Consider the following 57,671-nt stretch of genomic DNA (forward strand, 5'->3'; position numbering starts at 1 on the left):
CGGCTCCGACGCGCCGCTCTGTTTTCCCAGGCGCGGATCGGCCGCGCCGCTCTGCCTGCCCGGGCGCTGCTCCGCCGCGCCGCTCTGTTTGCCCAGGCGCGGATCGGCCGCACCGCTCTGTGTGCCCGGGCGCGGATCGGCCGCGCCGCTCTGTGTGCCCGGGCGCGGCTCCGACGCGCCGCTCTGGCGACCCAGGCGCGGCTCCGCAGCGCCGCTCTGCCTGCCCAGGCGCGGCTCCGCCGCGCCGCTCTGTCGAATGGCGCGCGCGCACTCGTCCACCGTGAGGCGGCGCGGCCCGTACGCGGACGAGTTGGCCGCGTCGGCGTCCATCAGGCGGGTCGGGGTGTCGACCCCGAAATCGTCGGGGTGCCCCGGCTCGTCGAGCAGCACGTGGCCGAGCTCGTGCGACAGCGCGAACGAGGCGCGGTCGGCGCGCAGGCCGGCGCGGTCCTCGATGATCGTGTTCCGGATCGCCCCGCCGTCGGCGAAGATGAACGACTCGCCGATGCGCCCGCCGCCGGCGAAGCTCGGGACCATCACGACGTCGATGGTCGCGGGGTCGCCGTCGTCGAACGCCTTGATCAGCGCGCGCTCCTCGACGGTGCCGGCGATGGCGTCCGTGTCGCTGAAGTGCTGCAGGCCGTCCTCGAGCTCCACGGCGCCGATGCACGCCGTGAGCGTCGGGTCGGTGCTCAGCGCGCCCGACGCCGGCGGCTCGATCGCCGCGGGCGCGCCGCCCGGGCGCCGCACGAGCACGTCGGTGGTCCCGAACGCGCCCGCGCCGATGGCCGGGTTGTCCGACAGGCGCACCGAGAAGCCCGCGGCGCCGATCGCCGCGGCGACGGCGCGCGCCGCGGCGTCGGGGCGCATGCGGGGGCGGATCGCCGCGGTCACCTCGTGGCCGTCGACGCGCACCCGGATCGCGCCGCCGCTCGCCGGCAGGCCGTGGTCGCAGCCGATCGCGAGCAGGTGCGGGCGCGGCGGGTCGACGAAGCTGATGTCGAGCTCCTCCGGCGGGCCGAAGCTCACGCCGCACGCGCCCCAGAGGGCGTTCGCGCGCTCGACCTCCGCGCGCGCGATCGCGAGCGCGCCCGAGTCGTCCCCGCCCATCGGCGGCGGCCCGCCCGCGCGCGGCCGCACCATGAGGATGCGCAGGCGCGCGCGCGTGCGCCCGAGGGGCCCGAGCGGCGAGGAGCGCGGGCCGGCGATGCGGATCATCTGTAGCTTCGGCCCGTCGGGCAGGGCGACCACGAGCGCGCCGCCGACCTCGCCCTTCACGGAGCGATCGGCGATCATCGGGTGGTTGCGGTCGATGTCGTCGGCCACGATCCGGAGGGGGCGCGTCGAGCCGCACACGAGGCCCGCCGGGACGTCCGGAGGGCACGCGACGTGGCCGAGCGGCACGCTGGGCAGGCGATCGATCGCCCGGCCGGACGGCGCCGCGGAGTGGACGTCGACGGTGAGCGGCAGGTCCTCGGCCGCGCCGATGACGAGCAGGCGGATCGCGTCGGGATCGTCGAGGTTCCCGAACGGATCGTCGCCGAGCCGGTCCGGGGGCGTGCGCTGGAGCGAGGCGTGGGAGCGCGCCATGTCGATGCGCGTCCCGGCGCCGTCGATGGCGCGGACCTCGAACGCGCTGATCGGCAGCGTCCTGCCGAAGAGGGCGATCTCGCTCCGGCCCGCCCGGACCGCCTGGAGCTCGACGCGGCGGGCGCCCGCGGGGATCGCGCTCCCCGGCTGGACGGGGCTGCCGTCGACGAGCAGCCGCAGGCCCTCCGGGATCGCCGCGGGCGCCTGGCTCGCGCCGCGCGGCGCGCGCAGCGCGAGGAGCTCCGGGGAGGACGGCACGCGGGCCTGCTCGCCGTCGGGCACGCCGTCGGCGTCGTCGTCGTCCCGATCGACCACGACCAGCGCGGGCCCGCCCTGCGCGGCGGAGCTGGCCGGGCCGAGGAGCGCGCCGAGGAAGACCGAGAGTGCCGGAAGCCGGCCGTTCATGGATCGCATCGCCCTGCCCGCTCGCCCTCCTCGACCCAGTCTATCGCGCCTTCGGCGTGGCGCAGCTCGCGCCCGCGCGCCGTCGGGAGCCCTCCGATGGCGGTGCGTCCGGCCCTGCGCCACGTGTCGCGCCATGGCCAGCGTCAGCGCCGTCATTTTCGGTGTCGACGGCACGGTCCTCGACGCCGTCGATCTGCATGTGGCCGCCTGGCAGCGGGCCTTCGCGCGGTTCGGCCGCGAGGTCGCGCGGGAGAAGCTCAGGCGCCACGTCGGCGAGGGCGCGGACCGGCTCCTGCCGGTGTTCCTTTCGCCCGAGGAGATCGGCTGGATCGGCGCGGGGCTCGCGTCGCTCCACGACGAGATCTACGCGCGCGAGCTCCTCCCCGGGGCGCGCGTCTTCCCGGGGGTGCGCGAGCTCTTCGAGCGCGTCGCGCGCGACGGGCGCCGGATCGTCGCCGCCGCGTCGATGGCGCGCGGCGCGCTCGACGCGAGCCTCGAGCGCGCCGGGGTGGGCGACCTTGTCTCGTGGGCGGTGTCGGCGGACGACGCGGGGAGGTCGAAGCCGCATCCGGACGTCCTCGAGGCGGCGCTCGACCGGCTGGGCAGCGTCGATCCGCGCGAGGTGGTGCTGGTCGGCGACACGCCGTCCGGCGCCGAGGCCGCGGCCAAGCTCGGCATCCTGGCGGTGGGGCTGCGCTGCGGAGGCTTCCCCGAGATGGAGCTCGTCGAGGCGGGGTGCGCGGCGCTCTACCGCGATCCGGAGGACCTCCTCGCGCGGTACGACGCGTCGCCGCTCGCGCCGCAGCGGGAGCGGCTCGCGGGGTAGTCGCGGCTCAGGGGCCACGCGGGGGCCGATCGGAGCGCGCATCCCGGACGCGCTGGCCCTCGGCGGCGACGAGCTGCTCGCGGAGCGCCCGCCGCTCGGGCTCGCCGATGGGCGACGCGGTGGTCGAGCCGTCGCGGAGCGCCACCGAGTAGACGGACTCGCGCGGCAGGAGGTCGAGGAGCGCGGGGCTCTCGGTCGTGAGCAGGAGGTGGCGCTGGGCGGAGGCGCCGCGCAGGTACTCGACGAGCGCGGGCAGCGCGCCGCGATCGACGCCCGCGTCGGGGTGCTCGAAGCCGGCGAGCACGAGCGGCGGCTCCTGCGAGAGCGCGGTGACCATGGCCGCGAGCCGGAGCGTCGCGTCCGGCTCGTCCGTGGCCGCGCGCCAGCGCTCGCGGCCGCCGTCGTCGACGCCGTGGCGCAGCTCCGGGACGAGGAACCCGCCGGACGAGAGGGCGCGGGCGCCGTCGACGTCGCCGAGCACCTGGGACAGGCTGGCGAGGAACTGCTCGCTCCAGCGCTCCTTCTCGAGCGCGCGGAGGACGGAGCCCCAGTTCTCGCCGCTCGCGCGGAGGCGGCGGGAGGCGCTGATCTTCTGGGGCGAGCGGAGGGGGCGCGGCGCGAGGGAGTAGAGGACCGCGCGGCGCAGCTCGTCGCGCATCGGGGTGAGCGGTCCATCGGAGAGCAGCGGCAGGACGAGCCTGGCGCCGCTCACGGCGATGGGGGCGACGCCGCGGTAGGCGAGCGTGCCGCTGCGGCCCTTGTCCTTGCGCGAGAACCCCTTCGGGCTGCCCTTCAGCCGGTCGAAGGAGACCTCGGGCGGGTCGCTGCCGGCGTCGAAGACGTCGCGGAGGCCCGGCTTGACGAGCCGGGTGAGGGCGCTGCGCTGCCACCACGCGGCCGTCTCGCTCTTCACGCGCGTCTCGCCCTCCCGGTCGCCGGGCGCGAGCTGCACGAGCCAGAACCCGTGGCCCTCGGTCCTGGAGACGGCGACGCCGAGGGTGGTGACCGCGCCGCTGTCGCGGGGGCGCTGCAGCGCGCCGCCGCCGCGGCGGCTGGCCGCCGCCTGCTCGAGCGCCCCGTTGGCGCACTCGGCGAGGAACCGCACGGCATCGAGGAGGCACCCCTTCCCCGCGCCGGGCGGGCCGACGAGCGCGGTCAGCGCGCCGAGCGTGAGCTCGATGCCGGGCCCGATGCTGCCGTAGTTGCTGACGTAGACGTGGGTGATCATCGCGGCGCGGAGCCCCTCTTCCAGGGCGTGCCCTCCCCTTCCCGCGCAGCTGGACCGCGAGCCGGACAGGCTGGGTGGCCCTCCAGGGACGCCGGAGGGAGCGCCAGGGACGCTGGAGCGGACCTCAGGGATGCCGGAGCGACCTCCAGGGACACCGGAGCGCGCGTCAGGGACGCAGGCACGGCGGCCAGGGACATGGCGTCGTGCTCCTGGGACGCGTCGCGCTGCGCGGCTGGGACAGGTAGCCGCGCGTCAGGGACGGACAGTCGCGCGTCAGGGACAGGCAGCCGCGCGCCTGGGACAGGCAGCCGCGCGCCTGGGACATCCAGCCGGCGTGGAAGCGGGCCGGCGGGCGCTGGCATGTTCGTGCCGCGGAAATATCCGGGCGCCGGGGTCAGCCATCGCCCCTCTCGGGCCGGTGCTAGGCGGCCTTCGGTACCTTCCTGAGACGCTTCGATGCTCCCCACCCGACGAGGATCATCGAACGCCTCGTCCGCGATGGCCACAACAAGATCCTTCAGGAGGAGCGCCACCCCGCGAGGCCGGGCGATCGCGCCCCGCAGGATCGTAAGGCCCGGCACGAAACCGCGGCGGTGAGCCGAGGCGCACTAGGGTTCGCTGCGCAGCAGCTCGCAGGCTTGCAGCACGCCGGCGCGGGTATTGAGCGCCTTGCCGCGCTTCGGCGCTCCCCACACGGCATGCGGCAGCCCGAGATCGGCCCAGAGACGTGTGACCAGGTTCCTGGCCGCCTCGACCTCGCCGTGCCCCTCGACGACCAAGTAGGCCTTAGCCATCGCCGGCGGTTCCCTCAGCGCGAAGGCCCTCGGCGTGAAGGAGATCGCTCGTCGACATCAGCCGCTTGCGCACGAGCTCGCGCTGCCGCTCCTCGACCCGCGCCAACGTCGTCGCCCCTGCGCGCCGATCGACGACGCGAAGGTCGTCGATCGGAACCAGATCCAACAGGTCGGGGCTGTGCGTCGTGAGCAGGATCTGGCTGCGCGTCGACGCCTCCTTCAAGAAGTCGTAGAGAAGTGAGATCGCTCCTGGATGCACGCCGAGCTCCGGCTCCTCGAAGCCCAGGAGCGCCGGCGCGGGCTCCTGGAACAGCGCGGTGAGGAGCGCCGCGACGCGCAGCGTGCCGTCCGACTCCTGCGCAGCCCCGTGCCAGCGCTCGCGCCCCTGCGCATCGACGCCGTGACGGAACTCCGGGATCAGGAACCCTCCCGCCTCCGTCACGCGGTACTCGTCGATGTCCGAGGCGATGCGCCCGAGGGCAGCGACAAGCTCGGCTCCCCAGCTCGATCGCTCGATCCCCCGCAACGTCGAGGCCCAGTTGCTGCCCTTCGCGCTCATGGGCTTGGATGGATCCGGCTGCTGTGGGTTACGGAGCACGTCCGGGAACAAAGAGTAGATGGCGACGCTGCGCAGCTCCTCCATGAACGGAACAAAGCTGCTGAGCTGCTTCCACTCCGCAGCCGACGCGAAGAGCTCTCGACGGCCGATGAAGGGGAGCACGAGGACGTCACGCCCCGGGTGAGCAGCGAAATAGCTGGGCGTAGCAGGCTCGGTAGCGGCGCGCGCCGCTGTGTCGCGCACGCTTCCCCGGATCGCGTCGCGCTCCTCTTCGGTCCATGAGTCCTCGTGCCTCTCGAGCAGGGCAAAGCGGTGCTCTCGGACCGCGAGAGGTGTCGCCGGATCGGGAAACCACACGGCCCGTTCGCCCTTGACCAGCACACCATCGCCATCACTCGACGAGGTGAGCGTGAAGCCCCAGATACCAGCGCCGCGCTCGCTCTGAACATGGACTTCGATGATCACGTCGGAAGACTCCCGGGCATCGACGTGCCGCAGGGCACGGAACCCGTGTCGCGCCGCGACGGCGCTCGCGAGCGATGAGCTCACGCAATCGGCCAGGAATCGCAGAACATCGGCAACGTTGCTCTTGCCCGAGGCGTTCGGCCCCACGAGGACCGTCATCGCCCCGAGCTCGAGCTCGATCCGCTCCCCGATGCTGCGGAAGTTCCGGGCGCGGATCTTGGTGATCATCGCGGTTCGACCTCCCCCCCAGGCGCCCCTCACGCCGTGCGCGCGACCGCGATCGCGAGCGCCTCGCCGTCGACGCTGAGCTCGCGCCGCTCGGCCTGCCCCCACGCCGCGGGCGCCGCCCCGAGCACGAGCTCGGCCGCGAGCGCCTCCTGCATCAGGATCTCCCGCGCCGCCCCGGCCACCTTGCGGGCCCGCTCGCTGCCGTCGAGCGCGAGCCGGATCCGCTCGGTGAAGCCGAGGTCGAGCTCCTTGCGCAGCCCCTGCACGCGCGAGAGGATCTCCCGGCCGAGCCCCTCGTCGCGGAGCGCGTCCGTGAGCGCCGTGTGCAGCACGACGACCCCCGCGCGGCCGCCGGCCGCCGCGAACCCCTCGCCCGCCTCCACGGCGACCTCGATCTCCTCGGGGCCGAGCTCGACCTGCTCGCCGTCGAGCGCGATCGCGATCTTGCCCTCGGTCGCCAGCGCCGCGCGCAGCGCCGACGCGTCGGCCTTCGCGAGGACCTGCTTCGCGAGCTGCACCTTCTTGCCGAGCTTCGGCCCGAGCGCGCGGAAGTTCGGCTTGAGCACGTAACGGACCGCGCTCCCCTCCTCGCCGGGCTTCAGGAAGCGCACCTCGTGCACGTTGAGCTCCTCGGCGATGAGCGGCACGTGCTCGGCGAGCGCCGCCGCGAGCCCCTGCTGCGACAGCACGACGTCCGCGCGCGCGAGCGGCTGCCGCACCTTGAGCTTGTTCGCCGTGCGCACCTGCAGCCCGAGCGAGACGAGCTCGCGCACCGCGCGCATCTCGACCGCGAGCGGCTCGTCCACCGCGGCCTGGTCCGCCTCCGGGAAGGCCACGAGGTGCACGCTCTCCGGCTGCGACGCGGGCCACGGCCGCCGCACCAGGTTCTGGTACATCGCCTCGGCGAGGAACGGCGTGAACGGCGCGCTCAGCTTGGCGATCGCGACGAGCACCTCGTAGAGCGTGAAGTACGCGTCGCGCTTGTCCTGGGCCGCCCGCACGGCGCCCGGCGCGACGTCGAGCGGATCGGCCGGAGAGGACGGCGACAGCCGATCCTCGACCCACGTCGGAGAGGGGGCCCAGAAGCGCGCCCGGCTCCGGCGGACGTACCAGTTCGACAGCGCGTCCACGAGGTCGACCAGCCGCTGCGCGGCCTCGTACAAGCGGTACTCGTCGAGGTGCGCCGTCACCTCCCGCGTCGAGAGCGCGAGCTCCGAGAGGATCCACCGGTCGAGGAGCGACCGCTCCTTCGCGGGCCGGTAGCCGGCGCTCGCCGCGAGCGCCGCGGGCGACGTGTCCGTCGCGCCGGGGTTCCCCTCCGCGGGCGAGAAGCCGTCGATGTTCGCGTAGATGGTGAAGAACGAGTAGACGTTCCGGAGCTTGACCGCGAACTCCTTCTGGAGGGCGCGCACGTTCGTGAGCGAGTGGCGCGTGTTCGTCCACGGCGGGGAGGACGCGTAGAAGAACCACCGGAACGCGTCGGCCCCCGGCGCGGAGGTCGACGGGTCCTCGATGGTGACGCGCTCGGCCTGATCGAGCCGCGGCACGTCGTTCGGCATCACCGAGAGCGCCCCCTGCCCGGGCGTGAGGCCCAGCCTGTCGAGATCGGCCTCGGAGAGCGCGACGATCCGCCGCGGCATGCCCTTCTGCGGCCGGAGCTCCATGGTGATCGGCTGCGCCTCGCGATCGGCGCGGTACATCCGCACCTTCGCGGCGTCGCCCGTCAGGTCGAGCCCCTCGTAGTCCTCGCGCGCGATGAGCGCGACCCCGTCCTTCGGCTGGGCTCCCTTCACTTCGGCGGCCCGCACCGCGGCGAACTCCATCCGGACGCGCTCGAGGATGACCTCGGGCGGCGTGTAGTTGCCCTTCGACTTGCTCTCCTTCTTGCCCTCGCGGTCGCAGACGTGCCCCAGCACGACGCACGTCTTGTACGGGTGCGGGTAGCTCCGGAGCCGCGACAGCCCGAGCTTCTCCTGCGTCGCCTCGTCGAAGACCAGCGTCGAGACCATCAGGAGCGAGTAGAACCAGCCGCGCGTCTGGTCGATCGCCTCGCTGATGAAGTCCGCCGGGAACGCGCGATCGAACAGCTCCTTCGAGCCCGGGGCGTGCGGGTAGCCCCACTGCGCGAACGGCATGCTCCCGCTGTCGAACCACGCGTCGATGACCTCGGTCACGCGGCGCATCTCGCCGCCGCACGTGGGACAGGGGAACGTCACCCGGTCGATCCACGGCTTGTGGACGATGAGGTGGTCGTTCAGGCTCGGATCGGCCTTCTTCGCCTCGTGGAAGTGGTCGAAGGCGCGCGGGTTCAGCGCCTCGATCTCGGCGACCGACGCCGGGGCGAGCTGGTGCTCCTCGCTGCTCGCGCAGATCCAGACGTTGAGCGGCGTCCCCCAGTACCGCTCGCGCGAGAGCGCCCAGTCGACGTTGTTGGCGAGGAAGTCGCCGAAGCGCCCCTCCTGGATGTGGGGCGGCATCCAGTGGATCGCGCGGTTGTTGGCGATCGCCTTGTCGATGTTCTCGCGCGTCCTGATGTACCAGGCGGGCCGCGCGAGCTGGATCAGCGGATCGTCGTCGGCGCGCCAGCAGAACGGGTAGTCGTGGCGGTACTTCTCGTCGTGGACGAGCAGCCCGCGGGCCGCGAGATCCTTGAGGATGAGCGGGTCGGCGTCCTTCACCCACAGGCCCGAGAACGGCGTGAGCCCCGGCTCGAACGTGCCGTCCGGCCGCACCGCGCACAGGATCGGCACCTCGCCCGCGGCGCCCGGCTCGGCGAGCTCGGCGACGCGCCGCTTGTGGGCGTTGAAGTCGTCCTCGCCGAACGCGGGCGCGATGTGGACGACGCCGGTGCCGGAGTCGAGCGTGACGAAGTCGGCGCCGATCACGACCCAGTAGAGCGGCTCCTCCTTGCCGTCCTTCCGCCGCAGGGTGGCGCCCTCGAGCGACCTCGAGAAGCTGTCGAACGGCGGCCGGTACCGCTTCCCGATGAGCTCGCTCCCCTTGAGCTCGCGGAGCACGGGCAGGTCGCGCTTGAACTTCTTCGCGAGCTCCTCGCGCAGCGCCGCGGCGACGATGAGCTTCCGCGCCACCGGCGCCGCCCCACCCGCGGGCGCCCCCGCATCGACGACGACGTAGTCGAACTCGGGCCGCACGGCGGCGTAGCCGTTCGAGGGCAAGGTCCACGGGGTGGTCGTCCAGGCGCAGAGCGCGGTGTCCGGCTCGTCCACGAGCGGGAACGCCACGAACACGCTCGGGTCGTCCACGGTCTTGTAGTTCCAGCCGACCTCGGCCGCGCTGAGCGCCGTCCCCCCCTGCGGCCACCACCAGCAGACGCGGTGGCCGCGGTAGAGCAGCCCCTTCTTGTGCAGCTGCGAGAGCGCCCACCAGACGCTCTCGACGTAGCTCCGGTGGTAGGTGACGTAGGCGCTGTCGAGGTCGACCCAGAAGCCGATCTTGTCGGTCAGGCTCTCCCACGCCTCGGTGTACCGGAAGACCGAGTCGATGCAGCGCGAGATGAACGGCTCGACGCCGTAGCGCTCGATGTCGGCCTTGCCGTGGATGCGCAGCTCCTTCTCGACCTCGACCTCGACCGGCAGCCCGTGGGTGTCCCAGCCGGCCTTCCGCGGGACGTCGTAGCCGCGCATCGTCTTGTAGCGGGGGAAGACGTCCTTCACGGCGCGCGTGAGCACGTGGCCGTTGTGCGGCATGCCGTTGGCGGTCGGCGGGCCCTCGTAGAAGACGAACGTGCCCTTGGACGGGCCGGTGGCGCGGGTCTCGGCGCGGAGCGTCTTCTCGAAGATGCGGTGCTGCTTCCAGAAGGCGAGGATCTTCGCCTCGTCGGCGGGGAAGTTCAGCTCGGTCGCCACCTTGTCGAACAGGGGCTCGTGCGGGCCGTCGGTCGGTTTCTTCGAGGACGCTTCGGACATGGCCCGGCCTAGTAGCAAGGCGGATTGCCAGCGTCGAGGGAGGCGCGGGGGAGCGGCAAGCGGGAGGAGTGATAGGCTAGCCGCATGAGCGCACAGCACCCGCTGCTCCCGGGCAACGCCCCCGAGGTGGAGGCCGCGTTCCAGGCCGCGCCGGAGGAGATGGTCGCCGAGATCCTCGACGGGGAGCTGCACACGTTCCCGCGGCCAGGGCGGCCGCACACGCGTACGGCGTCGCTCCTGGGCGGAAGCCTCACGGGCCCCTTCGATCGCGGGAGAGGCGGACCTGGCGGCTGGGTCATCCTCGTGGAGCCCGAGCTCCACCTCGGACCGCGGCCCGACAAGGTCGTCCCCAATCTCGCCGGCTGGCGTCGCGAGCGCATGCCCGACGCGCTCGGGCCCGAGGACGCGCCCGCGCACTACGACCTCGCGCCCGACTGGGTGTGCGAGGTGATCTCCCCGCGCACGGAGCGCATCGACCGCGGCAAGAAGAGGCGGATCTACCGCCGCGAAGGGGTCCGCCACGCCTGGCTGATCAACCCGGTCGCGCAGACGCTCGAGGTGTACCGGCTCGACGACGGCCGGTGGTGGCTGCTCGACACCCACGATGGCGACGAGGTCGTGCGGGCCGAGCCGTTCGACGCGATCGAGCTGCCGCTCGCCGACCTCTGGGCGAGGTGAGGACGTCCGCCGCGCGGCCCGGCTCCGTGGGCGCGGCGGCGGGAGCAGGCGAGGTCACCCCCCGAGCGGCGCCGGCAGCGCGCCGCCGAAGTCGGCGCGGATCGCGGCCACCCCGTCCGCGCCCGCCGCGAGGCAGGCCGGCGCCGAGCCCGCGTCCACGCCGCCGAGGGCGATGAGCGCGACGCCGCGCGACGCGGCCGCGAGGCGGGCCCGCGCCTCGCCCAGCGCCGCGAGCCCGAGGGGCGGGCCCTTGCCGGGCGTCGCGAAGATCGGCGACAGCACGGCCGCGTCTGCCCCGGCCTCCGCCGCGCGGAGCACCTCGTCCACGCCGTGGCAGGCGACCGAGACGAAGACGCCGGCGCCGAGCAGGGCGCGCGCGTCCGCCACCGCGACCGAGCGGCGGCCGAGGTGCACGCCGTCCGCGCCCAGCAGCAGCGCGAGATCCAGGCGGTCGTTGACGACGAACGAGGCGCCGATCGCGGCGGTGGCGTCGCGCAGGCGCCGGCCGAGCGCGTGGAGCGCCGCGCCGGAGAGCTCGGGGTCGCGGAGCTGCACCGCCACGCGGGCGCGGGCCTCGGGGGGCAGGGCGCCGAACGCCGAGAGCCGCGCGAGCAGGGCCGGCTCCGGCACGTCCGCCGTCTGCGTGATGAGGGTCAACCGCGGGGTGAGCATGGCCGTCCTCCTGCGCCGACGCGCGGCGCGTCAGCGGTCTCCGTCGCCCGGGGCGCGCGCCCCTCCCGGAGCGCCCGGCTCGCCGAGCGCCTCGAGGTCCTGCCGGGCCATCCGGGCGAACCGGCTCGAAGGATACCGCTCGACGAGGAAGCGCAACGTGTCGGCCTGGGCGCGGCGATCGCCGTTCGCCTTGAAGCGCTCGGCCAGGCCGTACAGGGCCTCGCTCGGATCCTCGTACTGGCGGTGATCCGGGTCGACGTCGCTCGCGCACTGGTAAGGCGCCCGCGCGACGGCGGCGAAGATCACGAGCGGGCCCAGGGCCGCGCGGATGCCGGGGAGCACGGGCGCCATTCGCCGATGAACGCGCGCGAGCGTCAAGAGGACGCCGCGCCGTGACCCGCCGCCACCGCCGCGGACGCCGCGCCGCGCCGCGAGCCGCCGCCACCGCCCAGTCGAGCCGTCAGCTCAGGGGAGCGCCCGTCCGCGCGGCGCCGTTCTCGCTCCCGCCCTTCGGGCCCGGGGCGCTGAACGCCGCGTCGCCGAGGTCCTGCCCGCCCGCGCTCGGCCGGCGGGCGCTGCGCACCGCGCGCAGGAGCGTGTCGTGGAGGGCGCGCGCGCTGTCGTCCCAGTCGCGCCCGCCAGCGAGCTCCGCGACCCGCGCCGGGTCGTACTCGTGCCGCGCGGCGCGCAGCAGCGCGTCCGCGAGCGCGCCCTTGTCCCCCGGCGGGATGAGCTCGCCGAGCTCCGGGCTGTGGAGGATGTCGGGGATGCCCCCCACGCTCGTCCCCACCACGCGGCGCCCCGAGGCGAGCGCCTCCAGCACGACGTTGGGCGTCCCCTCGTGCAGGCTCGGGAGCACGAGGGCGTCCGAGGCCCCGAGCCACAGCGACACCTGGTCGTGCGGCAGGTAGCCGGTCACCGTCAGCCGGCCGCCCAGCCGGGCGGCGGCGGCCTTGCACGCCTGCTCCTCGGCGCCGCTGCCCACGAGCGTGAGCTCGAGGTCCGGGTGCGCGGGCGCGAGCCGCTCGAACGCCTCGACCAGATCGAGCACCCCCTTGTCCCGGTTCAGGTGGCCGACGAAGACGAACATCTTCGATGCAGGCGACCGGCCGAGCGCCGCGCGCGACTCGGCGCGGCTGCGCGGCTGGAACAGCTTCGCGTCGACGCCGTTCATGACGATGTCGATGCGATCGCGCGGCACGCCGAGCGCCGCCACCCCGTCCGCGAGCTTGCGGCTGACCGCCACCACCCGGGTCGCGCGCGTGAGGCCCCAGCTGAGCGGCCGCCGGAGCCGCGCGTCGCGCGGGATCACGTCGATGTCCGACCCGTGCACCTTGATGACGACCGGCACCCGGAGCAGCCGACCGAGGCACACGGCGGCGAAGCCGTCCGGGTAGGCGAACGCCCCGACGATCACGTCGGGCGACGGGCCGCGCCCGACGAGCTCCGGGAGCATCGACGCCGCGTACAGCGGGCCGTTCAGGGCCGGCGCGACCCTCGGCACGTAGAGATAGCGCGGGTGCCGGACCGGGAGCCCGTCGATGACCTCCTCGCGCGGCGCGCTGGCGCCGACAGGCCACTTCGAGAGCCGCTCGATGCCAGGGAACCACGGGATCGTCGCGAGCACCCGGACGTCGCAGTAACGCGACAGCGCGGCGAACTGCCGACGATTGTACGGCGCCTCGTCCGGGTGAACCGCGTTCGGGAAAATCTTCGTGATAAGCAAAACACGCATGCGCCGCAAGAGCTCCTCCTGTCTGAATCGATCCGAGGCAGCGAGCGCGCCGGCAACAGGGGCTTTGGTGCCGGCGCTGGTTCGAGGCGTCTCGTTAGGTCGCGTTGGGTCTCGTCGGGTCTCGTTGGGTCTCGTCGCGTCTCGTCGGGTCTCGTCGGGTCTCGTCGCGTCCCGGTCAGGCTTGCTGAGGCTCGCTCGGCCTCTTCAAGCTCGGTCGGTCTCGCTCAACCTCGTATTCAGCACGGGTCCCTGGCTCGTTCCCCCGGACCTCTGCGCCCGCGGCGAGGCCTCCCCGCCGCGCCGCCGGGCGACGAGCTCGTCGAAGAGCCGCACGTGCGCGTCGACCATCGCCTCCAGGCTGAACTGCTCGGCGAACTTCGCGGGGCCGCGCGTGCGCGCGCGCTCGCGGAGCTCCGCGTCGCGGGCGACCCGCGAGAGGTGCTCGACCAGCGCGCCCGGGTCCTTCGGCGGGACGAGGAACCCGTCGACCCCGTGCTCGATGATCTCGGGGACGCCGCCGACGCGGCTCGCCACGATCGGCTTGCCGAGCGCGAGCGCCTCGAGCAGGGCGAGCGGCAGCCCCTCCCAGAGCGACGGGAGCACGTAGGCGTCGAACGCGGAGACGAGCTCGGGGACGTCCGAGCGATACCCGGGGAAGAGCATCCGGTCGCCGAGCCCCGCGTCCCTGGCGCGCTGCTGGAGCTCCCCCCGGAGCGGGCCGTCGCCCGCGACGACGAAGCGCGCCTCCGGGGCGCGCCGCAGCACCTCCGGCGCCGCCTCGATGAGGTAGCGGAGCCCCTTCTGCTCGATGTGCACCACCGCGCACCCGAACACGAACTCCTGCTCGCCGATGCCGAGCTCCGCGCGGATGCGCCCCTGCTGGCCGCTCGTCAGGGCCCGGGCGAAGCGCGTCCCGTCGATGCCGTTGTGGATGACCCGGACCGGCGCGCGGACCTTCACGTCGTCGACGAGGATGCGCTTCAGGTCGTGCGAGACCGCGACCATCTCGTCGGCGAGGTAGGCGTAGTAGCCGAATTTGCGCCGGTCGAACCCCTTCGCCCGGTTGATCTGGTTGTGCTCCGAGTAGACGACCAGCGGCCGATTCCGGAGCAGGCGCGCCGCGAGGCCGGCGAAGATGAGCGGAGCCCGGTTGTGGACGTGGACGATATCCACGGAGCGCTGGTGGAAGAAGCGCCGGATCCAGAGGATCGCCTCGGGATCGCTCTTGAGGCCGGGCAGCACCGGCCGGAGATCCTTCGTGATCACGAGGCACTTGGAGCGGGGCAGCTTCACCTCCGAGAAGAGCCGCCCCTCGCCGTCGAGGCAGATCAGCGAGAGATCGAAGCCCTGATCGCCGAGCCGATCGAGGAGGCTCAGCACCACCTTCTCGAGCCCGCCGACCTCGAGGTTGTTCACGACCATGCAGACGTTGGGCTTGCTCATATTCTCCTGAGCGGACCGTCAGGTCGCCGCGGTCGTCCTCGGAGCGCCCCGTCGCGTCACGACAGAGGTGTCGACCGTGCGATGAGCGTTCCGTGTCATTCTGACTCAGGGCTGTGAGCGTATCATGACCCCGGCGTGCTGTTCGTTTGACTTCGCACATCGGGACGCCGCGCCGCGCTCCCCGCAGCGCGCTCTCCCGTAGCGCGCCGCGCCCCGCAGCGCGCTGAGCCCGCCGCCCGCTGCGCAGCGGCGCGCCCCCCCGCCGCGCGCTCCTACAGCCCGGCGATCTTGCCGTGCTCCGGCGACGACGCCGTCGCGTAGAGCTTCTTCGGCATCCGCCCCGCGAGGTAGGCCATTCGCCCGGCCCTCACCGCGTCCCGCATCGCCTGCGCCATCAGGATCGGATCCCGCGCGCCCGCGATGGCCGTGTTCATCAACACCCCATCACACCCGAGCTCCATCGCCACCGCGGCGTCGCTCGCCGTCCCGACGCCCGCGTCCACGATCACCGGCACCTTCGCCGTCTCGCGGATGATCATCAGGTTGTACGGGTTCCGGATGCCGAGCCCGCTGCCGATCGGCGCGGCCAGGGGCATCACGGCCGCGCACCCGATGTCCTCCAGCTTCCGGCAGACGATCGGGTCATCCATGCAGTAAGGCAGCACCGTGAAGCCCTCCTTGACCAGGATCTTCGCCGCCTCCAGCGTCGCCTCGTTGTCCGGGAACAGCGTCCGTTCGTCGCCGATGACCTCGAGCTTCACGAGGTCCGACAGCCCGAGCTCGCGCGCGAGCCGGCAGGTGCGGACCGCGTCCTCGACGGTGGTGCAGCCCGCCGTGTTCGGCAGGATCGTGACGCGCCCCTGCTGGAGCAGCGACATCATCGACCCCTCGCCCCGCTCCTTCAGGTTCACGCGGCGGAGGGCCACCGTGACCACCTCCGCGCCGGACGCCTCGAGCGCGCGACGGGTCTCCTCCAGGTCCTTGTACTTGCCCGTCCCCACGAAGAGGCGGGAAGTGAACGTGTGTCTGCCGATCGTCAACGCGTCGCTCGTCATCGCAGGCTCCTCGGTCTCGACCCAGACGATCTAGCTAGTCGGACCGGGACACAGGGTCCAGCACGACCGCGCCGCGGGCTTCGGGCGTGCCCCGCTCGCCAGCATGGTATCGTTGCCCCTATGTCTCCCAGAGCCTTGCTCATAGCCCTCCTCTTCGCGTTGCCACCCGCGGTCACCCTCGCGCCCGGGGGCGACGCCGACCCAGCAGCCGGGGTGAGCCCCGGCGCGCTCCTGTCCGGCCCGCGCGCCGCGCAGGCGGCCGTCTCCATCCAGCTCTCGCTGGACGAGCTCGTCGCCGCCGCCTCGTACGTCGTGGTCGCGACCGCGACCGAGCAGCACAGCAGGTGGGAGGAGCTCGGCGGGTCCGAGAGGATCGTGACGTATACCCGCCTGTCGATCGACCGCACCGTGGCCGGGCAGCCCGACGCCGACGTGTGGGTGAGGACGCTCGGGGGCATCGTCGGGGACGTCGGACAGCACGTGGCCGGCGACGCGCAGCTCAGGATCGGCGCGCAGGCGATGATCTTCGTGTCCCGGGCCAGCTCCGCGCTCGTCGTGTCCGGGATGGCCCAGGGCCACTACCCCATCGTCGACGCCGAGGAGACGCGGCGGATCGCCGGCGCGCCGCGCATCGCCGTGCGGCGGCTGGCCGCGAGCCCGTCCAGCGGGACCGTCCTGGCCCGGCCCGGCCCGGCGATCTCGGCGCGCGAGCAGCTCGTCGGCGCGACGGTCGACGCGGCCATCGACGCGGTGAGCCGCGCCTGGAAGGCGAAGCATGCGCAGAAGTGATCTCGCGCCCGCCGGGCGCGGCGCGCGCGCCCGCGCCGCCGCCTCGTTCACGCTCGTCGCCGCGGCGCTCGCCCTCCCCCGGGCCGCCCTGGCCTACTGCCGCACCAGCGTCTGTCCCGAGACCCAGTCGACCGCGGCCGTCTGCAACCCGCAGCAGGCGACCGACTGCGGCATCCCCCTCGCCTGGCCCTCGCCGTGCGTCAGCTACTCGCTCCAGGAAGACGCCTCGGACCAGGTGACGCTCGCGGAGGCCGAGGCGATCTTCGAGCAGGCCTTCGCCACGTGGACCGCGGCCGACTGCGGCGGCGGGACGAGCCCCCGCATGGAGGTCACCTACCTCGGCCCGATCTCGTGCGACGCGCACGAGTACAACCAGCGCAAGGGGAACGCGAACATCATCACGTTCCGGGACGACGGGTGGCCGTACGGCAGCGGCGGGAACACCCTCGCGCTCACGACCGTCACCTACAACCTCAAGAACGGCGAGATCTACGACGCCGACATGGAGATCAACTCGTTCGACGTGACGCTCTCGATGGGCGACGACGACGTCTCGTTCGATCTCCTGAGCATCGCCACGCACGAGGCCGGCCACTTCCTCGGGCTCTCGCACTCGGCCGAGGTCACCGCGACCATGTACGCCGACTACCGGCCGGAGAGCACGATCCTCCGCGACCTCGACGACGACGACCGCGCGGGGATCTGCTCGGTGTACCCGCCCGGGGAGCCGGTCGAGGCGTGCGACCCCACGCCGCGCCACGGCTTCTCCGACCTGTGCGCCAAAGATCAGCCCGCCCCGGAGGAGAGCGGCGGCTGCGCCGCGGCCCCGTCGTCGCCAGGCGGCGGAGGCGGCGGCGGGCTCCTCGCCGCGGCGGCCGCGTCGCTCGGCGCGCTCGCGCGGGCGCGGCGCGGCAGGGCAGCGCGCCCGCGCCGGGAGAGGGCCCGCTGAGCCAGGCTCCCCCCGTCCTCGTCGAGCGCGAAGGCGATCTCGCCCGGGTGGTCGAGCGCGCGGCGCGCGCCGACGCGCTCGCGGTCGACGTGGAGGCCAACGGGCTGTTCGCGTACCGCCCGCGGCTCTGCACCGTCCAGCTCGCCTTCCGCGAGGGCGACGGCGTCGCGGTCGCCATCGTCGACGCGCTCCGCGCGCCGGTCGCGCCGCTCGCGCCGCTCCTCGGGGCCGCGGGGCCGCCCAAGGTGCTGCACGACCTCACCTTCGACGCGCGCATGCTCGCCGAGGCGGGCGCGCCGCTCGCCGGCGTGCGCGACACCTCGGTCGCCGCGCGCATGCTGGGGCGCGCGGCGACGGGGCTCGCGGCGCTCGTCTCCGCGGAGCTCGGCGTGAAGCTCGACAAGCAGCTCCAGCAGCACGACTGGGGGCGCAGGCCGCTCGCGGACGCCGAGCTGCGCTACCTGGCCGACGACGTGCTCCACCTGCTCCCGCTCGACGCGCGGCTCGCGGAGCACGGCCGCGCGCTCGGGATCGAGGACGAGATCGCGGAGGAGTGCGCCTACAAGCTGGCGAGCGCCCTCGGCCCGCCGCGCGATCCGCGGCCGGCGTACGCGCGCATCAAGGGGGCCCAGGCGCTCGACCCGGAGGGCCGCGCGATCCTCCGGCGGCTCGTCCTGGCGCGCGAGGCCGCCGCCGAGGAGGCCGACCAGCCCGCCTTCAAGATCGTCGCCGGCGAGGTGCTCCTCGAGCTCGCGCAGCGGAGGCCGACCCGGGCCGACGACGTGCGCGCCGTCCGCGGGGCCGCGGCGGGCCGCGCGGGGGGCCTCGTCGCCGCGTGGCTCCGCGCGATCGAGCAGGGGCGCGGCGACGGCGACGTGCCGGAGGACGAGCGCGCCCTCTTCGCGCAGACCCGCCCGTCCCGGCGGGAGATCGCCGTCCGGCGCGCGATGGAGACCCGGATCGCCGCGTGGCGCAGGGCCGAGGCGAAGGCGCGGCAGGTCGACGAGCAGGTCGTGCTGCCAGGCCACTGCGCGCAGGATCTCGTGGAGATCGCGCTCGCGGGGGGCCGCGCCGGCGGCGGCGCGGTCGCCGACGCGATCGCGCGCATCCCGGGGCTCGGCGCGCGCCGGCTCGCGCGCTACGGCGCCGCGCTCGCGGCGCTCGTGACCGCGGCGCTGGCGAGCGAGCCGCCCGCCGCGGCGGTGTAGCTGCGAGCGCGCGTACGCGCCGCAGCGTACGCGCCGCAGCGTAAGCTGGCGCGCCGCGCGTTCGGCGCGCACGTCGCGCCGCGCTGCCCGGTGCACGCGCGTCCGTCGACGGTCGTCCGCGCGCGCGACGCCCCGTACGCAGGCGGGCCGGCCGGTCGTCCACGCGCGCGCCGCCCGGTCGACAGACGCGCCGCGCGGTGGAATAGCAGGGGCCCATGCCCTGGAACGATCATCCCAAGGGTTCGAAGCGACTCCGCCTTTTGCCGGCGGCGAAGTGGTGGATCCGCGCCGCGCTCGCCTTCGCGCTCGTCTTCGGGTGCGTCCTCCTGGGAGCGAGCGCCGGCGAGCTGTCCCCGCCGCCTCCCCCCTCGGCGCCCCCGGCGGCGCCGAGCGCCGAGGCCGGCGTCGATCCCGAGACGATCCCGGTCGCCCCCGACTCGCCGCGGGCCTCGGTGCGCGCCTTCTTCGAGCTCTGTCGCGCGGGCGAGTACACCGAGGCCGCGCGCTTCCTCGATCTGCCGCCGAAGGCGGACGGCGCGGCGCTCGCGCAGAAGCTCAAGGCGGTGCTCGATCGGCACATCTGGGTCGACCTGGAGACGATCTCGCCGCACGCGCAGGGGGACACGCAGGACAACCTCGGGGCCGGCGTGGAGCAGATCGCCAAGATCCCGACCCGGACCGGGTACCAGCCGGTGCGCCTGGTGCGGCGCACGACCCCCGACGGCGTGCGCTGGATCTTCTCGCGCGCGACCGTGGAGCGCGTCGACGACTGGTACGCGCGGCTCGAAGATCGCTGGCTGCGCGACCACCTGCCGCCGGCGCTCTTGCGCCCGGGGCCGCGCGAGCTGCTCTGGTGGCAGTGGCTCGCGCTGCCGGTCTTCGCGCTCGCCGGCTGGCTCGTCGGCGCGGTCCTGAGCTTTGCCCTCCGCGCCTTGCTCCGCCGCCTCGTCGTCCGGACGGAGTCCCCGCTCGACGACGCGCTCCTCGAGGGCACGCGCGGCCCGCTCACGTTCGCGGCGGCGCTGCTCGCCATCGAGATCGCGCTCCCGTGGCTCGGGCTCTACGCGCCGGCCGAGGCGTTCCTCGACAAGGTGGTGCGCGCCGGCGTCTTCGTCGCCGTCTTCTGGTTCGCCCTCCGCGCGATCGACGCCGTCGGCGGCCGCCTGCTCGCCGCCCCCGCGACGCGCGACAACCCCGCGGCGCGCTCGCTCGTGCCGCTCATGGGGCGGATCGCGAAGGTCGCGATCGTGATCGTCGGCGCGATCGCCGTGCTGTCCGAGCTCGGCTACCCGGTGGCGAGCCTCATCGCCGGCCTCGGCATCGGCGGCGTCGCGCTCGCCCTCGCCGCGCAGAAGACGGTGGAGAACCTCTTCGGCTCGGTCTCGATCGGCATCGATCGGCCGTTCCAGGTCGGCGATTTCGTGAAGGTGGACGCGCTGCTCGGCACGGTCGAGACCATCGGCCTCCGCTCGACCCGGATCCGCACGCTCGACCGGACGATCGTCACGATCCCGAACGGCAAGCTGGCCGATCTCCAGATCGAGTCGTACACGGCGCGCGACCGGATGCGCCTCGCCTGCGTGCTGGCCCTCGTCCACGAGACCACGCCCGAGCAGCTCCGCGCGATCATCGAGGGGTGCGAGCGCGCGCTGCGCGCGCACCCGAAGATCTGGCCGGACGACGTCGTGGTGCGCTTCGTCGGCGTCGGCCCCTCGTCGCTCGACGTCGAGGTGATGGCGTGGTTCCAGACGACGGACTTCGGCGAGTTCCGGACGATGCGTCAGGAGATGCTGATCACCTTCCTGGAGCTCATCGCCTCGGCCGGGTCGCGGCTCGCGCACCCGACGCAGACGCTGCACGTCGCGACGCGCGACGGGGCGCGCCCGCGGCCCGAGGCGGCCGACGGCGGCGGCCCGGCTAACGGGCGGCGGGAGCCGCGGCCGGCGCCATCGGCTGGAGCCCCGCCTTCTCGATGAGCGCGCGGTCCTCGTCCGGGCCCGGGTTCGGGGTCGTGAGCAGCTTGTCTCCGTAGAAGATCGAGTTCGCCCCCGCGTACATGCAGAGCAGCTGCGCCTCGCGCGAGAGCTCCGTCCGGCCGGCGGACAGGCGCACCATCGCGCGCGGCATCATGAGCCGCGCGACGGCGATCATCCGGATGAACTCGACCGGGTCCACGGGCGGCAGGCTCTCCAGCGGGGTGCCCGGCGAGCGCACGAGGGCGTTGATCGGCACGCTCTCCGGGTGCGGGTCGAGGCGCGCGAGCTCGACGAGCATCTCGCAGCGGTCGGCGATCGACTCGCCCATGCCGATGATGCCGCCCGAGCAGACGGTGATGCCGGCGCGCCGGACGTTGCGCAGGGTGACGAGCCGCTCGTCGTACGTGCGCGTCGAGATGATCGATTTGTAGGCCTTCCGCGACGTGTCGAGGTTGTGGTTGTACGCGTCGAGGCCGGCCTCTTTGAGGCGGCGCGCCTGGTCGTCGGTGAGCATGCCGAGGGTGCAGCACGCCTCGAGGCCGAGCGCCTTCACGCCGCGCACCATGTCGAGGACGCGCTCGAAGGCGGGGCCTTCCTTCACCTCGCGCCACGCGGCGCCCATGCAGAACCTCGTCGAGCCGCCCGCGCGGGCGCGCTCGGCGGCCGCGAGGACCGCGCCGACGTCGAGCATGCGCTCCGGCCCGACCTCGGTCTCGTAGTGGCTCGACTGCGGGCAGTAGGCGCAGTCCTCGGGGCAGCCGCCCGTCTTGACGCTGAGCAGGGTGCAGAGCTGCACCTCGTGCTCGCCGTGGAACGCGCGGTGGACCGAGCGCGCGCGGTCGATCAGCTCGAAGAGCGGGAGATCGTGCAGGGCGACCGCCTGCTCGACCGTCCAGTCGTGGCGGACCCCGCCCGCCGCCGGGGCGCTCCCGTTCGGTTCCTTGCGCCCACCGTTGTGCCCCGCCGCGTCCCGTTCGATCCCGTCGAGCATGGGCTCCGCTCATACCCAGGCTTGGGTCGCCGCTGCAAGCGAGGCGCGAGGGAGACGCCAGGGGTGCGCTGCGAAGGAGGGGGGCGAGCCCCGCGAAGGAGGCGTGGCGGCGGTGATCGCAGCGCCGCCGCCGTGGGGAGCAGCGCAGCCGCCGCGGGGGCAGCGCCGCCGCCGCGGGGGCAGCGCCGCCGCCGCGGGGGTGGAGCGCGCCGGCGCGGCTGCGAGGGATCCTGGTGAGCGGAGGAGGGCATCCGACGCCGGCGCGAAGCCTTCCGGCGCCGGCGCGAAGCCTTCCGGCGCCGGCGCGAAGCCTTCCGGCGCCGGCGCGAAGCCTTCCGGCGCCGGCGCGAAGCCTTCCGGCGCCGGCGCGAAGCCTTCCGTCGCGCTCCGGAAGCTTCCGGCGCGGAGCGGGAGGTCTGATTTGCCGGGGATCTGGCCCTCCGGCGCGCGACGGAGGCCGTCGAGGGCGGGGCCGGCGCCGCTAAGTACGCGAAATGTCGTGCTCGGGAGCGCGGCGAAGGGCTTCGTTTCCGTGACGGAAGCTTCCGGAGCGCGACGGAAGCCTTCGTGCCGGCGCACGAAGGTCTCGGGGGCGCGCTGCGTGCCGCGATTCCTGTGCGGGAGCGCTTCGCCGGGGGCGAGACGGCCTTCGGCAAGCAGCCGTGTGCGACGTCGAGGTCATGAAGGTGCGTGACCAGCTCGCGAACGCGAAAGGCGCTGAAGGACCTGGATGGAGACGTGGCCCGGGTCGAGCCCATCGTGGAGCAGGGCGCGAAGTTTGATGAGCCGAACATCACGGTTGGGGACGGCGATCCGTTCAACTGGAAGACGGGCGAGACACTGACCCCGATAGATTCGCCATCATCCCTCTTTCCTCTCCCGTCTTCCCTCTTTCCTCTCCCGTCTTCCCTCTCCCGTCTTCCCTCTCCCGTCTTCCCTCTCCCGTCTTCCCTCTTCGTGCGCGTGCGCGTGCGCGTTCCCGTGCTCGCTCCGGTCCGTGCACGAGCGAGGACGGACACGCGCACGCGCACGCGCACGAAGGAAGAGCACGGAAGACGGCAGACGGAAGACGGGGGACGAACGACGGGGGACGGGGGACGAGAGACGGATGACGACGACGGACCGCGGCCCTCCGCCGACTACAGCGCCGTCACCGCCTTCGCCGTCTCCTTCGCGATCGCCCCCTGGCCGACGAGCTGTCGCAGGTGCGCCTCGAAGGTCTGCATGCCGTACGGCGTGACCCCCTTCTCCATCAGCTCGCGCAGCGACGAGCTCCCCTCCGGGCGGCGGATCGCCTCGCGCACCGCCGCCGTCGCGACCAGCACCTCGGAGGCCAGGACCTCCCCCGCGCCGTCGCGGCGGGGCAAGAGGCGCTGCGCGACCGCGCCCTGGAAGCAGTCGGCCAGCCGATCGCGCACCTCGCTCGGGCTCTTGCCGAGCGCCACCAGCCGACCGAGCGTGCGCGTGACGTCCGGCGTGTGCACCGCCGCGAGCACGAGGTGCCCGGTCTCGGCGGCGTGCAGCGCGAGCTCGAGCGACTCGCCGTCGCGCAGCGCGCTGAGCATCACGACGTCCGGGTCCTGCCGCAGCGCCGAGCGCAGCGCGGTCGGGAAATCCGACGTGTCGACGCCGATCTCGCGCTGGCTGATGCTGGAGCGGTTGTCCTCGTGCACGTGCTCGATCGGGTCCTCGAGGGTCACGATGTGCCGCGGCAAGGTCGCGTTGATCTGCGCGACGAACGCCGCGAGCGTCGTGCTCTTGCCGCTGCCCGCCGTGCCCGCGACGAGGATGAGGCCGTGGTCGTGCTCCACCATCGCCCGCACGGCCGAGGGCACGCCCAGCTCCTCGAAGGTCGGGATCTTGAGGGGGATGCTGCGCAGGACGATCGCGAGCGAGCCGCGCTGGCGGTAGATGTTGACCCGGAACCGGCCGAGCCCCGGGACGACGTACGCGGTGTCGAGCTCCTGAAGCGTGGCGAGCAGCTCGCGCGAAGGCCTGCCCGCGAGCAGCACGCGCGCCGCGGCCTCGCTGTCCTCGGGCCGGATCCGGTCGACCCGGAAGTAGACCATGTCGCCGCGCACCCGCGCGCCCGGCGGCTGACCGACCTTCAGGTGGATGTCGCTGGCGTGGGCGGCAAGCGCCTTGCCGAGGAGCTGATGGATGAAGGCCTCGGAGGTGTACGGCGTCGTCACGGGGGGGAAGGTACCAAAAGGGACCCCAACCGGCCCAAAGCGCGGCGGGATGATCCAGCGGCGCGGGCGCCGCGCTGGACGGTGGTGGACCGATTTGCCCCGGAGCGATCCCCATGAAGGCGGGAAGACAGGAAGATCATTGGTCTTTCTTCCCGCCTTCCCGCCTTCGTGTGCAAATCCGGCCACCGCCCGCTGGACGGCCGCGCGGACGACGCGCTGGACGGCCGCGCGGACGCCGCGCTGGACGGCCGCGCGGACGCCGCGCTGGACGGCCGTACGGGGCGCCGATCGGCGCGCAGCCGCGCCGGACGTCAGGGCCGCGGCGCCTGGGCCCCCGCGGAGCCCGCGTCGGGCCCCGGCGGATCCAGATCCGCGGGAATGTCGCGAGGGTCGACGAGCCCCTTCTCGGCGAGGGCGCGCGCCGCCGAGATCGCGAGCGCGCGCTGCTCCGCGGGGAGGCCGCGCCTGCCCGATAGCTCGACCAGCGCCGCGGCCGCGGCGCGGCCCCCGTCCGGGTCGAGCGGCTCGCGCGGGCGCGGCGGGCGACCGGCGATCCCGAGCAGCGCCTCGAGCAGGGGCGTCAGCGACGGACCGGACGCCGCGCGGGCGCGCTCGGCGAGCGGCGCGAGCGCGAGATCGGCGTCGTCCGCGTACGGCAGCGCGCCCAGGGCCGTCAGCGCGATGTCGCCGCCGTCCTCCAGCCCGGCGAGGAGCCCCGTCGCGCCCTCGGCCTCGGCGAGCCGGGCGCGCTCCAGCGGGTCGTCCCCGGCGGCGAGGCGCCAGCGCGGATCCGTGAGACGAGGGCTCGGCGGGCGCGGCGCCGCCGACAGCGAGGCAGCGGGCGAGGAGGCCGACGAGGAGGCGCTCGTGGAGATCGCGCGCTCGCCGCGGCACGCGAGGGGGCCGAGGACGACGAGCGCGAGGGAGGCGACGAGGACCGGGCGCGCGAGGCGAAGCGACAGCGGCGCGACGAGCGCCGGGCGCGCGAGGCGAGGCGTCGGGGACGCGACGAGGGCCGTGCGCGGGCGGGCAGACGCGCGCCCGCCTGCCAGCGCGGCGGGGAGGCCCGCTCGTCCCCTCCCCCGCCTCACGGCTGCCTCACGGCTGATCGATGAGCGAGAGCGACCGCTTCGTGGGCGCGTTCTCGGGCTCCTGCCGATCCTGCCGCGCGTTGTACTCGTCGACCACGCGGTTGATGTGCATCGAGCAGAACTTCGGCCCGCACATCGAGCAGAACTCCGAGGTCTTGAAGTACTCCTGCGGGAGCGTCTCGTCGTGCATCGCCTGCGCCGTCTCCGGATCGAGCGAGAGCGCGAACTGCTTCTTCCAGTCGAAGGCGTAGCGGGCGCGGCTCAGCGCGTCGTCGCGATCCCGCGCGCCCGGGCGCTTGCGCGCCACGTCCGCCGCGTGCGCGGCGATCTTGTAGGCGATGAGGCCCTGCTTCACGTCCTCCGGGTTCGGCAGGCCGAGGTGCTCCTTCGGCGTCACGTAGCAGAGCATCGCGGCGCCCGCGAAGCCGGCCATCGTGGCGCCGATGCAGCTCGTGATGTGGTCGTAGCCGGGCGCGAAATCGGTGACGAGCGGGCCGAGCACGTAGAACGGCGCCTCGTGGCAGAGCTCCATCTCCTTCTGCACGTTCATCGCGATCTGATCGAACGGCACGTGCCCGGGGCCCTCGATCATGACCTGCACGTCCTTCTCCCAGGCGCGCTTCGTGAGCTCGCCGAGCGTCTTCAGCTCGGCGAACTGCGCCGCGTCGCTCGCGTCGTGGAGGCAGCCGGGGCGGAGGCCGTCGCCGGCCGAGATCGTGACGTCGTACTTGGCGCAGACCTCGAGCACCTTGTCCCAGTGCGTGTAGAACGGGTTCTGCTTGTGGTGCTCGATCATCCACTGCGCCATGATCGAGCCGCCGCGCGAGACGATGCCGGTGATGCGGCCCTTCACGAGCGGCAGGTGCTCGAGCAGCACGCCCGCGTGGATCGTGAAGTAATCGACCCCCTGCTTCGCCTGGTGCTCGAGCATGTCGATGAGGTCGTCGGCCGTCATCTTGGCCGTGCCCTTGCAAACCTCGAGCGCCTGGTAGATCGGCACCGTGCCGATCGGCACCGGGGAGTCGGCGATGATCGCCCGGCGGATGCCGTCGATGTCGCCGCCGGTCGACAGGTCCATCACGGTGTCGGCGCCGTACTTGACGGCGTAGCGCAGCTTCTCGAGCTCGCCGTTCACGTCGCTCGTGGTCTGGCTGTTCCCGATGTTCGCGTTCACCTTGCAGAGCGACGCGATGCCGATGCACATCGGCTCGAGGTTCAGGTGGTTCTTGTTGGCCGGGATGATCATCCGGCCGCGCGCGACCTCGCTGCGGATGAGCTCGGGCGCGAGGTTCTCACGGCGGGCGACGTACTCCATCTCCTCCGTGACGATGCCCTTCCGCGCGAAGTGCATCTGGCTCTGGTTGGGGCTCCCGGCGCGCTTGCTCACCCATTCGGTCCGCAACATCGACGACCTCGCTTTCGAGGTGGGCGGTGTAGGTCGCGACCGCGCGCGACGCAAGCCTCGCGTCGCGCCGGGCCGCCCGCCCCGAGCCGCAGACCAGAGCCCGCGGCGCGCTCAGGGCGACGGCGGCGGCTCGGGGAGCTCGGTCATCATGCCGAGCGTCTGCGCGCCGGCCGCCTTCGCGCCGTCGAGCACCTCGACGACGGTGCCGTAGACGGCGGCGTCGTCCGCGACCACGAAGACGATCCGGTCCTGCGGCCTGCTCTGGCGCTCGAGGAGCGGCCTGAGCTTGCCGACGAGATCGGCGCGCTCGACCCGCTCGTCGTTCACCATGAGCTCGCCCTGCGCGTTCACCCGGACGACCAGCTGGTCGGGCGGCGGAGGGGTGTCCTCCTTGACCTGCTCGGTGTCCGGCACGCGCACGCCGATGTCCTTCTCGAGCAGCGGCGTCACGACCATGAAAATGATCAGCAGCACCAGCACGACGTCGACGAGCGGCGTCACGTTGATGTCGGAGTTCAGCGGCACCGCCGGCTTCACGACGAACTTCCTCTTCGCGCGCGCGCTCATCGCCGCTACCTCCCCTTCAGCTCCTCGACCGCCAGCGACACGCTCTTGGCGCCCGACTTGCGCGCCGTCTCCATCACCCGGCGGACGTCGCCGAACGAGAGGCGCTGGTCCCCCTTGACGAGCACCTTGCGCCCCGGCTGCGCGGCGAACTCGCGCGCGAGCCGCTCGGCGAGCCCGGCCTCGTCGTACTGGTCGTTCTCGACCCACACCGTCTTCTCCAGCGTCACGGAGAGGATCAGCGGGTCGACCTCCTTCTTCTCCTCGTCCACCTTCGCGGCCTGCGGCAGCTTCACGTCCTTGCCGCGCTGGAGCATCGGCGTGACGACCATGAAGATGATGAGCAGGACGAGGACGACGTCGACGAGCGGCGTGACGTTGATCTCGCTCTTGGGGCCCTTCTGCGGGCCGACAGCCATCCCCATTGGAACGCTCGCTTCCCGGCTGGGCGCGTCAGCGCGCGCCTCGCCGCGGGCGCGCGGCGACGCGCGCCGCTCCCCGCGACCAGACAGGCGCCGTGTCGCGCGGGCTCTGTGTCAAGCGGCCTCGTCGGCGGCCGGCGCGAGGCGGCCGTCGAGCCGCTTCGCCACGATGTCGAGGAACTCGTTCGATGACTCCGAGATGTCGATCGCCCGGGCGTCGACCCAACCCTGGAGGTAGTTGTAGGCCATGACGGCCGGGATCGCGACGAGCAGGCCGAAGGCGGTCGTGACGAGCGCCTCCGCGATGCCCGCCGAGACGGTGCCGAGGCCGCCGGAGCCGGAGGCCGCCATCTGCTGGAACGCGGTCACGATGCCCATGACCGTCCCGAGCAAGCCGACGAACGGCGCCGTGGAGCCGACCGTGGCGAGCAGGCCGTAGCCGCGCTTCAGGCTGAGCACCTCGCGCTGCGCCTGCCGCTCCAGCGCGCGCGACACCGACTCGAACACGCCGTCGCGCTCGTGCCCCTGCGCCGGCAGCCGCGAGGGCGCGCTCGACGCGTAGGCGGCGAGCCCGGCGCCGATGACGCGGCCGAGGTAGCCGATCTCGCCCGCGGGCTTGGCGGCGGCCCGGGCGCCGTCGAGCTCGCCCCGGGCGAGCATCGGCCCCACCCGCTCCGCGAACGCGCGCGAGGCGGCGCGCGACTTGAGCGACACGACGAGGCGCTCGCCGAAGACGATCAGGGACGACACGGACATGAGGGCCAGCACGAGCACAACCAGCCTCGCGAAGAGCCCCATGTGGCCCCACAGCTCAATCAACGTGAATTGCATCGTCTCGCTCGCGCCTCCTGGCGCCCCCTGGTGTCGTGATGGTTTCAGCTATGCTGGATCAGCGCCTGTGGACGCCGCAGCGAACTCGACAGTACAGCAGAGCGTACCTACCCCGTGACCTTCTCTACTACGTGCCCCGCCCTTTCAACAACAGCGCCGCGCATCCGGTGATCACTGTAGCTTGATGCGGATTGGGAACACATAATCCACCTGGGCCGGGCGCCCCTGGTACATCACCGGCGTGTACCGGTGGGTCGCCAGTGCGGCGAGGATCTCCTGGTCCATGTGGGGTAGCGACTTGACTATCCTGCAATTGGTCAACGTGCCGTCCACCTTGATGACGCACTTGACAAGGGCGAGGCCTTCGACGCGCGCCGCGCGCGCCTCGCGCGTGTACTGCGGATCGCGCCCTGCGATTCTCGCCGGCCGGGTCATCCCCGCGCCGAACGGCAGCACCACGTTTTGCGGCGGCGCCGTACTGCCGAGCTGGCCTCCGAGCTGGCCGCCCAGCTGACCGCCGATCTGCCCGCCGACCTGGCCGCCGACGGTCCCCCCTTGGACGCCGCCCTCGACGCCGCCCTCGACGCCGCCGGGCTGCTCCGGGGCCTCCTGCTTGGGCGGCTCCGGCTCAGGCGCCTTGGCCTTGGGCTTCTCCGGCATGTCGTAAATGGTGTCCGGCGTCTTGACAGGCTTCGGCTGCTCGATCCGCTGCTCCACCTTCGGCGGCCGCTTCGCACCGCCGCCCGGCGGAGGCGGGGGCGGCGGCGGCGGCGGGGGCGGCGGCGCCGGGGCGAAGAACGTCACCTCGACGTCCTTCTGCTTCTCGACCCGAGGGCGCGTGGCTTGCCAGAGGAGGGCCCCCGCGATCGCCGCGTGGGCGACGATGGAGAGCATTGCGCCCGTCCCGAGACGCCCCTGGGTGGCGGTGGTGCGACCGAGTACCGAGTCGAACATGGGGGGTCGTAACTCCTAGAACTCGAGCTGATCTGCGTCGATGGGCCGCGACGTGTGGGGGCGTGCGGCGCCTACCCGGAGTGCACAAGCGAGCAAGTACTACAAAAAAGTCTATTGTCTCGCGCGATTCCTGTCTAGGGTAAGGAGGGACTCGAGGGGCCTACACTTCTGGAGGGAATTCCGTGAAGTTTCTCGAAAAGAGGATGAAACACGGAGCGCGCTCACCACGTGCGCCGTGGGGGATGTGGGCGGCGTTGCTGCTGCTCGCCATGACTTTGTTGACCGCGGCCCCGGCGCTCGCGCAGACGGGCAACAGCGTTCTGATCGGACGGGTAATTGACGCCTCGAGCAAAGCGCCCGCCGCCGATGTGGTCGTGACGGCGACGTCGCCCGAGCTGCAAGGGGAGCAGCTCGTGGTCACGGACGGCACCGGCCAGTACCGTATCCCGAACCTGCCGCCGGGCGACTACACACTCCGCCTGGAGAAGGAGTCGTACAAGCCTTACGTGCGCAGCGGAATCGCGGTCCGCACCGGGACGACGATCCGCGTCAACGTGGAGCTGCTCCCGGAGGCGCTGAAGGCGGAGGAGATCGTCGTGGTCGGCCGCGCGCCGACGGTCGACGTCGGATCGAGCACGGTGGGCCAGAGCATCACGGGGGACTTCACGCGGCGCATCGCCGTGGCGCCCCCGACGGGCAAGGGCGCGGCGTCGCGCTCGTTCGAGTCGGTCGCGGCGATCACGCCCGGCGCGCAGGCGGACGAGTACGGCACGTCGATCGCCGGCACGTCGTCCCCCGAGAACCAGTACGTGATCGACGGCCTCTCGGTGAACGACCCCGCATACGGGATCATCGGCACGCCGCTCACCATGGAGTTCATCAAGGAGGTGAACGTGGTGGCCGGCGGGTACATGCCCGAGTACGGCCGCGCGACCGGCGGCGTCCTCGACGTCGTGACGAAGAGCGGCGGCAACACGTTCCAGGGCTCGGTCTTCTTCAACATCACGCCCGGCGCGTTCGAGGGGAAGATCAAGGAGGTCCGCCGCCAGGGCGACACCATCCAGACCGACACGCGCCTGTCGTCCATCCGCGACTACGGCTTCGAGGTCGGCGGCCCCATCCTGAAGGACAAGCTCTGGTTCTACGCGGGCGCCGCGATCGCGTTCAAGAGCTACGAGATGGAGCGCAACCTGTTCGCCACGCGCTACGACCCGACCACCTTCGAGCCGGTGAAGGATCCCGAGACGAATTTCAACGTCGTCGACCGGCTGCCGGGCACGCAGCGGTTCTACCGCGCCGAGGAGCAGACGCTGCAGTACCTCGGCAAGCTGACCTACCAGATCAACCCGGATCACAGCATCGCGCTCTCGGTCTACGGATCGCCGCAGTACTCCGGCGGCGACGGCAACTTCGGGTTCGACCCGGCGCGGGGCGTCGTCGAGGCGGCCAACATCACCGGCCGGTACAGCGCGATCGCGCACGAGTACGTGGCGTCGTCCACCGACGTCGCGCTGAAGTGGGCGTCGGCGTTCAACAACAAGACCCTGCTGTTCGACGCGACGCTCGGCTGGCACAACCAGCGCAGCGCGCGGCTGGCCCCGGACGGCTCGGAGATCGCGTCGAACGAAGGCCTGTCGGGCAGGCCCTTCGTGCTCTGGGCGAGGTTCGACCCCCACCGGCGCTCGATCTACGAGTTCGAGAAGCTCTCGCCCGAGGCCCGGGCGATGTGCGAGCCGCTGCGCAACGCGGACGGCGAGGTCGTCGCGGTGCCGTGCGCGGTGCGCACGTACTGGGACGGCGGCCCCGACTTCCTCGACGACGCGTCGCTCAACCGCTTCCAGCTCAAGGCGATGGTGACGAGCATCTTCGAGGGGCTCGGCCACCACGTGGTCAAGGCCGGCATCGACGGCGAGATCACGACGTACGAGCACATCAAGGCGTACGCGGGCGGCACCAGCTACCAGGAAGAGGGAGACGGGTCGGCCTTCCACGACGAGCGACAGCTCGGCTTCCTGACCGGTCCCGAGGGGTACGTGATCCAGGACAAGGTCACCGTGAACACGCTCGGGGCGACGATCGGCGCGTTCGTGCAGGACAGCTGGAGCATCCTCGACCAGGTGACGCTGAACATCGGGCTGCGCTACGACGCGCAGTACCTGTACGCCGGCGACGGCAAGCTCGGGCTTGCGCTGGCGAACCAGTGGTCGCCGCGCGTGGGCGTCGTCTACGACATCACGCAGCAGGGCCGCTCGAAGGTGTTCGCGAACTTCGCGCGGTATTACGAGAGCGTCCCCCTCGACATGATGGATCGCGCCTTCGGCGACGAGCGGAACATCCGCTCCTACCACGTCGCCGGCCCGGGGGGCTGCAACCCTGCCGATCCCGTGGACGGGAAGGGCTACGGCGAAGGGCAGTGCCGGAACGACGCGAACCGGCCCACGATCCTGGGGGACTACGACCCGAACCGCGAGTGGCTCACGCTCGGCGGCGGCAAGTCCCCGGTGGATCCCGACCTGTCGCCGCAGTCGTCGGACGAGCTCGTGATCGGCGGCGAGTACGAGATCATCGAGAACGCGCGCCTCGGCGCGACGTACACGAAGCGCTGGATGAACAACGTCATCGAGGACATGAGCCGCGATGAGGCGAACACCTACTTCATCGGCAACCCCGGCAAGGGGATCGCGAAGGACTTCCCCGAGGCGACGCGCGACTACGACGCGCTGACCCTCTATTTCCAGAAGGCCTTCGCCGACCTGTGGCTCGCCCAGGCGAGCTACACGCTGTCCTACCTGCGCGGCAACTACCCGGGCCTCTTCAGGCCCGAGACCGATCAGCTCGATCCGAACATCAACACCGAGTTCGATCTGGCCTCGCTCCTCGTCAACCGCGACGGGGCCCTGCCCGGCGACAACACGCACGAGATCAAGATCTACGGCGCGAAGACGTTCGTGCTCCCGAACAACATGCTCATCGATCTCGGCCTCACCTACCGGTCGCGCTCCGGCGCCCCGATCGACTACTGGGGCTCGCACTACCTGTACAGCTACGACGAGACGTTCATCCTGCCCCGCGGCGCGGGCGGCCGGCTGCCCTGGCAGCACAACTTCGACGGCCACCTCGGCTATTCGGTCAAGCTCGCGAAGGACAGCGAGCTCACCGTCAGCATGGATGTCTTCAACATCTTCAACTTCCAGGAGATCGTCGCGGTGGACCAGCGCTACACCACGGCCGACGTGAACCCGTGCGTCGATGGAACGATCGAGCAGCTCGAGGCGACCCCGACGTGCGTCACCACCACGGACGGCCAGCCGCTCAAGGAAACGGCCAAGAACCCGAACTTCGGCAAGCCGACGCAGTACCAGACGCCCCGGCAGTTCCGGTTCGGCGCGCGGGTCACGTTCTAGGCGCGGCGGGCGCGTGAAAGGAAGCAAGCGATGAAGAGGCGATGGCTTGTTTGGATGACGGGGCTCGCGGCGCTCTCACCGCTCGCGGCGATGTCGCCGGGCTGCTCGCAGCCCAAGCCCGAATGCACGGTCGGCACCGCGCTCGTATCCCCGTTCGCGGCGAAGTTCACGCTGATCGACGGGGATGAGGAGAGCCCCTGCGGCCGGAAGGCAGGAACGGTCGAGCGCGTCGGGATGCAGGCGTACAACCCCAACGAGAACGGCGACCAGATCCCCGACAGCGATAAGAAGCTCGTCGCGATCCAGACCGAGGAGTTCGGCGGCTGGTCCCGCGGCGGCGCCACGGTCGACCCGAACCCGGACCTGAACCCGTTCGCGGTCGGGTTCTTCACGTCGATCGAGCCGGATGACAACGAGATCTGTACGGTGTCGTCGCTCGATCCTGCCGAGGTGGTGGTGCTGCCCTCTGGCGAGGGCGGCGCCGGCGGCGAGGGCGGCGCTGGCGAGGGCGGCGCTGGCGGCGAGGGCGGCGCTGGTGACGGCGGCGCCGGCGGCGAGGGCGGTGCTGGTGGCGCCGGTGACGGCGGTGCTGGTGGCGCCGGAGACGGCGGCGCTGGTGACGGCGGCGCTGGCGGCGCTGGTGACGGCGGCGCTGGCGGCGGCGGCGAGCCGACGCTCGAGCCGGGATCGCGCAAGCTCGAGTGGCGCAACGTGCGCCTGTACGTGACGTCGGCCAACCTCGGGAATCAGTTCGAGGCTGAAGTCACGTACTCGGAAGAGAGCTGCTCGGCGACGTACAAGGTCGTCGGGGTGTGGCCGATGGTCGATTGTCAGGTCTACGGCGAGAACCCCGATCCCGAAGGCGATCCGCTCCCCACGGGCAAGGGGGATGAATCCATCTGCCAGGATCCGCTCTCCGGCATCTCCCCGGACCTCAAGGTGAAGTGCGACCCCGTCGCCTTCGTCTGCGTGCTCGACTCGGAGTCGATCCCCGCCTTCAAGAAGTAGGCATCCCGCGGGCGCGACGCCCATCGTCGCGCCCGCGCTGCTCCGGTCCCCCCTCCCCTCACCCCCTCAAGGCGCCGGCTTGACGGCGAGCCTCTCCAGCGCCGCGCACCCGGCGCCGCTCGCGATCTCGAGCTTGGCCGTGAGCGCGCACAGGCGCGACGCCCTCCCGAGCGCGGCCGGATCGCCCGACACGATGGCCCGCTTGGACTCGTGCACGGTGCGGGACGACAGCATCGTCCGCGCGCGCGGGGGCAGCTCCGCGCTGCGCGCGGCGAGCACCTCGCCGAGCTTCGGGCCGGGATCGGCGGACGGCACCCACGTCCAGACCGACGCGAGCAAGGCCTCCGCGAACGCCGCGCGCAGCTCGTCGCCGCCGCGCGCGCCCTCGCACGGCAGCGCCGGACCGGTCGGCCCGACGTCCGTGGCGAGGAGCCTCCGCTGCGCGATCCGCCGGAGCAGGTCGTTGCTCACGCCGGCGATCTTGCCGTCCTCCTCCGAGAACGCCCCCGCCTTGAACCGCACGGCGAGCGCAGCGCACTTCTCGTCGCGCTCGGCGCGGCGCCGCTGCTCCTCGCGCGCCCTCTCCTCGGCGCGCTCCCGCTCCTCGCGCTCGCGCGCCTCGCGGGCCTCCACCTCGGCGCACTGCTCGATCCGCTCGGCCACGCGCCGCTGCTGGTCGCTCGCCGCGCGGCCGAGATCGGCCTGCGCGATCTCGCGGACGGCGCACACGTCCGGGCGCGCGAGGAGCGCGTCGACCCGCTTGCGGGCGGTCTGGACCCGCACGATCACCGAGAGCGCCGCCACGATGACGAGCGCCGAGACCGCGATCGAGCCGAGCTTGCGGATCTGCCGGCGGCGATACGCCTTGGCGAGCGCGCCGCCGCCGCTCTCGTCGAGCAGCTTGCGGCAGCGGCCGATCATCGCCTGCCATTGCGACACGTCCTCCGCGAGCGCCTGGAGCGGCTCCGCGAAGGGGCGATCGCGCCGGACCTTGTTCGCCAGCCGCTCGAGGCACAGGCTCACGTCCGGCGCCTGCCCGTGGTTGGTCACCTCGGCGACCCCCTCGAGCAGCCCGCCGATGCGCCCCGCGTAGACGTCCCACGCGACCACGGCCTCGGTCTGGCTGTCGCCGAGCTGCTCGATCGCCGCGCGCACGTCCTCCATGGGGAGGAGGCGCTCGACGTCCTCCCTGCGGACGCCGGCGAGCTTCGCCGCCTGCTCGATCCCGCGCTGGAAGCCGCCGAGGAGCCCCTCCGGGGCGAGCTCCCGGAGCCCGTCCGGCACCCGGCTGGCCTGGATGCACGCGCCGGCCTGGTGCAGAGGCCCCATCGCGCAGATCAGGAAGGCGCCCCCGAGCTTCACTCCCATCGCACCGTCGCTCTCTCTACCGCGGACGGCGCGGCGCGGAAAGGCTCGCCGCGATGTCCGCGGCGCATCCGCGCATCGGCGCATCGGCGCATCAGGGCCCGCCGCGCGGGGCCTCGAGATCCCAGAGGGCGTAGAGCACGTCGACGTCGTACTCGGTGTGTCGCCAGCCCGGGTGCAGCCGGTAGCTGCGCGGGAGCAGGCCCGCGCGCTGGATGGCGTCCGTCTGCTCGGCGAAGGTGTAAAGATACATGCTCACGCCGGACAGCTCGGCGTCGGAGAGCGGGCGCGCGGCGCGCTCGTGCATCCTGACGTGCGGCCTGCGCTCGACGATGCTCACCAGCATCCGGCCGCCGGAGCGCATCGCGCCGGCGAGGTTCTTGAGGACGAGCGCGAGATCGTCGCAGAACTCCAGCGTTCCGAGGGCGAGCGCGACGTCGAACCGCCCCCACGAGCGGGGGATCGGGGCGTGGTAGTCGTGCCGGTGGTAGGCGCCGTGGGGGCGCTTCTTGCGGGCGATCTCGAGCATGCGCTCGGCGATGTCGAAGCCCACGACGTCGATGGACGGCGGGAGATCGCGCGTGAGGTGGCCCGGACCGCAGCCGGCGTCGAGCACGCGGCCCCCCTCGGGGACGGCGTCGCGCAGGAACGCGCGCACGGGCTTCTCGTAATGCTGGATGTCCTTCCAGGTGGAGACGTAGTCGGGCGCGAAGTCCTCGTAGTAATCGACGAGGCGCTCGATCCGGGTCGCTCGCTTCATGACGCGCTCTTCAGGTGATGTCGTCGACCGCCTGGACGGTCTCCTGGATGTCGTGCTGGTGCGTGTAGCCGAGGATCTCGCGCGCCCGCGTGTCGTCGACCATGCACACGTAGCGGATGTGATCGAGCTCGGGGGCCGGGAACGAGGTCGCCCGGAACCGCCAGAGCCGCGGGATGATCGTCTGCATCACGAAGTGAGGGATCGCGGCGCGCGCGCGCCCGGTCATGTCGATGACGCGCGAGAGCGGCAGCGGCGCCGGCCCCGCGAGGTTGAAGATCCCGCGCACGCCCGGGCGGAGCGCCGCGGCGATCGCGGAGACCACGTCGTCCTGGTGGATGACCTGCACCATCGGATCGAAGCCGAGGAGCGTCGGGATGACGTTGAGCCGGAGGTAGTTCGACGGCGCGTTGCGCACGGAGCCGAGGATGTGGACCGGCCGGAGGATGACCGTCTCGGTCTGCGGGTGCTTCCAGAAGAACGACTGCGCCAGCATGTCGACCTCGATGAGGTCGCGGATCTCGCTGAACGACGCGCCGCCGAGCAGCGGCGCGTCCTCGGTGATGAACTGCGGGTTGTCCGCGCGCGGCCCGTAGGCGTTCGCGCTCGAGAGCACGATGAGCTTGGGCACGTCGTACTGCGCGACGAACTCGAGCAGCCGCTGGAAGCCGGCGAGGTTCCAGCTGTGGTGCTCCATCTGGCTGGCCCGCGGGTCGTGCATGACCCCGAGGTGGACCACGGCGGCGAGCTGCTCCTGGCGGAAGATGTCCTGGGTCTTCTTGCGGCGGATATCGATCTGGTGATGCTCGATGTCCTTGGGGCGGCCATCGAAGCTGCGCCGGTCGACGCCGATCACGCGCCGCTCGCGGTGCAGCCGCCGCGCCAGCCGCCGTCCGAGACGGCCGCAGATGCCGGTGATGAGGATGGGCCGGAGGGACGGATCGGTGTCGGCGCCGGGGCGGCGGGCTCGACCGAGCATGCGTTCGCTCATCGGAGCGACGGTCGCTTCGAGGAGGCCGATGGTCAAGCCCTTCCTGGCGGTGCAGGCCCACGCGAGGTTTGCTATCGTCCCGCGCCCATGGCCAGCAGAACGACGCTCGCCAGGCTGAGTCACTTCGTCTCCCACAGCGCGTTGCCGCTCGCGAGACTCGGGGTCGACAGCCTGCGCGGCACGATCGACGACGCGACCATCCGGCTGCTCGGTCAGGACTTCGAGGACCGGCTGCGCCGGGTCGCGCTGCCGCACGCCGCGGACGGGGTGGATCCGTTCGGGCTCGACCGCGAGTGGGCGAAGTACGCGGTCGGGGTCGCGGCGTTCTTTCATCGCTTCTATTTCCGGACCGAGGTGTTCGGCATCCACCGCATCCCGACCGGCCGGGTCCTCTTGATCGCCAACCACTCCGGCCAGCTCCCGTTCGACGGCATGCTCATCGCGGCCTCGCTGTTCCTCGACGCGGAGCCGCCGCGGGTGATGCGGAGCATGGTCGAGAAGTGGACGCAGACCCTGCCGTTCGTGGCGACCTTCTTCTCGCGCGTGGGCCAGGTGGTCGGCGTGCCCGAGAACGCGCGGCGGCTGCTCGACATGGGCGCGGCGATCCTGGTGTTCCCGGAGGGGACGCGCGGGATCTCGAAGGGGTTCTCGAGCCGGTATCAGCTGCTCGATTTCGGGCTCGGGTTCATGCGGCTCGCGCTCGAGACCGACACGCCGATCGTGCCCATCGCCGTGATCGGGGGCGAGGAGCAGTACATCTCGCTCGGCAACCTGGAGTCGGTGTCGAAGGCGCTCGGGATGCCGACATTCCCCATCATCCCTCAGCTGCTGATCCCCGGCGGCCAAATGCCGCTGCCGACGCGATACCGGATCTACTTCGGCGAGCCCATGACGTTCCACGGCGACCCCGACGACGACGACGCGGTGATCCAGGAGAAGGTCGCGCTCGTGAAGGGCCGGATCCAGTCGATGCTGAACCGCGGGCTGAAGGAGCGGAAGAGCGTCTTCTGGTGACCGCGCGGCCCGGGCGCGCGCCGGCGCGGCGGGCGCTCAGGCGCCCGCCAGCGTGACCACGGCCTCGGGGCCGAGCGAGAGGACGCGCGCGCGGCCGCCGAGGATGGCGGGCTCGTTGCGGAGGCCGTGGCCGATCGGCAGCCCGGCGACGACGGGGACGCCCAGCGGGAGCAGCCTGTCGCGCAGGACCTCGTCCACGGTGACGCCGTCCGGGCCTGGGGGGCACTGCTCGAAGTCGCCCAGGACCACCGCCGCGGCCGGCGCGAGGTGGCCGCCGACCTCCAGCGTCGCGAGCATGCGATCGACGCGGTAAGGCCGCTCGGTGACGTCCTCGAGCAGGAGGACGCACCCGTCCGGCACGCGCAGGCGGCCGGCCGCGGCGCAGGCGTGGAGCAGGGCGAGGTTGCCGCCGAAGAGCGGCCCCTCGGCGGCGCCGGCGCGCAGCGTGGTCAGGCCGTCGAAGCGGCGCTCGCCCAGCGGATCTTCGAGGGCGCGGAGCAACGCGGCGCGGGCGCGGGCGTCGCCGCGGCCGAGCGCGGTGACGTGGGCGCCGTGGAGCGACGCGACGCCGGCGCGCGCGGCCTCGACGTGCAGGGCGGTGACGTCGGAGAAGCCGACGATCCAGCGAGGGCGCTCGGCGAGGACGCTCCAGTCGATCCGGTGGACGAAGCGGTTCGCGCCGTAGCCGCCGCGGGCCGCGAAGATGGCGCGCACGTCGGGGTGGGACAGCGCGCGGGCGAGCTCGTCCATCCTCCGCGCGTCGCTGCCGGCGAGGTAGCCGGTCCGCGCGAACAGCCCGCGGCTGGAGGGCGCCGAGAGCGACGGCTCCCCGCCCGTGCGGCTGTCGCCGGCGAGCGGAGGGCCCACGCCGGTGTCGAAGAGCACGCGGTAGCGCTGGGCCAGCCAGCCGAGGCCGACCCGCGCGAGGACGTGCTCGAACGGGCTGGAGGGGGCGATCACGGCGACGGTGTCGCCCGGTCGGAGCGCCGGGGGGAGGATCAGAGAGGGCACGTCGCCCCTGTGCCTCGGTAGCTCAATCGCTCTCCGTTGCGCGGCTACGGAGCGCCGGCGTCGTCGTCGAGGAACTCCACGTCTTCCGCGTCCTCGTCGATATCGATGTCGTGGGAGTCAGGCAGGGGCGGCGGCGCGGGCGGGTGGACCGACGGCCGGAGCGCGGCCCCGGCCGCCGCTGCCGGCAGCGGCGGGGCTGCGGACACCGGCGGCGGCGCAGGGACCGCGGACGGGGGAGCAGCGGACCCGGCGCCTGCGGACGCGGGCGCCTGCGCGGGATCTCCGTAGTAGGCCTCTCCGCCGTCGCCGATGCCGCCGTACGGCGGCAGCGCAGCGTCGTCGCCGCCGTAGCCCGGCGGCGGCGCAACATAATCGCCGCCGTAGCCCGGCGCCGCCGCGTACTCGCCGCCGTAGCCCGGCGCCGCCGCGTGGTCGCCCTCGTAGGCCGGCGCCGCCGCCGCGTAGTCGCCGCCGTAAGCCGGCGCCGCCGCCGCGTAGTCGCCGCCGTAAGCCGGCGCCGCCGCCGCGTAGTCGCCGCCGTAAGCCGGCGCCGCCGCCGCGTAGTCGCCCTCGTAAGCCGGCGCCGCCGCCGCGTAGTCGCCCTCGTAGGCCGGCGCCGCCGCCGCGTAGTCGCCGCCGTAAGCCGGCGCCGCCGCGTAGCCGTCGAGATCCGACCCCGGCGCAGCGAACGCGGGCGCGTCGGGGGGCGCCGGCGGCGCAACGTGGCCGGCGCCCTCCGGCGAAAGCTCCTGCCCCTCGGTCGGCGCCGCGTACACGTCGGCGGCGCCGCGGCTCGCCTCGCCCTCGGCCGCCGCGAGCGACGCGACGCCGTAGGCCTCGGCCTGCGGCTCCGGCGCTCCCTCGAGCGCCTCCGGGCCGGCCACCCCGGGGCCGTCCGGCGGCAGCGCGTCGGCGCCGGCGGGCACCTCGCCGCCCGCGTAGCCGTTGCTCACCGCCGCGGCAGCGACGATCTCCGCGCCGGGAACGTCGAGGACCGGCACCCGGGGCGCGAGCGGCGGCTCGGTCAGGGGCAGGCCCGGCGGCCGGGTCGGCAGCACGGGCGGCGGGGGGGTGCGCTTGAGCTTGCCGGTCTTCGCCCGCTCGAGGCCCGCCGTCGCCTCCGGATCGCCCGCCTTCATGCGGAGGACGCGGCGCCAGGCGTCCGCCGCCTCCCGCCCCTCGCCGAGCTCCTCCTCCCAGAGGCGCGCCACCTTCCTCGCGAGCTCCGCCCGCTGCGCAGGATCGCGGCCGCGGAGGATCTGGTCCTCGTACAGCTGGATCATGCCGCGGTGATCGCCGAGCTCCTGCAGGAGGCCGGACAGTTCGTTCATCACGTCCTGGTCCGAGGGCGACAGGTCGTGGAGCTTCTTCAGATCCACCGCGGCGCCCGGCCGGTCGCCGAGCACGTCGCGGCGCAGCCTGGCCCGCCGCTGGAGGAGCTTGCGCACGAGCGGGCCGTCGAACACCTCGTCCAGCGCGCGGTTCAGCGTCGCGCCCACGCGGGGCAGGTCGCCCACCGCGCGGCCGAGCGCCTCGAGCGCGTCGAGCGACGCGTCGTCGACGTGCGCGAGCACGGCGTCGCCGAGCCAGCCGAACGCGCGGTCGACGTCGCCGAGATCCTGGTAGGCGATCGTGGCCGCGCGGCGCAGCAGCGCCGCCCGGGTGCGGCCGCCGTCGCGCGAGCCCTGGCCGCCGGCGGCGAGCGCGTCGACGAGGATCGTGCGCAGCGCGGTCGACTGCGACCGCGCGTCGTCGTCCCGCGCCACCTGCTCGAGCGTGGCGATCGTCTCCTCCTGGACGCCGCCGCCGAGGGCCAGCTCGAAGAAGCTCCTCGCCCGATCGATGGCGCCGCGCTCGCAGGCGATCTGGGCGGCGCGGACGAGCGCCGCGAGGCGATCGGCCGGCGTGCGGCACCGGCTCACCTGGCGCTCGAACAGGTCGATGATGAGGCTCGGGGCCTCGGCCAGCGCCGCGAGCCGCTGGAGCAGCGGCTCGACCTCGGCGGTGGGCACGCTCGCCAGCGCGCCCTCGCCGTGGTGGATCGACTCCAGCGGATCGGCGCCCAGGGCGACCCGGACCTCGGCCTGCCGCACGAGCTCGGCCGCGCGGGCGGTCCCCGAGAGATCCCTGGCGCGGAGCTCGTGCGCGACGGCGAGGGCGTCGCGATCCCGGAGCCCCACCGCGATCGCCTCGAGCCGCTCCGCGAGGACGGCGTCGACGGTGCGCGACCGCGCGAGCTCCACCCCCACGCGCGCGGCGTCGCGGTGGTAGCCCACCTCCACGAACCTGTCGAAGGCGCCGCGCAGGGCGAGATCGCGCCCCGCGCGCGCGATCGACTCGTTCCAGGCGACCAGCTTCGTCGCGACGAGCCCCTTCCACCCGAGCCGGTCGCCGAGCGCGACGTACGCCTCCCGGCTCGGCTCGTCGCCCTGATCGGCGAGCCGCTCCAGGAGGGAGATCGCCTCGTCGCTCCTGCCGAGCGTCTGGTCCAGGATCTCGGCGAGGCGGCGGGTCATCTTCGACGCCTCGTCCTCGTCGCCCTCCACCTCGATCAGCGCCGCGAGGAGGCGCGCGACCTTCGGCCAGTCGTTCAGGCGCTCGGCGAGCCGCTGGAGCCGCGCGATCGCGTCGAGGTCGTCCGGCTCGGCGGCGTGGACCACCTCGAGCGCCCGGACGGCGCCGTGCGGATCGTCGAGCGGGCCCTCGTACAGCGCGGCGAGCCGCTGCGCGATGTCGACCCGATCGGGGCCGTCGACGAACGCGAGCTCGCGCTCGAGCGCGCCGGCGACGCCCCGCAGGTTGCCGCGCCGCTCCTCCAGCTCGGCGATCCCCCGGAGCGCGATCCGGTTCTGCGGATCGAGGTCCGTGACGACCATCTCGTAGCGCGCGATCGCCGCCTCGACGTCGCCGGATCCCTCCGCGAGCATGCGCGCCTCGCGCAGGGCGAGCGAGATCTTGCCGGGCTCGCTGTCCGTGAGCGCGCTGAGCCGGTGGAGGAGCTCGGCGCCGAGCTGGACGTCGCCGCGCTCGCCGGCGTCGTCGGCGAGCCGCGCGAGCGCCTCGGCGTCCTCGCCGTCGGAGAGCAGGAGCGCGAGCGTCGCGCGCTCCCCGTCGCGATCGCCGAGCTCGCGCTGCGCCGCCGCGGCGGCCCGCCGCGCCGCGACGCGCGCCGCCCGGTCGCCGAGCAGCTCGGCCCGGCCGAGGAGGAACCGCACGAGCTCGTGCAGGCGGTTCGTGCGCCGGTAGAGGTCCTCGATCGCGGGGGCGCAGGCGTCGCTCGCGGGGTCGATCTCGATCGCGCGCTCGACGCGGTCGAGCGCGCCCTCGACGTCGCCGGCGCTGAGCAGCAGCTCCGCGGCCTGGACGAACAGCGCCGGGCGCGCCTTGCGATCCGCGAGCAGCGCGCGCTCGCAGACCGCCCTCGCCGCCTCGACGAGCCGGCCCGCCGCGACGTAGGCCTTCTCCGCGAGCTCCCACAGCTTCGGCTGCCGCAGGAGCTCGGCCGCCTGGCTGTAGGCGTCGCCCGCGGCGCCCGGCTCGTCGAGCCGGCTCCGGAGCTCGCCGAGCCTCTGGAGGAGCGGCCCGCGGGTGAGCTTGTCCTGGAACCGGGAGGCCGCGTCGGCGAGGACGTGCGCGGCGAGGTCGAACCGCTCGCCCCGCTCGAAGAGCTTGACCGCGGACTGGACCGCCGTGCCGTCCTCGGGCGACAGGCTCGCGACGCGCACCCACGCCTCCGCGGCCGCGATGGGATCGCGGCGCTTCTGCTCGTGGAGCGAGACGAGCTTCTTCTCGATCTCGATCTTCTGCGCGACGTCCGGGGTCGCCGCGGCCTCCTGCTCGAGCAGCGCGGCGAGGTCGTCCCAGCGGGAGCTCCGCTCGAGCAGCCGCCGCAGCTCGGCCTGGGCCTGCGCGTCGCCGGGATCGAGCTCGGAGAGCAGCCGGAAGGCCTGGACCGCCGTGTCGACGTCGCGCAGCTGCGCCTCGCACAGCCCCGCGACGTCGCGCAGCTGCGCTATCCTGCGCTCGACGGGCGCCGTGGGGACGCGCGCCGCCGCGAGCAGCGCGTCGCGCAGCTCGGCGAACATGCGCTTCTGGCGGAGGTGCTCCTCGAGCTGCGTCAGCGCGTCCAGGTTGGCGGGGTCGGCCTTGAGCACCTCGCGCAGCCTGGCGAGCGGCAGCGGCTTTCGGGGCTGGGTCGGCTCGTCGCCAACGAGCGGCGGCGGCTCCGGCGCGGCCGAGGCGTCGGGCGAGAGAGGCGCCGGCGCGGAGCCGGGCGCGGCCTGCGCCGGGCCGGATCTCGGCGCGGCAGCGCTCCGCAGCGACGCCGGCGCGTCCGGGGCCGCGGCCGCCGGCGCGAACGCGGCCACCGCCGGCTGGACCAGCTCCGCCGCGCCCACAGCCGAAGGCGGCGATGGCACGCTGGAGGGCGGCACCGGCGGCACCGAGGGCGCCCGCTCGGGAGCCGCGGCCGAGGCGGGCGGCGCCGAGGGCGCCCGCGCCGGAGCGGGGATCCCCGGGGGCATCGACGGCAGCCGCGGCGGGGGCGGCAGCACGGACGCCCGCTTGCGCGCCTCGGCCGCCATGAACCCGTTCGGGTTCACCTGGAGGTAGGCGAGGTAGCGCGGGCGGAGCTCGGCGGTGCGGCCCAGCTGCTTTCCGTAGTGATCGGCGAGCTGCATCGCGCGGTCGTGGCCCGGCAGCGCGCGGAGGGCGTACACCGAGTACGAGTAGCCGTACTCCCCGTCGTACGTCTCCGCGAGCGCGACGAAGAGCTCCGCCGCCTCGTCGCGCTCCGGCTGCGGCACCGGCTCGCCGGCCTCGATGCGTTCGACGATGGCCACGCCGAGCGCCTGGATCAGCCCCACGTCGTGCGGCACGAACGCGCGCGCGCTCCGCAGCGCCGCCGTGGAGCCGGCGAGGTCGCCCGCGCGGCGCCGGATGTCGGCCTCGTCGCGCAGCAGGGCGAGCCGCCGCTCCGGGTCGTCGATGAGCGCCTGCTCCATCGCGAAGTACGGGATCGCCTCGGCGTACTGCTGCTGGGCCTTCAAGAGCTCGCGCGCGGCGTAGATCGCGTAGACGTTGTGCGGATCGAGGTCCGCGAGGCGGCGCCAGTTCTCCAGGGCGCGCTCCGGCCGGGACAGCGGCGGCTCGCCCCACAGCCGGCCGAGCTCCTCGTGGAGCGTCGAGAGCTGCGCGCGCACCTCGGGCCGCTCGAAGAGCAGCGGCGTGAGCGCCTTCACGAGCCGCTCCAGGAGCGCGACGAGCGCCTTCTGATCGCCCTTGTCGCGGTAGAGCTGCGCCAGCCGCTCGGCCGCCGTCCGCTGCGTCGGGTCCTTGTCGATGGCGATCATGAGCGTCCGCGCGGCGTGGTGCGCGTCGCCGATCGTGGTCGACCACACGTTCGCGGCCTCGCTCAGCCAGTGCGCTGCATACGACGGATCCGCGGTGGAGCTGCCGACGCGCTCGAGCAGCATGGCGTACGAGCGCGGGTCCTGCTCCCCGGCTCGGTGCGCATACGCCAGGGCCTCAGCGTCATGCGGATTCGTGACGAGGCGCTGGATGAGCGTTTCCATCTCCCGGGGATCCATCGGTGCGCGGCGAAGTTACACGTTAGCCTCCGGCTCGTACAGCGACTCTCGGCCCGATCCGCGAAAGGTCGCCGCTGCTTCTCGCGCCCGCGGGCCCACGTCGACGAGCGGTTTCCGGCGTCCGCGTCGGCGCGCGCGGTCTGCGCCGCGCGCCGCGCGCCGCGCGCGTACCGTCATCAGTCGAATTTCACATACGGCTTGCGCGACTGCTGCGGCCTGCGCTTCGGCGCCGGCGCCGAGGGAGCGCCCGCGGACTCGTGAGCCGCGCTGGCGGCGGCCGTGGGGAGCGGCGCGGGGGCCGGCGGCGGCGCCGCCGCGGCGGGCTCCGCGGCGGACGGCGCGGCGGGAGGCGGGGCCGGGCGTGCGAGCGCGCCCGCGAGCGCCCTGGCTTCCAGCGCCACCCCCTTCTCTAGCCTGTGCACGCCGCCGTCGGCGGGGCGGCGGAGCTCGCGCACGGCGAGCACCGTCACGATCAGGGACAGGGCGACCGTCCCCACGGCGACGCGCGAGGTGAGCTTCCGCGGCGCGGGGCGCGACGTGCTCGGCGGCAGCGAGGCGTCCGCGCCGTCGCCCACCACCGCGAGCAATTCGCTGGTCGCGCCGACCTCGGCCGGCTGCGCCGGGGCGGGGCGCTCGCGGCTCAGGCTCGGCCTCGCCTCGTCCAACGCGCGATCGAGCTCCGCGATGAACTCCTGCGCGCTCCGCGGCCGCTCCTCGGGCCGCTTGGCCAGCGCGCGCTGCAGGAGCTCGGAGAGCGACGGCGGTATCCCGGCGTCCGGCGCCGCCTCGAGCGCCGGCGCCGGCGACGACTTGATGTGCCTCGCCATCACGACGACCGCGTCGTCGTCGATGAACGGCGGCCGCCCGACGAGCATCTGATAGAGCAGCACGCCGAGCGAGTAGAGGTCGCTCCGCGCGTCGAGGGGCTTACCTTGCGCCTGTTCCGGAGACATGTAGCGCGGCGTTCCGAACACCGTGCCCGCCTGGGTCTCGAGGGCGTCGACCGGCCGCTCCGTGCCGGTCATCACCTTCGCGATGCCGAAGTCGAGCACCTTGCAGATCTCCTCGTGCTCGCCCGCGGGGGGCCTCGCCAGGAACAGGTTGTCCGGCTTGAGGTCCCGGTGGATGATCCCCTTGTCGTGCGCCTCGGCGAGCGACAGGAGCGCGTGCCGGGCGAAGCGGGCGGCGTCGCCGACGCGCAGGCGCCGGAGCCGCTTGAGCCGCTGCCCGAGCGATTCGCCCTCCAGCAGCTCCATCGCGAGGTAGAGCGAGCCGTTGCTCCACGTCGACCCCTCGCCGGGCGAGCTCTGCTCCGCGGAGCGGCCGCGGCCGAAGGCGGCGTCGGTCGCGTCGTCCACGATCTCGCCGAAATCGAAGACGGTGACCGTGTGCGGCGACCGGAGGAGGCTCATCGCGCGCGCCTCGCGCGTGAAGCGGGCCTTGGCCTGCGCGTCGAAGGCCCGGTCCGAGCGCAGGATCTTGATGGCCACGTCGCGGCCCATCGCCTCCTGGCGCGCCCGGTACACCGTGCCCATCGACCCGGCGCCGAGCTTGCCCACGACCACGAACCGATCCGCGATCGTGATCCCCAGGAACGGATCCCCCTCGGCCTCGGCGAGCGCCTCGCGGCTCACGAGGGCCAGCCCGTCGTGGGGGCAGCGCGGCAGCCTGGCGGACGGACCGGTCTGGGAGGCGCGATCGCCGGCGGGGGGCGGGAGCTGGCTGGACGAGCTCCTCGCGTCCGGAGCGACCGGCGCGAGGTGGTGGCACCGCGGACAGATCAGCGCCGTCCGGCTGGGCTCGCCGGGCGATCCGGGTGCGCTGGAGGAGAGCTGGCCGTCAGCTGTAGGAGCTACCACCGCGATGGGGGTGATCGTCCGTCACTTGGGCCCACATCGCAAGGCCCACGACGGGCCCGCAGCAGGAGGCCGACAGCCGAACAGCGAGACATCGCCGCAGGACGCCTCGCTGCAACAGACATCGCTACAGAATCGCTGCGTTTGTTCAGGATGGTTGACGCACATGCCGCTCCGGCACTCCTCGTTCGTGTCGCACGCGACGCCGACGGCGGCGATGCTGTCCTCGCGCAGCAGCCTCGCGCACGCACGGACGGTCGAGCCGTCGCCGGTCGCGACCTCGGCGCAGCCGACGTTGCGCATCGCGTCGCGGGGCGCGGCCGGGCACGTGTCCGAGGAGCAGCACGGGATCGTGCAGCGGAGGTTCCCGTCGACGTCGTCCCCGTCGACCTCGTCCCCGTCGACGTCGGCACAGAGGCCGGAGGAGCAGTCCGCGTCCTCCTCGCACGGATCGAGGTAGCCGCCGCGGCCGGGACCGACGCGCTGGCACGCCCAGGCCGAACCGGCCGCGACGAGGTCCGTCGTGAGCCGGCACGCGGCCCCGTTCATCGCGCAGTTGGTGTCCGAGCAGCAGGTGTCGACGCAGACGCCTTCGTCGCAGATGCCAGAGCGGCACTCGCCGGGCGAGGCGCAGGCCGCGCCGGAGAGGCGCGCCCCCACCTCGGGCCGGCCGACGTCCCGGCCGATGCGGCAGACGCCGCTCCCGCCGCCGTCGGGGATCCAGCAGACCGCGTCCCGGACGGGATCGCAATCGCTCGAGCTGCAGCACGCGCGCGCGCAGACGCTCGGCCCCTCGCCGCCGAAGCGCGCGGGATCGAGGCAGAAATCGTGCGATCCGCAGCCGTCGTGATCGTCGCAAGGGGCGCCCAGCGCGCGCTCGAGCTGCGTGTCGACGCAGGCGCCGTCGCTGCAAAGGGCGCCCTCGGGGCACGCCGGGGGTCCGATCGCGCCCTCCTCCGAGCAGAGCACCGTGCCCAGCTTGCCGTCGACGAGGACCTCGCACCCGACGCCGAGCAACGCGAGCGCCGGGAGCCCGCGGACGAGCCTCCGCCCCGCGGCGCCGAGGCCCATCAGAACTGCACCTCCAGCCGGGCTCCCGCGGCGCCCAGCGACACGCTGACGCGCGCCGCCTCCTCCGCTGCGCGGGCGGCGAGCGAGGGCGGAGCGCCGTCGCGGCCCGGGATCGCGGCGCCCTGGAGGGCGGCCGAGAGCGGGCGAGAGGCGCGCGGGCTCGCCGCGGGGGCCCGCGGCGACAGGTACAGGTAGAGCGCCGCCGCGCCGGAGAGCCCGGCGACCAGCAGGGCGACGTCCGCGGCGACGGCGCACTGGTGGGCGGCGCTCGCGTCGGCCTGCAGGTCGGCGACCGAGACGCCGCCGCCGGTGCGCTTGCCGGAGCCGGGATCCCGCGCCACGGCGAGGGCGGCGAACACGCCGCCGACCGCGAGGGACCCCGCAGCGATGCCCCCGCTGACGTAGAGCCAGGCCCCGTACGGCCTCACGCCGTTCGCCGCCCCGGAGCGGCGCGGCAGGCGCGGCAGATACGGCAGCGCCGTGGGGGCCTGCGCGGACGGGGACGGCGACGGCGGCGGCGGCTTCGCGCTGGAGAGCTCCCGCTTCGCGCCCTGCAGCCGCTTGAGGACCGCCGCGACCTCCTCACGCTCCTTCGGGAGCGCTTCCATCTCGAGATAGCGACGGTAGTAGTGCTCTGCCTGCTCGATCTCGCCCAGCCGCTCGTGGATGACCGCCAGGTTGTAGATGAGCTCTTTGCCCTCGGGATCGAGCGCCACCGCGGCCTTCAGCTTCGCGATGGCCGCGCGGTACTCGCCGTGCTGGTAGAGGCCCTGCGCCTCGTCGTGCAGCGCGGTCGCTTGCTCGATGCGGCTCCGCTTCTCCGCCGACTCCTGCGACGGCGGCGTCGCGGGGCGGGCCGGCGCGCCGACCTGCGACGCGCTGCCCTGCGGCAGCGGCGCGGCGCCGGGCGGCGCGGGCGGCGCGGGCGCGGGCGCGCCGAGCGGCGCCGGCGAGGGCATCTGCGCGGCCGCCGCCGGCGGCGCTCCGAGCGAGGCCGCCGCCAGCGCGCAGGCGAGGCGCACGACGAGGCGCCCGGCCTCGGGGCCGATCGAGAGCGGCGGGCGCGCGGCACGGTTCGTCACGGCCGCCCACCATAGCGTAACTTCCGCGCACGGCGCGGCCTCTTGCGTGGCGCGGGCCCGCGCGGCGCGGCGCGCGCCACGCAAGAGGCCGCGGCCTGCGCCGCGCGATCCGCTTCCATCGCCGGCGCGCGGCGCTGGCCATGGGGCGCGCTCGTTCCCCGGAGGCCGGCGCCGCGCCGATCACGGGAGCTTGCAGCTGTACGCGCCGGCGAGGACGAACGCCCGCTCGCACCTGACATCCACGGTGCGCTTCGGCGTCGTGAACTCGAACGTCTGGCCGAACGGCGTCCGCTCCAGCCGGGTCATCTGCGCCCTGCACCCCTCGCCGGCGCGGCGCGGCCCCGGCGCGCCCGATCCGCCGTCCTCGCCGCACGCGACGAGCGTCGCCATCCGCTCGACCTCGGCGTTGTCGGAGAAGACGTTGTAGGCCGCCGAGGCGCTGAACGCGACGCAGACGACGAAGAGGGCGAGCTGGACGAAGCGCTTCACGCGCCGAGCTTACCCCGTCCGGGGCGCGGGGGGCTGGCCGCCGCGCGCGGCGCGATCAGAGCCGCATGCCCGAGCCGGGCAGCGGGTGCCACGGCTGGCGGCGGGTCGTGTACTGGCCCCGCACGAAGGCCCCGAGCACCGGCGCGATGTTGCGCGCGATGTCGTCGTCCCACTCGCCGCCGTTGATCCCGTCCTGCGGGGTGAGATCCGGCGAGAGCAGGAAGAAGCCGGGGTAGAGCCGCCGCGGCATCTTGATCTGATCGAGGTCCTCCTTGAAGACGTCGATGTCCACGCGCACGAGCCGCACGCTCCGGAGCGCGGTCTGCATCAGCGGATCGCCGAGCGCGCGGTCGACGCCGCGGCACGGCTCGCACGGATCGCTCGTCGTCATGACGAGGACCTTCTCGCCCTGGGCGTGCGCCTCCGCGCGCTGCTTGGCGAGCTCCTCGCTGAGGGTGGAGACGTCGACGCCGATATCGACGATGGAGAGCCCGCCGATGCGCCGGTGGGTCGTGCGCTGAGGGACGCTGCCGCCGGGCTGCGCCGCCGGAGGAGGCACGTCCGGCAGCGGCGCCGCCGGGGACGCGGTGCTCGCCGGCTCCGGCGAGGCCTCCCCCTCACCGAGGGCGGCGGTGGTCTCGCCGCCGCTGTGCGTCGTCCACATCCACACGCCGAAGCCGATCGCCGAGCTCCAGCAGAGCGTGAGGAGGACGCCGAGCGAGAGCCCCACGCTGGCGAGCCCGTGGCCCCTGCGCGCCTCGGGGGCCCGCTCGATCTCGCGGCGCGCCGCCCAGCCGAAGACGATCGCGGCGACGGCCCCGAGCGGCCCGAAGAGCGCCGCGACGACCGAGCTCACGGCCAGCGTCGAGAGCGGCGGTCGCCCCGGCGGGAGCGGCCGGGTGAGGTAGGGATCGTGGATGACCGGCAGCGGCGTCGAGGCGCCGCTCGGCAACGGCGCTCGGGGCGCGGCCGCGACGCGCGCCGCCTCGTCGCCGGAGGGTGCGCCGACGGGCAGCTCGCCCTCGCGGGGCAGGACGCCCGCCTGGGGCGCCGTCAGAGGCTCGTTCGCATCGCGGTTCGGCGGTGGCTGACTCGGGCCGAATGCGTGGCTCACGTCTCTTATCTTAGCGCCAGAGTCGGCGCTACGCTCGCCGTACGCACCCTCACGGCGCGCCAGGGCTCAAGGGATGCAGGCGCGCTCGAGCACCCTTAAGACTGCGCGCTTCGTGCTCACACCGGGGCTCATCGCCTCCGTCCATGCGACGCCCACGCGCTCGCCGGCGAGGGCCAGGCTGGGAGGATCCTTGACGGGAATCACCCCATCCGACACCCGGATCCCCCGGGCAGAAGGCGCTCCGTCGGCGCCCAGCTTCACGAGCAGGAGCTGCCCGTCGGCCTTGCCATCGTGGCCGACCCACGCCACGAACGCCCCGTCGCCGCTCGGCGCCATCGCGCGCCACTTGCCCTTGCCGAGCACCCAGGGCGCCCCGCGCGGCCGCGCGTCGGCGTCCAGCGCTCGGGCGAGCAAGGTGGGCCCTTCGTTCCACGCCACGAGCGCCCCGCTGCTGGTGGCCACGAGCCCGAGCCGCCGCTCCTTGTCCGGCGTTTCCTGAGTCGCGGCGGCCGAGCGGTCACCGCCTTCAGGCTTGGCCACGACGTGGGCATTCCCTTCTCGGCCGGCCGCGTCGAACCGCGAGGCCCGGACGCTCCCGTCATCCTCCTCGTGCCACACGACGAGGTAGCCGCCGGACGCGTCCGCAGCGACGGCCGGCCAGCGCGGCTTCTTTGTGTGGCGCGTGACACCGACCGCCTTGAGCTGCGGCTGCGCCGGGTCCACCGGCGCGAACTGGAAGACGCCCAGCTGGTTGCGTTCCGCCCCGAAGGGGGCCGCAGCCACCAGGGCGCCGCCCGGAGCCGGCGCGATGGCGACGTTCTCGCTGACCTCCCTGCCGATGGCGCCGACGCGCAGGATCTCCGTCGGCGGGTTCGTCTCCCAGCGCGGCCGGGCGTAGGCGAGCCCCTCGGCGTCGAACCACGTGACCGCCCAGGCCTCCCCCGAAGAGAAGATCCGGAGCCCTGCCTCGCGGGTATTCGAGATGGCCCGCGCCCGGGCGATCTGCCGGGCGTCGTTGTCGAAGCCGGCGAACGCGATCTGCGCGTCGCCGCCCTTGAGGTCCACGAGCCACACGGCGCCGAACGAGCCGTCGGCCCGGCCGGCCACCCCCATCCCCTCGCGCAGGATGTAGGTCGCGACGTCGCCCGACTTGACCTTGCACCCGGTGAGGGTCCCGAACGGAGCGAACTCCTGGACGCCGGACCCGCGCGGGGGCTCGACCTCGACCGTCGAGGTGGCCACGGCCGGCTCGGTCGACGCGCTCAGCGCAGGCCCAGCAGCGGGCTTGGCGTCGCTCGATCCGGACGCTGCGGCCGCAGCGCCCCCTGGCCGGGATGCGCTGCGATCACAAGAGATGCCGCAAAAGGCAAATAAGGAGAGGGCCACTACAGTGGCTAGACAAGGATAAGAAGAGCGCCTGGTGCGAAGCAGAGGACTTGAACCTCCACGGGAGTTACCCCACTGGAACCTGAATCCAGCGCGTCTGCCAATTCCGCCAGCTTCGCGAGCGGGACGGCATCACTACCTCACCCCCTCGCGATCCGTCAAGCCCTACATCACGTCCGAAGCGATTTTCTTCCGGCGCGTTTCTTCCGGCGCGCGTCGCCTTCCGGCGCGCGCCGCCCGCGGCTCCCCAGCAGCCCAGTCCGCCCTCCGCCCCCCGGCTGCGCCGACCCCCTCGCCGCGCCCGCAGCGGTGCACGGCGAGAGGCGCATGTGCTAGGGGAGCGCGCTCCCATGGCGGCCATCGGCTCACCTCCCCCTCTCCTTCTCTTCGTCGGCGTCCGCGCCGTCGACCCGGCCCATCAGCTCGACGACGTTGTCGACGTCGTCGTGGAAGACGGCGTCATCACCCGCGTGGGGCGCGGCGCAGCGACCGACGATCTGCGCCGCGCCGGCCAGGCCGAGGTCGTCTCCGGCGAGGGGCTCCTGCTCCTCCCCGCCTTCGTCGATCTCCACGCCCACCTCCGCGAGCCCGGACAGGAATACAAGGAAGACATCGCCTCCGGGCTGGCCGCCGCGGCCGCCGGCGGCTTCGCGCACGTGTGCGCGATGCCCAACACGCGGCCCGTCAACGACACCCGCTCCATCACCGAGGCCATGGTCGCCCGCGCCCGCGCGCTCTCGGGGCCCGCGCTCCACCCCATCGGCGCGATCACGATCGGCCAGAAGGGCGCCGAGCTCACCGAGATGGCCGACCTCAAGGAGGCCGGCGCCGTGGCGGTCTCCGACGACGGGCGCTGCGTCACGTCGAGCGCGGTCATGCGGCGCGCCCTCGAGTACGCGAAGACCTTCGACATGCCGGTCATCCAGCACGCCGAGGACCACGCCCTCACCGAGGGGGCGCAGATGCACGAGGGGGCGATCTCGACGCGCCTCGGCCTCCGGGGCTGGCCCCGCGTGGCGGAGGACATCATCGTCGCGCGCGACGTGCTGCTCGCCGAGGCCACCGGGGCCCGCTACCACGTGGCGCACATCTCGTCGCTCGGCGCGGTCCGCATCCTCCGCGAGGCGAAGTCCCGCGGCATCGCCGTGACCGCCGAGGTGACGCCGCACCACCTCACGCTCACCGACGCCGCCGTGCTCGGCTACGACACCGCGTGCAAGGTCAACCCGCCCCTGCGCGAGCAGGCGGACGTCGACGCGCTCCGCGAGGCGCTCGCGGACGGCACCATCGACGCCGTCGCGACCGATCACGCGCCCCACTCGACGCTCGAGAAGGACTGCGAGTTCGCCGAGGCGTCGCCCGGCCTCATCGGCCTCGAGCTCGTCGTCCCGGTCCTGCTCGACCTCGTGCGCCAGGGCGCCCTCCCCCTCGGGCGGCTCGTCGACGCGCTCACCCGCGCCCCCGCCCGCATCGCGCGGCTCGAGGCGCCCGCGATCAAGGCCGGCGCCCGCGCCGAGCTCTGCCTCGTGGACCCGAACCTGAGCTTCGTCCTCGACCCGGCGCGCCTGCGCTCGAAGAGCAAGAACACGCCGCTGCTCGGCAAGCAGCTCACCGGACGCGTCAAGATGACGCTGGCCGCCGGCCGGGTCGTCTTCATCGACGGCGAGGGAGCAGCACGATGAGCTCGCGCAAGGTCCATTTCGTCAGCCTCGGGTGCCCCAAGAACCGCGTCGACTCCGAGGTGATGCTCGGCGTCGCCCGCGCGGCGGGCTACGCGCACGTCGACGACGCCGCCGAGGCCGAGGTGATCGTCGTCAACACCTGCGGCTTCATCGGCGAGGCGAAGAAGGAGTCGATCGACGCCATCTTCGAGATGGCGCAGCACAAGGAGCACGGCAGCTGCAAGCGGCTCGTGGTCGCCGGCTGCCTCTCGCAGCGCCACCCCGAGGAGCTCGCCCGCGAGATGCCCGAGGTCGATCACTTCCTCGGCTCGAGCGACATGCTCAAGCTCGGCCAGGTGCTCGCGGGCGACGCGGAGCGGATGCTCGTCGGCAACCCCGCCGAGTGGCTCATCCGCGCCGGCGATCCGCGCACCCTCTCGACCCCCGGCGGCAGCGCCTACGTCAAGATCGCCGAGGGCTGCAACCGCACCTGCTCGTTCTGCGTGATCCCCGACCTGCGCGGCGCGCAGCGCTCGCGGCCCATCCCGGACGTGGTGCGCGAGGTAGAGCAGCTCGCGGCGGCGGGCGTCCGCGAGATCAACCTCATCTCGCAGGACACGATCGCCTACGGCCGCGACGCCGCGGGCCGCGCGCAGGGCGGCGAGCGCGCGACGCTCGCGGAGCTCGTCCAGAAGGTCGCCGACGTGCCCGGCGTGCGCTGGGTGCGGCTCTTCTACCTCTACCCCGAGACGATGACCGACGACCTCGTCGAGCTGCTCGCCGGCCACCCGCGCGTCGTGCCCTACGTCGACATGCCGCTCCAGCACGCCGCGGACGCGATGCTGCGCAGGATGCGGCGCGGCCACGGCGGCGACCGGCTCCGGCGGGTCGTCTCCACGCTGCGCGAGCGCGTGCCCGATCTCACGTTCCGCACCGCGTTCATCGTCGGCCACCCCGGCGAGACCGACGCCGAGTTCGAGGAGCTCTGCGATTTCGTGCGCTGGGCCGAGTTCGAGCGGGTCGGGGTGTTCCGCTACTCCGACGAGGAGGCGAGCCGCAGCTACGCGCTCGAGGGCAAGGTCCCCGCGCGCACGGCCGCGAGCCGCTACCGCCGCCTCATGACGCTGCAGCGCCGCATCGCGCACAAGAAGAGCGCCGCGATGATCGGCCGCGAGCTCGAGGTGCTCGTCGAGGGGACGAGCGACGAGCACGAGTACGTGCTCATGGGCCGTCACGCCGGCCAGGCGCCCGAGATCGACGGGCAGGTCTACCTGTCCGGCGGCGAGGTCCGCCCCGGCGAGATGTGCCGCGTCCGGATCACCCAGGCGAGCGACTACGACCTCGTGGGCGAGCTGCTCGGCGAGGACGAGGGCCAGCGCGGCGCCGCGCTCCCCCTGCCCCCGGAGCTCGGCGCCGTCGCGGCGAAGCGGCGCGTCGCCCTGCGCGTGCTGCAAACCGATGGACGCGAGCGCCAACAGAATTGACGGCTCGACCGGCGGGGCGCGGCGCGACGGCTGAAAATCGCGCGGCGCCGCGGCGCTCACGGGCGCCCCGGGCGCGGCACGCGGTGTGCTATGAAGCCGTCCCGTGCCGATGCTCCGCCGCGCGCTTCACCTTGCTTTTGCCCTGGCGATCTCGCTGCTCGCCGGTGCGGCCTGCCTGAGCCCGACGTTGCCCCTCCCCCCGCCCGAGCCGGCCGACACGATGCGGCCGTCCGCGGACCGCGAGGGGGTGTGGCAGATCTCGGGCAACTGCGCCCCCGGGGCGCGCGTCAGCGTGTTCAACGAGCGGACCCAGCGGGGCGTGATCGAGCACGACACCGACAGGAACGGCCGGTACCACCTCGAGATCGAGGCGGAGCTCTGCGACGTCCTGCTCGTGTGGCAGGAGCTGGAGGGCAACGGAGGCGAGGAGAGCGCGGCGCAGTCGTTCGTCGTCGAGGAGCGCACCCCGCTCGGCGTCGTCAACGACGCCTGCCCCTGAAGGCCGACGGGCGCGCGACCGCGCGCGTCGACGCAGCGTGCCGCGCCCGATGGCCGCCGTCGACGCGCGCGCGGAGCGTCGTGTAGTGTGGTGGCGTGATGGCGTCGATCTCGCCGAGCATCCCGCCGACCGCCACCCGGGTGCTGGTCGTCGATGACGAGCCGGGCCTCCGTCAGGTGCTCAGCATCGCTTTCCGCCGCCAGGGTTACGAGGTCGCGCTCGCGCCCGGCGCCGGCGCCGCCCTCGAGGCGATCCGCCAGAACCCGCAGCCGTTCCCGCTGATCCTGACCGACCTCGTGATGCCCGACGGCTCGGGGATCGAGGTGCTCGCCGCCGCGAAGGCGCGGAGCAGCGCGACCGAGGTGATCGTGATGACCGCGCACTCCACCGTGGAGAGCGCGCTCGACGCGATGCGTCGCGGCGCGTACGACTTCGTGACAAAGCCGTTCTCGCCCGCGGAGCTCATCGCGCTCGCCGCGAAGGCGCTCGAGAAGAGCTCGATCGTCGCCGAGAACCAGCGGCTGCGCGCGCAGCTCGAGCGGCTCGACCTGCCTTCGCGCGAGCCGCTCGGCACGAGCCCCGCGATGCAGCGGATCTCCGAGCTCATCGGCAAGATCGCGCCGACGCGCACGACCGTGCTGATCACGGGCGAGAGCGGGACCGGCAAGGAGCGCGTGGCCCGCGCGATCCACGAGCAGAGCGACCGCGCCGCGAAGCCGTTCCTGGTCGTCAACTGCGGGGCGCTGCCGGAGGCGCTCATGGAGAGCGAGCTGTTCGGCCACGAGAAGGGCTCGTTCACGGGCGCCGGCGCGCGCGCGCTCGGGCTGTTCCGGGAGGCGGACGGCGGGACGTTGCTCCTCGACGAGGTCGGGGAGCTGCCGGCCTCGCTGCAGGTGAAGCTCCTCCGCGTGCTCCAGGAGCGAAAGGTGCGCCCGGTCGGCGCCGCCGCGGAGATCGCGGTGGATGTCCGGGTCCTCGCCGCGACGAACCGGGATGTGGAGGTCGAGGTGCGCGAGGGGCGGTTCCGGCAGGACCTCTATTACCGGCTCAACGTCATCCGCATCGAGCTGCCGCCCCTGCGCGAGCGCCCCGGGGACGTCTCGCGGCTCGCCGAGCGCTTCCTGCGCCGCTTCGCCGCCGAGCTCGGCAAGGACGTCCGCGGCCTCACGACGGACGCGATGCGCGCGCTCGACGCCTACGGCTTCCCGGGCAACGTGCGCGAGCTCGAGAACATGATGGAGCGCGCGGTGGCGCTCGCCGGAGGGCCCTCGATCGGCCTCGGCGACCTCCCGAGCGCCGTCGCCGGCCTCAGCGCGAGCCCGGCCCCGCTGCTCGCGCAGCTGCCGCCCGGCGGGTGCATGCTCGACGAGGTGCTCGGGGAGGTCGAGCGCCGGCTCATCCTGCAGGCGCTCGAGCGCACCGGCGGCGTCCGCAAGGCCGCCGCGAAGCTGCTCGGCGTGTCGTTCCGGTCGCTGCGCTACCGGCTCGCCAAGCACGCGCTCGCCACCGACGGGGACGGCGACGACGACCTGGAGGGAGGATCCCGACGAGAATCGTCACCGCCCGGCGCCCCGCAGTGACGGTTTTCGTCACCGCGGGAAACGAGCACAACCACACACACCTCGCGCAGCTCGCCCTCTCTCTCAAGGAAAACCGAGGAAACTCATGAGCTTCTCGCGGAAGTCGAAGATGGCGCAGGGCCGCTCCCTCCTTGGCACGTCGCCTGCTGGAAGGTTCGAGCGCATGCGGAGCACGCGGCGACAGCGAAACGCGGCGAGGCGAGCGTTCACGCTCGTCGAGCTCCTCGTCGTCGTGGCGATGGTGGGTATTCTCGCGGCGCTCGCCGTCGTCGGCTATCGCAAGTACATGAACGCGGCGGGCGTCGCCGAGCCGAAGGCGGTCATTCAGGGGATCCGCGGCGCGCAGGAGTCCTACAAGGCCGAGATGCTCGTGTACCTGGATGTCTCGAGCTCGCTCGACAGCTGGTATCCTGCGGGGACCCTCAACGATCAGAAGCGCGCGTGGGGCAGCGCTACCCCGGACGGCGACAATTGGCGGATGCTCAACGTGTCGACGGACGGCGCGGTGCGCTTCGGGTACGCGACGAAGGCGGGCACGGGGACCAGCTACAACGTGACCCCCCACTCGGGCTTCAGCTTTCACGGGTTGCCCCAGGATCCGCTGATGGATCCGCAGTTTCGGCCGAACGGCCCCTGGTACGTCATCCAGGCGGCCGGCGATCGCGACTCGGATCTGAAGTATGCCTTGCTCCTGACGACATCCACGATGTCCGGGATCTACTGGGAGAACGACACGGAGTAGGGGATGGTTTGCCCCGGCGGCGCCGAGAGCGCCTGTCCGTGGGAGAGGTTTTCGCGCTGCGGGCTGGCCGGGCCCCGCACCAGGCATCTCGACGGTCCGTCTCGGCAACGAATCCAATTAAAGAAAGCATCACGGAGGATCGACACTCATGCGTGCACTGAAGCGATACGACAGAAGAGGCTTCACCCTCGTCGAGCTCATGATCGTCGTCGCCATCATCGGCGTCCTCGCCGCGCTGGCGATCTTCGGGGTCCGCCGGTACCTCGCGAGCGCGAAGAGCTCGGAGGCCAAGAACACCGTGGGCGCGATCTCCCGAGGCGCGGTCGCCGCCTTCGAGCGCGAGACGGCCCCTTCCGCGATCCTGGCGGCCGGCGAAACTTCGGATCCGACGACCCGTAGCCTGTGCGCGAGCGCCAATGCGGTGCCCGATTTCGTTCCGGCGGGCAACAAGTACCAGCCGAGCGCGGCGGCAGGCGCGGACTTCGAGGTCGGCAGCGAGACCGAGGGCTGGCCGTGCCTGAGGTTCGCGGTGAGTCAGCCGATCTATTTCCAGTACCACTATCTTTTGAACGAGCGTGTTCCCAACCAGACCG

General features: G+C 73.3%; 44 protein-coding genes and 1 tRNA gene (2 of these 45 running past the window's edge). 15 read left to right on the forward strand and 30 right to left on the reverse strand.

The features are described from left to right. On the reverse strand, nucleotides 1–1,995 hold the 5' portion of the coding sequence (locus WME98_RS50840; RefSeq protein ID WP_437948822.1) for a hypothetical protein. The gene continues 150 nt to the left of window position 1, outside the view; only the first 1,995 of its 2,145 coding nucleotides appear in the window; the start codon lies at nucleotides 1,993–1,995; its stop codon lies off the left edge, out of view. A 133-nt stretch (nucleotides 1,996–2,128) separates the two neighbouring features. Between WME98_RS50840 and WME98_RS50845 the strand changes: the two genes are divergently transcribed. Next, the gene (locus WME98_RS50845; RefSeq protein WP_437948823.1) at nucleotides 2,129–2,821 is read left to right on the forward strand and encodes an HAD family hydrolase; all 693 of its coding nucleotides are present in this window, start codon (nucleotides 2,129–2,131) and stop codon (nucleotides 2,819–2,821) included. Between the two features lie 7 nt (nucleotides 2,822–2,828). On the opposite strand, the gene WME98_RS50850 is transcribed toward WME98_RS50845, so the two are convergent. From WME98_RS50850 to ileS, 4 genes are all read right to left on the reverse strand, one after another. Then, nucleotides 2,829–4,049 carry an AAA family ATPase gene (locus tag WME98_RS50850; protein WP_437948824.1) on the reverse strand — a complete coding sequence of 407 codons (1,221 nt, stop codon included), beginning with the start codon at nucleotides 4,047–4,049 and terminating at the stop codon, nucleotides 2,829–2,831. Between the two features lie 608 nt (nucleotides 4,050–4,657). After that, nucleotides 4,658–4,843 (reverse strand): hypothetical protein, encoded by a 186-nt coding sequence (locus WME98_RS50855; RefSeq protein WP_437948825.1) that lies wholly within the window; start codon nucleotides 4,841–4,843, stop codon nucleotides 4,658–4,660. Further along, a complete protein-coding gene (locus WME98_RS50860) occupies nucleotides 4,836–6,014 on the reverse strand; it encodes an AAA family ATPase (RefSeq protein WP_437948826.1) in 1,179 nt (392 codons plus the stop codon). The genes WME98_RS50855 and WME98_RS50860 overlap by 8 nt, the downstream gene beginning before the upstream one ends. A 110-nt stretch (nucleotides 6,015–6,124) precedes the next feature. Beyond that, nucleotides 6,125–10,021, reverse strand: a complete 3,897-nt coding sequence (gene ileS / locus WME98_RS50865; protein ID WP_437948827.1) for an isoleucine--tRNA ligase — start codon at nucleotides 10,019–10,021, stop codon at nucleotides 6,125–6,127. An 84-nt stretch (nucleotides 10,022–10,105) separates the two neighbouring features. Between ileS and WME98_RS50870 the strand changes: the two genes are divergently transcribed. Then, the gene (locus WME98_RS50870) at nucleotides 10,106–10,699 is read left to right on the forward strand and encodes a Uma2 family endonuclease (RefSeq protein ID WP_437948828.1); all 594 of its coding nucleotides are present in this window, start codon (nucleotides 10,106–10,108) and stop codon (nucleotides 10,697–10,699) included. 54 nt (nucleotides 10,700–10,753) lie between these two features. Here the strand turns inward: WME98_RS50870 and WME98_RS50875 are convergent, their stop codons facing one another. From WME98_RS50875 to WME98_RS50895, 5 genes are all read right to left on the reverse strand, one after another. After that, entirely contained in the window at nucleotides 10,754–11,371 is a 618-nt protein-coding gene (locus WME98_RS50875; RefSeq protein ID WP_437932826.1) for a thiamine phosphate synthase, read from the reverse strand. Between the two features lie 30 nt (nucleotides 11,372–11,401). Further along, on the reverse strand, nucleotides 11,402–11,722 hold the full coding sequence (locus WME98_RS50880; RefSeq protein WP_020737057.1) for a tetratricopeptide repeat protein: 321 nt from the start codon (nucleotides 11,720–11,722) through the stop codon (nucleotides 11,402–11,404). 109 nt (nucleotides 11,723–11,831) lie between these two features. Next, nucleotides 11,832–13,106 carry a glycosyltransferase family 4 protein gene (locus WME98_RS50885; protein WP_437948829.1) on the reverse strand — a complete coding sequence of 425 codons (1,275 nt, stop codon included), beginning with the start codon at nucleotides 13,104–13,106 and terminating at the stop codon, nucleotides 11,832–11,834. Nucleotides 13,107–13,310: 204 nt separating this feature from the next. Beyond that, a complete protein-coding gene (locus tag WME98_RS50890; protein WP_437321907.1) occupies nucleotides 13,311–14,549 on the reverse strand; it encodes a glycosyltransferase in 1,239 nt (412 codons plus the stop codon). Nucleotides 14,550–14,821: 272 nt separating this feature from the next. Beyond that, the gene (locus tag WME98_RS50895) at nucleotides 14,822–15,604 is read right to left on the reverse strand and encodes a thiazole synthase (protein WP_061621915.1); all 783 of its coding nucleotides are present in this window, start codon (nucleotides 15,602–15,604) and stop codon (nucleotides 14,822–14,824) included. A 135-nt stretch (nucleotides 15,605–15,739) separates the two neighbouring features. On the opposite strand from WME98_RS50895, the gene WME98_RS50900 reads away from it, so the two are divergent. The 4 genes from WME98_RS50900 to WME98_RS50915 all read left to right on the forward strand — a co-directional run bounded on the left by WME98_RS50900 (nucleotide 15,740) and on the right by WME98_RS50915 (nucleotide 20,526). Then, entirely contained in the window at nucleotides 15,740–16,393 is a 654-nt protein-coding gene (locus tag WME98_RS50900; protein WP_437948830.1) for a hypothetical protein, read from the forward strand. Next, complete coding sequence (locus WME98_RS50905) at nucleotides 16,380–17,342, forward strand: matrixin family metalloprotease (RefSeq protein WP_437948831.1); 963 nt, start codon at nucleotides 16,380–16,382, stop codon at nucleotides 17,340–17,342. Before WME98_RS50900 ends, WME98_RS50905 begins: the two co-directional genes overlap by 14 nt. Nucleotides 17,343–17,389: 47 nt before the next feature. Then, nucleotides 17,390–18,550, forward strand: a complete 1,161-nt coding sequence (locus WME98_RS50910; protein WP_437948832.1) for an HRDC domain-containing protein — start codon at nucleotides 17,390–17,392, stop codon at nucleotides 18,548–18,550. Between the two features lie 215 nt (nucleotides 18,551–18,765). Further along, the gene (locus tag WME98_RS50915; protein WP_437948833.1) at nucleotides 18,766–20,526 is read left to right on the forward strand and encodes a mechanosensitive ion channel family protein; all 1,761 of its coding nucleotides are present in this window, start codon (nucleotides 18,766–18,768) and stop codon (nucleotides 20,524–20,526) included. On the opposite strand, the gene bioB is transcribed toward WME98_RS50915, so the two are convergent. From bioB to WME98_RS50955, 8 genes are all read right to left on the reverse strand, one after another. After that, the gene (gene bioB, locus WME98_RS50920; RefSeq protein ID WP_437322282.1) at nucleotides 20,468–21,517 is read right to left on the reverse strand and encodes a biotin synthase BioB; all 1,050 of its coding nucleotides are present in this window, start codon (nucleotides 21,515–21,517) and stop codon (nucleotides 20,468–20,470) included. The genes WME98_RS50915 and bioB overlap by 59 nt on opposite strands. A 1,139-nt stretch (nucleotides 21,518–22,656) precedes the next feature. After that, a complete protein-coding gene (locus WME98_RS50925) occupies nucleotides 22,657–23,709 on the reverse strand; it encodes a type IV pilus twitching motility protein PilT (protein WP_437948834.1) in 1,053 nt (350 codons plus the stop codon). Nucleotides 23,710–24,020: 311 nt separating this feature from the next. Continuing rightward, nucleotides 24,021–24,800 (reverse strand): thiamine biosynthesis protein, encoded by a 780-nt coding sequence (locus tag WME98_RS50930; RefSeq protein WP_437948835.1) that lies wholly within the window; start codon nucleotides 24,798–24,800, stop codon nucleotides 24,021–24,023. Nucleotides 24,801–24,807: 7 nt separating this feature from the next. Beyond that, nucleotides 24,808–26,205, reverse strand: coding sequence for a phosphomethylpyrimidine synthase ThiC (gene thiC, locus WME98_RS50935; RefSeq protein ID WP_061627330.1), 1,398 nt, complete (start codon nucleotides 26,203–26,205; stop codon nucleotides 24,808–24,810). A 111-nt stretch (nucleotides 26,206–26,316) separates the two neighbouring features. Beyond that, on the reverse strand, nucleotides 26,317–26,772 hold the full coding sequence (locus tag WME98_RS50940) for an ExbD/TolR family protein (protein ID WP_437948836.1): 456 nt from the start codon (nucleotides 26,770–26,772) through the stop codon (nucleotides 26,317–26,319). Between the two features lie 5 nt (nucleotides 26,773–26,777). Continuing rightward, complete coding sequence (locus WME98_RS50945) at nucleotides 26,778–27,194, reverse strand: ExbD/TolR family protein (RefSeq protein ID WP_437948837.1); 417 nt, start codon at nucleotides 27,192–27,194, stop codon at nucleotides 26,778–26,780. 111 nt (nucleotides 27,195–27,305) lie between these two features. Then, nucleotides 27,306–28,022, reverse strand: a complete 717-nt coding sequence (locus tag WME98_RS50950; RefSeq protein WP_020737072.1) for a MotA/TolQ/ExbB proton channel family protein — start codon at nucleotides 28,020–28,022, stop codon at nucleotides 27,306–27,308. Nucleotides 28,023–28,193: 171 nt separating this feature from the next. Beyond that, on the reverse strand, nucleotides 28,194–28,976 hold the full coding sequence (locus WME98_RS50955) for an energy transducer TonB (RefSeq protein ID WP_437948838.1): 783 nt from the start codon (nucleotides 28,974–28,976) through the stop codon (nucleotides 28,194–28,196). A gap of 242 nt (nucleotides 28,977–29,218) precedes the next feature. Between WME98_RS50955 and WME98_RS50960 the strand changes: the two genes are divergently transcribed. Next, nucleotides 29,219–32,380 (forward strand): TonB-dependent receptor, encoded by a 3,162-nt coding sequence (locus WME98_RS50960; RefSeq protein WP_437948839.1) that lies wholly within the window; start codon nucleotides 29,219–29,221, stop codon nucleotides 32,378–32,380. A gap of 30 nt (nucleotides 32,381–32,410) precedes the next feature. After that, entirely contained in the window at nucleotides 32,411–33,388 is a 978-nt protein-coding gene (locus tag WME98_RS50965; RefSeq protein ID WP_437948840.1) for a hypothetical protein, read from the forward strand. A 66-nt stretch (nucleotides 33,389–33,454) separates the two neighbouring features. Here the strand turns inward: WME98_RS50965 and WME98_RS50970 are convergent, their stop codons facing one another. The 3 genes from WME98_RS50970 to WME98_RS50980 all read right to left on the reverse strand — a co-directional run bounded on the left by WME98_RS50970 (nucleotide 33,455) and on the right by WME98_RS50980 (nucleotide 36,489). After that, on the reverse strand, nucleotides 33,455–34,756 hold the full coding sequence (locus WME98_RS50970) for a hypothetical protein (RefSeq protein WP_437948841.1): 1,302 nt from the start codon (nucleotides 34,754–34,756) through the stop codon (nucleotides 33,455–33,457). 91 nt (nucleotides 34,757–34,847) lie between these two features. Continuing rightward, nucleotides 34,848–35,513 carry a class I SAM-dependent methyltransferase gene (locus WME98_RS50975; RefSeq protein ID WP_437948842.1) on the reverse strand — a complete coding sequence of 222 codons (666 nt, stop codon included), beginning with the start codon at nucleotides 35,511–35,513 and terminating at the stop codon, nucleotides 34,848–34,850. A gap of 10 nt (nucleotides 35,514–35,523) precedes the next feature. Continuing rightward, nucleotides 35,524–36,489 (reverse strand): NAD-dependent epimerase/dehydratase family protein, encoded by a 966-nt coding sequence (locus WME98_RS50980; RefSeq protein ID WP_044988736.1) that lies wholly within the window; start codon nucleotides 36,487–36,489, stop codon nucleotides 35,524–35,526. 99 nt (nucleotides 36,490–36,588) lie between these two features. Between WME98_RS50980 and WME98_RS50985 the strand changes: the two genes are divergently transcribed. Further along, entirely contained in the window at nucleotides 36,589–37,515 is a 927-nt protein-coding gene (locus tag WME98_RS50985) for a lysophospholipid acyltransferase family protein (protein ID WP_437948843.1), read from the forward strand. 36 nt (nucleotides 37,516–37,551) lie between these two features. Here WME98_RS50985 and WME98_RS50990 read toward each other — a convergent pair whose 3' ends face one another. The 9 genes from WME98_RS50990 to WME98_RS51030 all read right to left on the reverse strand — a co-directional run bounded on the left by WME98_RS50990 (nucleotide 37,552) and on the right by WME98_RS51030 (nucleotide 51,231). Then, nucleotides 37,552–38,526 (reverse strand): S66 peptidase family protein, encoded by a 975-nt coding sequence (locus WME98_RS50990; protein ID WP_437948844.1) that lies wholly within the window; start codon nucleotides 38,524–38,526, stop codon nucleotides 37,552–37,554. A 44-nt stretch (nucleotides 38,527–38,570) separates the two neighbouring features. Continuing rightward, nucleotides 38,571–44,099: a hypothetical protein gene (locus tag WME98_RS50995; RefSeq protein ID WP_437948845.1), complete on the reverse strand. Its 5,529-nt coding sequence runs from the start codon at nucleotides 44,097–44,099 to the stop codon at nucleotides 38,571–38,573. 191 nt (nucleotides 44,100–44,290) lie between these two features. Then, nucleotides 44,291–45,973, reverse strand: coding sequence for a serine/threonine-protein kinase (locus tag WME98_RS51000; RefSeq protein WP_437948846.1), 1,683 nt, complete (start codon nucleotides 45,971–45,973; stop codon nucleotides 44,291–44,293). Between the two features lie 21 nt (nucleotides 45,974–45,994). Beyond that, nucleotides 45,995–47,041 carry a hypothetical protein gene (locus WME98_RS51005; protein WP_437948847.1) on the reverse strand — a complete coding sequence of 349 codons (1,047 nt, stop codon included), beginning with the start codon at nucleotides 47,039–47,041 and terminating at the stop codon, nucleotides 45,995–45,997. Beyond that, nucleotides 47,041–48,123 (reverse strand): tetratricopeptide repeat protein, encoded by a 1,083-nt coding sequence (locus WME98_RS51010; protein WP_437948848.1) that lies wholly within the window; start codon nucleotides 48,121–48,123, stop codon nucleotides 47,041–47,043. The genes WME98_RS51005 and WME98_RS51010 overlap by 1 nt, the downstream gene beginning before the upstream one ends. A gap of 180 nt (nucleotides 48,124–48,303) precedes the next feature. Beyond that, complete coding sequence (locus WME98_RS51015; protein ID WP_437948849.1) at nucleotides 48,304–48,612, reverse strand: hypothetical protein; 309 nt, start codon at nucleotides 48,610–48,612, stop codon at nucleotides 48,304–48,306. A gap of 55 nt (nucleotides 48,613–48,667) precedes the next feature. Next, complete coding sequence (locus tag WME98_RS51020; RefSeq protein WP_437948850.1) at nucleotides 48,668–49,726, reverse strand: DUF4190 domain-containing protein; 1,059 nt, start codon at nucleotides 49,724–49,726, stop codon at nucleotides 48,668–48,670. Nucleotides 49,727–49,792: 66 nt separating this feature from the next. Then, nucleotides 49,793–50,968: a hypothetical protein gene (locus WME98_RS51025; RefSeq protein WP_437948851.1), complete on the reverse strand. Its 1,176-nt coding sequence runs from the start codon at nucleotides 50,966–50,968 to the stop codon at nucleotides 49,793–49,795. Nucleotides 50,969–51,144: 176 nt separating this feature from the next. Continuing rightward, nucleotides 51,145–51,231: transfer RNA gene (locus WME98_RS51030), tRNA-Leu, on the reverse strand. A 231-nt stretch (nucleotides 51,232–51,462) separates the two neighbouring features. Between WME98_RS51030 and WME98_RS51035 the strand changes: the two genes are divergently transcribed. From WME98_RS51035 to WME98_RS51060, 6 genes are all read left to right on the forward strand, one after another. Then, on the forward strand, nucleotides 51,463–52,794 hold the full coding sequence (locus WME98_RS51035; protein WP_437948852.1) for a dihydroorotase: 1,332 nt from the start codon (nucleotides 51,463–51,465) through the stop codon (nucleotides 52,792–52,794). Beyond that, a complete protein-coding gene (rimO, locus tag WME98_RS51040) occupies nucleotides 52,791–54,257 on the forward strand; it encodes a 30S ribosomal protein S12 methylthiotransferase RimO (RefSeq protein ID WP_437948853.1) in 1,467 nt (488 codons plus the stop codon). Before WME98_RS51035 ends, rimO begins: the two co-directional genes overlap by 4 nt. 109 nt (nucleotides 54,258–54,366) lie before the next feature. Next, nucleotides 54,367–54,756, forward strand: coding sequence for a hypothetical protein (locus WME98_RS51045; RefSeq protein WP_437954133.1), 390 nt, complete (start codon nucleotides 54,367–54,369; stop codon nucleotides 54,754–54,756). Between the two features lie 98 nt (nucleotides 54,757–54,854). After that, nucleotides 54,855–56,336 (forward strand): sigma-54-dependent transcriptional regulator, encoded by a 1,482-nt coding sequence (locus tag WME98_RS51050; protein WP_437948854.1) that lies wholly within the window; start codon nucleotides 54,855–54,857, stop codon nucleotides 56,334–56,336. Nucleotides 56,337–56,421: 85 nt separating this feature from the next. Further along, nucleotides 56,422–57,078: a type IV pilin protein gene (locus WME98_RS51055; RefSeq protein WP_437948855.1), complete on the forward strand. Its 657-nt coding sequence runs from the start codon at nucleotides 56,422–56,424 to the stop codon at nucleotides 57,076–57,078. Nucleotides 57,079–57,226: 148 nt separating this feature from the next. After that, a protein-coding gene (locus WME98_RS51060) for a type IV pilin protein (protein WP_437948856.1) crosses the window boundary here: on the forward strand, nucleotides 57,227–57,671 show its 5' portion. The gene runs 173 nt beyond the window's last position; only the first 445 of its 618 coding nucleotides appear in the window; its start codon is at nucleotides 57,227–57,229; the stop codon falls past the right edge of the window.

It is taken from the genome of Sorangium sp. So ce296 (assembly GCF_051529605.1).
GTDB classification, from domain to species: domain Bacteria; phylum Myxococcota_A; class Polyangia; order Polyangiales; family Polyangiaceae; genus Sorangium; species Sorangium cellulosum_D.

Excerpts from the sequence above, each read along its gene's own strand:
- ileS (WP_437948827.1), bottom strand. The coding sequence starts at position 10,021 with ATGTCCGAAGCGTCCTCGAAGAAACCGACCGACGGCCCGCACGAGCCC.
- WME98_RS50950 (WP_020737072.1), bottom strand. The coding sequence starts at position 28,022 with ATGCAATTCACGTTGATTGAGCTGTGGGGCCACATGGGGCTCTTCGCG.
- WME98_RS51055 (WP_437948855.1), top strand. The coding sequence starts at position 56,422 with ATGAGCTTCTCGCGGAAGTCGAAGATGGCGCAGGGCCGCTCCCTCCTT.
- WME98_RS50870 (WP_437948828.1), top strand. The coding sequence starts at position 10,106 with ATGAGCGCACAGCACCCGCTGCTCCCGGGCAACGCCCCCGAGGTGGAG.
- WME98_RS50915 (WP_437948833.1), top strand. The coding sequence starts at position 18,766 with ATGCCCTGGAACGATCATCCCAAGGGTTCGAAGCGACTCCGCCTTTTG.
- WME98_RS51035 (WP_437948852.1), top strand. The coding sequence starts at position 51,463 with ATGGCGGCCATCGGCTCACCTCCCCCTCTCCTTCTCTTCGTCGGCGTC.
- WME98_RS50965 (WP_437948840.1), top strand. The coding sequence starts at position 32,411 with ATGAAGAGGCGATGGCTTGTTTGGATGACGGGGCTCGCGGCGCTCTCA.
- WME98_RS50885 (WP_437948829.1), bottom strand. The coding sequence starts at position 13,106 with ATGCGTGTTTTGCTTATCACGAAGATTTTCCCGAACGCGGTTCACCCG.
- WME98_RS50980 (WP_044988736.1), bottom strand. The coding sequence starts at position 36,489 with ATGCTCGGTCGAGCCCGCCGCCCCGGCGCCGACACCGATCCGTCCCTC.
- WME98_RS51045 (WP_437954133.1), top strand. The coding sequence starts at position 54,367 with ATGCTCCGCCGCGCGCTTCACCTTGCTTTTGCCCTGGCGATCTCGCTG.
- WME98_RS50955 (WP_437948838.1), bottom strand. The coding sequence starts at position 28,976 with ATGTTCGACTCGGTACTCGGTCGCACCACCGCCACCCAGGGGCGTCTC.
- WME98_RS50845 (WP_437948823.1), top strand. The coding sequence starts at position 2,129 with ATGGCCAGCGTCAGCGCCGTCATTTTCGGTGTCGACGGCACGGTCCTC.
- WME98_RS50970 (WP_437948841.1), bottom strand. The coding sequence starts at position 34,756 with ATGGGAGTGAAGCTCGGGGGCGCCTTCCTGATCTGCGCGATGGGGCCT.
- WME98_RS50985 (WP_437948843.1), top strand. The coding sequence starts at position 36,589 with ATGGCCAGCAGAACGACGCTCGCCAGGCTGAGTCACTTCGTCTCCCAC.
- WME98_RS50940 (WP_437948836.1), bottom strand. The coding sequence starts at position 26,772 with ATGAGCGCGCGCGCGAAGAGGAAGTTCGTCGTGAAGCCGGCGGTGCCG.
- WME98_RS50895 (WP_061621915.1), bottom strand. The coding sequence starts at position 15,604 with ATGACGAGCGACGCGTTGACGATCGGCAGACACACGTTCACTTCCCGC.
- WME98_RS51005 (WP_437948847.1), bottom strand. The coding sequence starts at position 47,041 with ATGGGCCTCGGCGCCGCGGGGCGGAGGCTCGTCCGCGGGCTCCCGGCG.
- bioB (WP_437322282.1), bottom strand. The coding sequence starts at position 21,517 with ATGCTCGACGGGATCGAACGGGACGCGGCGGGGCACAACGGTGGGCGC.
- WME98_RS50995 (WP_437948845.1), bottom strand. The coding sequence starts at position 44,099 with ATGGAAACGCTCATCCAGCGCCTCGTCACGAATCCGCATGACGCTGAG.
- WME98_RS50960 (WP_437948839.1), top strand. The coding sequence starts at position 29,219 with ATGTGGGCGGCGTTGCTGCTGCTCGCCATGACTTTGTTGACCGCGGCC.
- WME98_RS50890 (WP_437321907.1), bottom strand. The coding sequence starts at position 14,549 with ATGAGCAAGCCCAACGTCTGCATGGTCGTGAACAACCTCGAGGTCGGC.
- rimO (WP_437948853.1), top strand. The coding sequence starts at position 52,791 with ATGAGCTCGCGCAAGGTCCATTTCGTCAGCCTCGGGTGCCCCAAGAAC.
- WME98_RS50945 (WP_437948837.1), bottom strand. The coding sequence starts at position 27,194 with ATGGGGATGGCTGTCGGCCCGCAGAAGGGCCCCAAGAGCGAGATCAAC.
- WME98_RS50855 (WP_437948825.1), bottom strand. The coding sequence starts at position 4,843 with ATGGCTAAGGCCTACTTGGTCGTCGAGGGGCACGGCGAGGTCGAGGCG.
- WME98_RS50880 (WP_020737057.1), bottom strand. The coding sequence starts at position 11,722 with ATGGCGCCCGTGCTCCCCGGCATCCGCGCGGCCCTGGGCCCGCTCGTG.
- WME98_RS50975 (WP_437948842.1), bottom strand. The coding sequence starts at position 35,513 with ATGAAGCGAGCGACCCGGATCGAGCGCCTCGTCGATTACTACGAGGAC.
- WME98_RS50850 (WP_437948824.1), bottom strand. The coding sequence starts at position 4,049 with ATGATCACCCACGTCTACGTCAGCAACTACGGCAGCATCGGGCCCGGC.
- WME98_RS51050 (WP_437948854.1), top strand. The coding sequence starts at position 54,855 with ATGGCGTCGATCTCGCCGAGCATCCCGCCGACCGCCACCCGGGTGCTG.
- WME98_RS50905 (WP_437948831.1), top strand. The coding sequence starts at position 16,380 with ATGCGCAGAAGTGATCTCGCGCCCGCCGGGCGCGGCGCGCGCGCCCGC.
- thiC (WP_061627330.1), bottom strand. The coding sequence starts at position 26,205 with ATGTTGCGGACCGAATGGGTGAGCAAGCGCGCCGGGAGCCCCAACCAG.
- WME98_RS50875 (WP_437932826.1), bottom strand. The coding sequence starts at position 11,371 with ATGCTCACCCCGCGGTTGACCCTCATCACGCAGACGGCGGACGTGCCG.